47 protein-coding genes and 2 pseudogenes (1 of these 49 running past the window's edge) are annotated in these 57,671 nt (G+C 63.0%); 30 read left to right on the top strand and 19 right to left on the bottom strand.

The window, feature by feature from the left end; genetic code table 11:
- The 4 genes in view from WG208_RS11730 to WG208_RS11715 are tightly spaced (at most 11 nt apart) and all read left to right on the top strand, a layout consistent with a single transcriptional unit that may run on beyond the window.
- Positions 1 to 970, top strand: partial view of a restriction endonuclease subunit S gene (locus WG208_RS11730; protein WP_337171549.1) — the 3' portion only. The gene continues 266 nt to the left of window position 1, outside the view; 970 of the gene's 1,236 nt are visible here — the last part of the coding sequence; the start codon falls outside the window, past its left edge; the stop codon is at positions 968 to 970.
- Positions 967 to 1,977 (top strand): virulence RhuM family protein, encoded by a 1,011-nt coding sequence (locus tag WG208_RS11725; protein ID WP_337171548.1) that lies wholly within the window; start codon positions 967 to 969, stop codon positions 1,975 to 1,977. Before WG208_RS11730 ends, WG208_RS11725 begins: the two co-directional genes overlap by 4 nt.
- Positions 1,974 to 3,617, top strand: a complete 1,644-nt coding sequence (locus WG208_RS11720; RefSeq protein ID WP_337171547.1) for a type I restriction-modification system subunit M — start codon at positions 1,974 to 1,976, stop codon at positions 3,615 to 3,617. Before WG208_RS11725 ends, WG208_RS11720 begins: the two co-directional genes overlap by 4 nt.
- 11 nt (positions 3,618 to 3,628) lie before the next feature.
- Positions 3,629 to 3,973, top strand: coding sequence for a DUF2200 domain-containing protein (locus tag WG208_RS11715; RefSeq protein ID WP_337171546.1), 345 nt, complete (start codon positions 3,629 to 3,631; stop codon positions 3,971 to 3,973).
- 19 nt (positions 3,974 to 3,992) lie between these two features.
- Here the strand turns inward: WG208_RS11715 and WG208_RS11710 are convergent, their stop codons facing one another.
- The 3 genes from WG208_RS11710 to WG208_RS11700 form a co-directional block, all read right to left on the bottom strand.
- Positions 3,993 to 4,571, bottom strand: coding sequence for a hypothetical protein (locus WG208_RS11710; protein WP_337171545.1), 579 nt, complete (start codon positions 4,569 to 4,571; stop codon positions 3,993 to 3,995).
- Positions 4,572 to 4,728: 157 nt separating this feature from the next.
- Positions 4,729 to 5,469, bottom strand: a complete 741-nt coding sequence (locus tag WG208_RS11705; protein WP_337171544.1) for a dihydrofolate reductase family protein — start codon at positions 5,467 to 5,469, stop codon at positions 4,729 to 4,731.
- A 51-nt stretch (positions 5,470 to 5,520) separates the two neighbouring features.
- Positions 5,521 to 6,447 carry a LysR family transcriptional regulator gene (locus WG208_RS11700; RefSeq protein ID WP_337171543.1) on the bottom strand — a complete coding sequence of 309 codons (927 nt, stop codon included), beginning with the start codon at positions 6,445 to 6,447 and terminating at the stop codon, positions 5,521 to 5,523.
- Positions 6,448 to 6,635: 188 nt separating this feature from the next.
- Between WG208_RS11700 and WG208_RS11695 the strand changes: the two genes are divergently transcribed.
- The 4 genes and pseudogenes from WG208_RS11695 (at position 6,636) to WG208_RS11675 (ending at position 10,966) form a co-directional block, all read left to right on the top strand.
- Positions 6,636 to 7,670, top strand: coding sequence for an alpha/beta fold hydrolase (locus WG208_RS11695; protein WP_337171542.1), 1,035 nt, complete (start codon positions 6,636 to 6,638; stop codon positions 7,668 to 7,670).
- A 34-nt stretch (positions 7,671 to 7,704) separates the two neighbouring features.
- A pseudogene (locus WG208_RS18790) lies at positions 7,705 to 8,723 on the top strand (alpha/beta hydrolase).
- Positions 8,720 to 9,862: a carboxymuconolactone decarboxylase family protein gene (locus tag WG208_RS11680; protein ID WP_345786992.1), complete on the top strand. Its 1,143-nt coding sequence runs from the start codon at positions 8,720 to 8,722 to the stop codon at positions 9,860 to 9,862. The pseudogene WG208_RS18790 and the gene WG208_RS11680 overlap by 4 nt, the downstream one beginning before the upstream one ends.
- Positions 9,863 to 10,060: 198 nt before the next feature.
- Entirely contained in the window at positions 10,061 to 10,966 is a 906-nt protein-coding gene (locus tag WG208_RS11675; protein ID WP_337171538.1) for a hypothetical protein, read from the top strand.
- Positions 10,967 to 11,183: 217 nt separating this feature from the next.
- On the opposite strand, the gene WG208_RS11670 is transcribed toward WG208_RS11675, so the two are convergent.
- Positions 11,184 to 11,354: a hypothetical protein gene (locus WG208_RS11670; RefSeq protein ID WP_337171537.1), complete on the bottom strand. Its 171-nt coding sequence runs from the start codon at positions 11,352 to 11,354 to the stop codon at positions 11,184 to 11,186.
- A 406-nt stretch (positions 11,355 to 11,760) separates the two neighbouring features.
- Between WG208_RS11670 and WG208_RS18785 the strand changes: the two genes are divergently transcribed.
- The 9 genes from WG208_RS18785 to WG208_RS11625 all read left to right on the top strand — a co-directional run bounded on the left by WG208_RS18785 (position 11,761) and on the right by WG208_RS11625 (position 22,874).
- The gene (locus tag WG208_RS18785) at positions 11,761 to 12,228 is read left to right on the top strand and encodes a VOC family protein (protein WP_345786997.1); all 468 of its coding nucleotides are present in this window, start codon (positions 11,761 to 11,763) and stop codon (positions 12,226 to 12,228) included.
- 63 nt (positions 12,229 to 12,291) lie between these two features.
- Positions 12,292 to 12,792, top strand: a complete 501-nt coding sequence (locus WG208_RS11660; protein WP_337171535.1) for an Rrf2 family transcriptional regulator — start codon at positions 12,292 to 12,294, stop codon at positions 12,790 to 12,792.
- Positions 12,782 to 13,675, top strand: coding sequence for an NAD(P)/FAD-dependent oxidoreductase (locus WG208_RS11655; RefSeq protein WP_337171534.1), 894 nt, complete (start codon positions 12,782 to 12,784; stop codon positions 13,673 to 13,675). Before WG208_RS11660 ends, WG208_RS11655 begins: the two co-directional genes overlap by 11 nt.
- Positions 13,676 to 13,759: 84 nt before the next feature.
- Complete coding sequence (locus WG208_RS11650; RefSeq protein ID WP_337171533.1) at positions 13,760 to 15,064, top strand: phage tail sheath C-terminal domain-containing protein; 1,305 nt, start codon at positions 13,760 to 13,762, stop codon at positions 15,062 to 15,064.
- Between the two features lie 191 nt (positions 15,065 to 15,255).
- Positions 15,256 to 15,798: a sigma-70 family RNA polymerase sigma factor gene (locus tag WG208_RS11645; protein ID WP_337171532.1), complete on the top strand. Its 543-nt coding sequence runs from the start codon at positions 15,256 to 15,258 to the stop codon at positions 15,796 to 15,798.
- Positions 15,799 to 15,938: 140 nt separating this feature from the next.
- Positions 15,939 to 16,931 carry a FecR domain-containing protein gene (locus tag WG208_RS11640; protein ID WP_337171531.1) on the top strand — a complete coding sequence of 331 codons (993 nt, stop codon included), beginning with the start codon at positions 15,939 to 15,941 and terminating at the stop codon, positions 16,929 to 16,931.
- Between the two features lie 76 nt (positions 16,932 to 17,007).
- Complete coding sequence (locus WG208_RS11635; protein ID WP_337171530.1) at positions 17,008 to 20,379, top strand: SusC/RagA family TonB-linked outer membrane protein; 3,372 nt, start codon at positions 17,008 to 17,010, stop codon at positions 20,377 to 20,379.
- A 12-nt stretch (positions 20,380 to 20,391) separates the two neighbouring features.
- Positions 20,392 to 21,690, top strand: coding sequence for a RagB/SusD family nutrient uptake outer membrane protein (locus WG208_RS11630; protein WP_337171529.1), 1,299 nt, complete (start codon positions 20,392 to 20,394; stop codon positions 21,688 to 21,690).
- Positions 21,691 to 21,935: 245 nt separating this feature from the next.
- On the top strand, positions 21,936 to 22,874 hold the full coding sequence (locus tag WG208_RS11625) for a M20/M25/M40 family metallo-hydrolase (protein WP_337171528.1): 939 nt from the start codon (positions 21,936 to 21,938) through the stop codon (positions 22,872 to 22,874).
- A gap of 69 nt (positions 22,875 to 22,943) precedes the next feature.
- Here the strand turns inward: WG208_RS11625 and WG208_RS11620 are convergent, their stop codons facing one another.
- The 3 genes from WG208_RS11620 to WG208_RS11610 form a co-directional block, all read right to left on the bottom strand.
- Positions 22,944 to 24,347, bottom strand: coding sequence for an amidohydrolase family protein (locus WG208_RS11620; RefSeq protein WP_337171527.1), 1,404 nt, complete (start codon positions 24,345 to 24,347; stop codon positions 22,944 to 22,946).
- 223 nt (positions 24,348 to 24,570) lie between these two features.
- Positions 24,571 to 25,251 (bottom strand): ligase-associated DNA damage response endonuclease PdeM, encoded by a 681-nt coding sequence (gene pdeM, locus WG208_RS11615; RefSeq protein WP_337171526.1) that lies wholly within the window; start codon positions 25,249 to 25,251, stop codon positions 24,571 to 24,573.
- Positions 25,248 to 27,824: a ligase-associated DNA damage response DEXH box helicase gene (locus WG208_RS11610; RefSeq protein ID WP_337171525.1), complete on the bottom strand. Its 2,577-nt coding sequence runs from the start codon at positions 27,822 to 27,824 to the stop codon at positions 25,248 to 25,250. Before WG208_RS11610 ends, pdeM begins: the two co-directional genes overlap by 4 nt.
- Before the next feature lie 106 nt (positions 27,825 to 27,930).
- Between WG208_RS11610 and WG208_RS11605 the strand changes: the two genes are divergently transcribed.
- The 3 genes from WG208_RS11605 (at position 27,931) to WG208_RS11595 (ending at position 29,984) form a co-directional block, all read left to right on the top strand.
- Positions 27,931 to 28,281 carry a DUF2200 domain-containing protein gene (locus WG208_RS11605; protein WP_337171524.1) on the top strand — a complete coding sequence of 117 codons (351 nt, stop codon included), beginning with the start codon at positions 27,931 to 27,933 and terminating at the stop codon, positions 28,279 to 28,281.
- Between the two features lie 105 nt (positions 28,282 to 28,386).
- Complete coding sequence (locus WG208_RS11600) at positions 28,387 to 29,505, top strand: kelch repeat-containing protein (RefSeq protein WP_337171523.1); 1,119 nt, start codon at positions 28,387 to 28,389, stop codon at positions 29,503 to 29,505.
- 44 nt (positions 29,506 to 29,549) lie between these two features.
- Complete coding sequence (locus WG208_RS11595; RefSeq protein ID WP_345786996.1) at positions 29,550 to 29,984, top strand: EamA family transporter; 435 nt, start codon at positions 29,550 to 29,552, stop codon at positions 29,982 to 29,984.
- Between the two features lie 10 nt (positions 29,985 to 29,994).
- On the opposite strand, the gene WG208_RS11590 is transcribed toward WG208_RS11595, so the two are convergent.
- Complete coding sequence (locus WG208_RS11590) at positions 29,995 to 31,194, bottom strand: PepSY-associated TM helix domain-containing protein (protein WP_337171521.1); 1,200 nt, start codon at positions 31,192 to 31,194, stop codon at positions 29,995 to 29,997.
- Positions 31,195 to 31,887: 693 nt separating this feature from the next.
- Between WG208_RS11590 and WG208_RS11585 the strand changes: the two genes are divergently transcribed.
- Positions 31,888 to 32,562, top strand: a complete 675-nt coding sequence (locus WG208_RS11585; RefSeq protein WP_337171520.1) for a hypothetical protein — start codon at positions 31,888 to 31,890, stop codon at positions 32,560 to 32,562.
- 90 nt (positions 32,563 to 32,652) lie between these two features.
- Here the strand turns inward: WG208_RS11585 and WG208_RS11580 are convergent, their stop codons facing one another.
- Positions 32,653 to 32,943, bottom strand: a complete 291-nt coding sequence (locus WG208_RS11580) for a Rho termination factor N-terminal domain-containing protein (RefSeq protein ID WP_337171519.1) — start codon at positions 32,941 to 32,943, stop codon at positions 32,653 to 32,655.
- A 260-nt stretch (positions 32,944 to 33,203) separates the two neighbouring features.
- On the opposite strand from WG208_RS11580, the gene WG208_RS11575 reads away from it, so the two are divergent.
- Positions 33,204 to 33,713, top strand: a complete 510-nt coding sequence (locus tag WG208_RS11575; protein WP_337171518.1) for a ferritin-like domain-containing protein — start codon at positions 33,204 to 33,206, stop codon at positions 33,711 to 33,713.
- Between the two features lie 76 nt (positions 33,714 to 33,789).
- Here WG208_RS11575 and ligD read toward each other — a convergent pair whose 3' ends face one another.
- Together ligD and WG208_RS11565 are read right to left on the bottom strand one after the other, a co-directional pair.
- Entirely contained in the window at positions 33,790 to 35,658 is a 1,869-nt protein-coding gene (ligD, locus tag WG208_RS11570; RefSeq protein WP_337171517.1) for a DNA ligase D, read from the bottom strand.
- Between the two features lie 25 nt (positions 35,659 to 35,683).
- Complete coding sequence (locus tag WG208_RS11565; RefSeq protein WP_337171516.1) at positions 35,684 to 36,580, bottom strand: Ku protein; 897 nt, start codon at positions 36,578 to 36,580, stop codon at positions 35,684 to 35,686.
- Positions 36,581 to 36,776: 196 nt separating this feature from the next.
- Between WG208_RS11565 and WG208_RS11560 the strand changes: the two genes are divergently transcribed.
- A complete protein-coding gene (locus WG208_RS11560; RefSeq protein ID WP_337171515.1) occupies positions 36,777 to 37,643 on the top strand; it encodes an SDR family oxidoreductase in 867 nt (288 codons plus the stop codon).
- Between the two features lie 124 nt (positions 37,644 to 37,767).
- On the opposite strand, the gene WG208_RS11555 is transcribed toward WG208_RS11560, so the two are convergent.
- On the bottom strand, positions 37,768 to 38,700 hold the full coding sequence (locus WG208_RS11555) for a BON domain-containing protein (RefSeq protein WP_337171514.1): 933 nt from the start codon (positions 38,698 to 38,700) through the stop codon (positions 37,768 to 37,770).
- A gap of 165 nt (positions 38,701 to 38,865) precedes the next feature.
- Positions 38,866 to 40,290 carry a sigma-54 dependent transcriptional regulator gene (locus WG208_RS11550; RefSeq protein WP_337171513.1) on the bottom strand — a complete coding sequence of 475 codons (1,425 nt, stop codon included), beginning with the start codon at positions 40,288 to 40,290 and terminating at the stop codon, positions 38,866 to 38,868.
- Between the two features lie 280 nt (positions 40,291 to 40,570).
- Between WG208_RS11550 and WG208_RS11545 the strand changes: the two genes are divergently transcribed.
- The 4 genes from WG208_RS11545 to WG208_RS11530 all read left to right on the top strand — a co-directional run bounded on the left by WG208_RS11545 (position 40,571) and on the right by WG208_RS11530 (position 44,601).
- The gene (locus WG208_RS11545) at positions 40,571 to 40,981 is read left to right on the top strand and encodes a hypothetical protein (protein WP_337171512.1); all 411 of its coding nucleotides are present in this window, start codon (positions 40,571 to 40,573) and stop codon (positions 40,979 to 40,981) included.
- A gap of 59 nt (positions 40,982 to 41,040) precedes the next feature.
- Entirely contained in the window at positions 41,041 to 42,579 is a 1,539-nt protein-coding gene (locus WG208_RS11540; protein WP_337171511.1) for an SDR family NAD(P)-dependent oxidoreductase, read from the top strand.
- 46 nt (positions 42,580 to 42,625) lie between these two features.
- The gene (locus WG208_RS11535; protein WP_337171510.1) at positions 42,626 to 43,813 is read left to right on the top strand and encodes a lactonase family protein; all 1,188 of its coding nucleotides are present in this window, start codon (positions 42,626 to 42,628) and stop codon (positions 43,811 to 43,813) included.
- A 77-nt stretch (positions 43,814 to 43,890) separates the two neighbouring features.
- Positions 43,891 to 44,601 (top strand): hypothetical protein, encoded by a 711-nt coding sequence (locus WG208_RS11530; protein WP_337171509.1) that lies wholly within the window; start codon positions 43,891 to 43,893, stop codon positions 44,599 to 44,601.
- 56 nt (positions 44,602 to 44,657) lie between these two features.
- On the opposite strand, the gene WG208_RS11525 is transcribed toward WG208_RS11530, so the two are convergent.
- Positions 44,658 to 46,253, bottom strand: coding sequence for an ATP-dependent DNA helicase RecQ (locus WG208_RS11525; RefSeq protein WP_337171508.1), 1,596 nt, complete (start codon positions 46,251 to 46,253; stop codon positions 44,658 to 44,660).
- 170 nt (positions 46,254 to 46,423) lie between these two features.
- Between WG208_RS11525 and WG208_RS11520 the strand changes: the two genes are divergently transcribed.
- On the top strand, positions 46,424 to 46,882 hold the full coding sequence (locus WG208_RS11520) for a DUF4399 domain-containing protein (RefSeq protein ID WP_337171507.1): 459 nt from the start codon (positions 46,424 to 46,426) through the stop codon (positions 46,880 to 46,882).
- 45 nt (positions 46,883 to 46,927) lie between these two features.
- On the opposite strand, the gene WG208_RS11515 is transcribed toward WG208_RS11520, so the two are convergent.
- The 3 genes from WG208_RS11515 to WG208_RS11505 are packed head-to-tail and all read right to left on the bottom strand — an operon-like array spanning position 46,928 to position 50,553.
- Positions 46,928 to 48,181, bottom strand: coding sequence for an amidohydrolase family protein (locus WG208_RS11515; RefSeq protein ID WP_337171506.1), 1,254 nt, complete (start codon positions 48,179 to 48,181; stop codon positions 46,928 to 46,930).
- Between the two features lie 31 nt (positions 48,182 to 48,212).
- Positions 48,213 to 49,805, bottom strand: coding sequence for an FAD-dependent monooxygenase (locus WG208_RS11510; RefSeq protein ID WP_337171505.1), 1,593 nt, complete (start codon positions 49,803 to 49,805; stop codon positions 48,213 to 48,215).
- Between the two features lie 49 nt (positions 49,806 to 49,854).
- Positions 49,855 to 50,553 carry a TetR/AcrR family transcriptional regulator C-terminal domain-containing protein gene (locus WG208_RS11505; RefSeq protein ID WP_337171504.1) on the bottom strand — a complete coding sequence of 233 codons (699 nt, stop codon included), beginning with the start codon at positions 50,551 to 50,553 and terminating at the stop codon, positions 49,855 to 49,857.
- Between the two features lie 674 nt (positions 50,554 to 51,227).
- On the opposite strand from WG208_RS11505, the gene WG208_RS11500 reads away from it, so the two are divergent.
- Positions 51,228 to 52,466 (top strand): hypothetical protein, encoded by a 1,239-nt coding sequence (locus WG208_RS11500; protein ID WP_337171503.1) that lies wholly within the window; start codon positions 51,228 to 51,230, stop codon positions 52,464 to 52,466.
- 463 nt (positions 52,467 to 52,929) lie between these two features.
- On the opposite strand, the gene WG208_RS11495 is transcribed toward WG208_RS11500, so the two are convergent.
- Positions 52,930 to 55,659 carry a M14 family metallopeptidase gene (locus WG208_RS11495; protein WP_337171502.1) on the bottom strand — a complete coding sequence of 910 codons (2,730 nt, stop codon included), beginning with the start codon at positions 55,657 to 55,659 and terminating at the stop codon, positions 52,930 to 52,932.
- 104 nt (positions 55,660 to 55,763) lie between these two features.
- Complete coding sequence (locus WG208_RS11490) at positions 55,764 to 56,864, bottom strand: MBL fold metallo-hydrolase (RefSeq protein WP_337171501.1); 1,101 nt, start codon at positions 56,862 to 56,864, stop codon at positions 55,764 to 55,766.
- A gap of 249 nt (positions 56,865 to 57,113) precedes the next feature.
- Between WG208_RS11490 and WG208_RS11485 the strand changes: the two are divergent.
- A pseudogene (locus WG208_RS11485) lies at positions 57,114 to 57,671 on the top strand (hypothetical protein); the annotation flags it as partial.

Below are 57,671 nucleotides of genomic sequence, written 5' to 3'. Positions count from 1 at the left end.
ATTCATCTACAGCAAGCTCGATTTTCTGAATCAAGCATTCGGCATCGTTCCAAAGCACTTGGACGGCTTCGAATCAACGGTGGACTTACCGTCCTTCGATATCTCCAGAGGCATGAATCCGGTGTTCCTGCTGGAGTATGTCAAACGAAAGGCGTTCTACGAGAGAGTCGGCGAAGCCGCGGACGGTAGCCGAAAGGCGAAGCGCATCCAAGTTGACACGTTTCTGGAGTGTATGGTCGCACTCCCATCCCCCGCCGAACAACAAAAAATAGCTGAGTGCCTGAGTTCGGCGGATGAGCTGATCGCGGCGCAAGCGCGGAAAGTGGACGCGCTCAAGACCCACAAGAAGGGGCTGATGCAGCAACTGTTCCCCCGCGAAGGGGAAAGCCAACCCCGACTTCGCTTCCCCGAATTCCAGAACGACGGGTATTGGCAGGAGAAGCTGCTTGGCGAGATTGCGGAGAATCTCGACAACAGGCGTGTTCCAATTACCTCGAGCTCCAGAAAGGCGGGTGAAGTTCCATACTATGGAGCGTCGGGTGTTGTTGATTACGTCGAAGGTTTCCTCTTTGATGAGGACTTGCTGTGCGTTTCTGAGGACGGGGCCAACTTAGTTGCGAGAACCAACCCAATTGCATTCTCAATCTCCGGAAAGACATGGGTGAACAATCACGCCCACGTTCTGAGATTTGAACACGTCTGCTCGCAGAAGTTCGTCGAGGTCTATCTCAACTCGATCAAGCTTGACGATTACCTCACGGGAATGGCTCAGCCGAAGCTGAACAAGGCAATGCTGGATCGCATCCCCATTTCGCACCCTCGCGTGGCCGAACAGCAGCGCATCGCCTCGTGTCTCAGCAGCCTCGACGCCCTGATCACCGCCGAGACCAAGAAGCTGGAGACCCTCAAGCGTCACAAGCGCGGCCTCATGCAGCAGCTTTTTCCATCCCCGATGAACGCTGACGTATGAACGACCTGATTCTCTACACCACGGACGATGGGCGCAGTCAGATCAGGTTGCGGGCGAAGGACGACACTGTATGGCTGACTCAGCGTGAAATGGCGGAGCTGTTCAATGTCAGCGCCGACAACGTCGGACTGCATCTCAAGAACATCTTCGGGGATGGTGAACTGAACCGGACCGCAACTACCGAGGAATCCTCGGTAGTTCAAATCGAGGGCACCCGCGAGGTGCAGCGCCCGGTCACGCTCTACCATCTCGACGCCATTCTCGCCGTGGGCTACCGCGTGCGCTCACCGCGCGGGGTGCAGTTCCGCCGCTGGGCGTCCACCGTCCTCAAGGAATACCTCGTCAAGGGCTTCGTCATGGACGACGAACGCCTCAAGAATCCGGACGGCCGCCCGGACTTCTTCGACGAGATGTTGGAGCGCATCCGGGACATCCGGGCCTCGGAAAAGCGCTTCTACCAGAAGGTGCGCGATCTCTTCGCACTGTCCAGCGACTACGACAGGACCGATTCGGCCACGCAGCAGTTCTTCGCCACCGTGCAGACTCTGCTCATCTATGCCGTGACCCAGCGCACCGCCGCCGAACTGGTCACGACCCGCGCGAATCCGGCCGACCGGCACTTTGGTCTGCTCACCTGGAAGGGCGACAAGGTGCGCAAGACCGATATCATCGTCGCGAAGAACTACCTGACCGAAGACGAGATCGATACCCTGAACCGGCTGGTGGTCATCTTTCTCGAAACCGCCGAGCTGCGCGCCAAGAGCAAGCAGCAAACGCGCATGGCATTCTGGAAGCAGAACGTGGATCAGATCATCAGCTCCAACGGATTCCCGCTGCTCACCCACGCGGGCTCCATCAGTCACGACCAGATGGAGGCGCGCACGGGCGAGCTGTATCTCGCGTTCGACCAGGAGCGCAGAACACGCGAGGCCCAGGCGGCCGACCAGCAGGACGCGGCCGACCTCGAGGCCCTGGAGCACACCATCAAGCGACGCGCGAAGTCATGACCGAGGCCAATCAGAAGCAGTTGGGCAACACCCTCTGGAAGATCGCCGATGATCTGCGCGGGGCGATGGATGCGGACGATTTTCGCGACTACATGCTGTCGTTTCTGTTCCTGCGCTACCTCTCGGACAACTACGAGACGGCAGCGAGGAAGGAACTGGGCAAGGACTACCCCGACACCGGCGGCGATGCCCGCAAGGTGCCGCTGGAGTTGTGGTATGCGAACAACCGGGACGACATCCCGGAGTTCGAAAAGCAGATGCGGCGCAAGGTGCACTATGTCATCAAGCCGGAGCACCTCTGGAGCAGCGTCGCCAACATGGCCCGCACCCAGAACGCCGAGCTGCTGAAAACGCTGCAAAGGGGCTTCGAATACATCGAGACGGAATCGTTCGAAAGCACCTTTCAGGGGCTGTTCTCGGAGATCGACCTGGGTTCGCCCAAACTCGGCAAGACCTACGCCGAGCGGAACGCCAAGCTCTGCACCGTCATTCAGAAGATTGCCGAAGGGCTGAACGAGTTTTCCGCCGACGTCGATGCGCTGGGTGACGCGTACGAATATCTGATCGGTCAGTTTGCCGCTGGGTCGGGCAAGAAGGCCGGCGAGTTCTACACGCCGCAGCAGATCTCCGATATCCTTTCGGCCATTGTCACGCTGGACAGCCACGCGCCGGAGGCGGGCCCGAAGAAGCGTCTGGAAAGTGTGATGGACTTCGCATGCGGTTCCGGCTCACTCCTGCTCAATGTGCGGAAGCGCATGAGCCAGGCGGGCGGCACCATTGGCAGGATTTTTGGCCAGGAGAAGAACATCACGACCTACAACCTGGCGCGCATGAACATGCTGCTGCACGGGGTGAAGGACACCGAGTTCGAGATCTTCCACGGCGACACGCTGCAGAACGAGTGGGACATGCTGCGCGAGCCGAACCCGGCCCGGAAGCCGCTTTTTGATGCCATCGTGGCCAACCCGCCGTTCAGCTACCGCTGGACCCCGGGCGAGAGCATGGGCGACGACGTGCGCTTCAAGAGTCATGGTCTCGCGCCCAAGTCGGCCGCCGACTTCGCGTTTCTATTGCACGGCCTCCACTACCTGAAGGACGAAGGTGTGATGGCCATCATCCTGCCGCACGGTGTGCTGTTCCGGGGCGGAGCCGAGGAGCGCATTCGCACCAAGCTGCTCGAGGACGGCCACATCGACACCGTGATTGGCCTGCCGGCGAATCTGTTCTACTCCACCGGTATTCCGGTGTGCATTCTGGTGCTCAAGAAGTGCAAGAAGCCGGACGATGTGCTGTTCATCAACGCTGCCGGGGACTTCGAGAAGGGCAAGCGTCAGAACCAGCTCAGGCCCGAGCACATTGCGAGCATCATCAACACGTACCAGCACCGCACGGAAGCGCCACGCTATTCGCGGCGGGTAGAGATGGACGAAATCAGGAAGAATGATTTCAACCTGAACATCTCCCGCTACATCAGCACGGCGGTGGCCGAGGAGGAAATCGATCTGGCGGCGACAAGCCAGGCGCTCCTGCAGATCGAGAAGGAGATCCAGAGGGCGCGCAACACGCACAACGGATTCCTGCGGGAACTGGGGTTGCCGTTGCTGCCAACAGGCGATGATACCCCGTCACAGGCATCCTGACTCTTTCGTACATGACCCACCGCATCTTCACCAGCAAATTCTCCGGCGTCTATCCGCACTACGTCACCAAGGCGGAGAAGAAGAACCGGACCAAGGACGAAGTCGACCAGATCATCCGCTGGCTCACCGGCTATGATCAGGCGACGCTCGAGGCGCACCTCGCCTCCGGCACGGACTTTCAGACCTTCTTCGGCCAAGCGCCGGCCATGAACCCCAACACGGCCCTCATCAAGGGCGTGGTGTGCGGCGTGCGCGTGGAAAACGTGGAAGATCCGCTCATGCAGCAGATCCGCTGGCTCGACAAACTCGTCGACGAACTGGCCAAGGGGAAAGCCATGGAGAAGATCCTCCGATAGTCCTGCGTCCTCGTCGTGGCTATTGCGTACTGATATCGAATGCGCCGCTGGTGGCCGTGACGCGGCCCGTGTTGCCGGCGGCGTTGCTGCTCGCGGCCACGAAGACGATCGAAAATGTCCCCACCAGACGTGTCGCTGTCACGGTCGTGAACGTGACCGAGCCAGAGCCCGCACCGGCCGCGTCACTCAGGTTGGCATACCAGAGGTTGGGTGCCGATACGAATTGACCGATGCCGGAATAGCCGGATCCGGCCGGTTGCTGCTGCGCCGCGGCATCGAGTCGATAGGTGCCAGCCGTGATGGGGGTGAGCCGTCCGATCGTGATCAGAATCTGCTGCGTACGGGTGGCTGTCCCGTCGACACAACCCACGCCGGATACCTGCACGATGTTCGGGCCGAGGCTGGTGCTGTTGGTGATGGTCGCGGTCGTGCTGAAGTTGGCGGTGAACGCGGCGCCGTTCACCTGCGCCGTCATGGTGCCTCGTGGCGGCGTGACCGCGCACTGCGCCGAGGGGCCCGTGGCGTCGCTGCTGCCACCACATGACGTGAGCAGCAGCGAGGTCAGTACGACACCGGAGATCGCGAGACGCAAGGACATGGTGGCCCGGACGAAGGGGAGAGGGTTGCCAGCGCGGCCACGGGCGGCCCGATATCCGGACGGCTGCGGTGGCCTCCTCCATCCATTGCGCAGAATTGCCATGCCAGGCGTCACCGTCCGGAAGAAATCTGCAGGGGATGCTCTGGACGTCGTCTACTCAGGGAGCCGCGCGATATCCCGCCGACGCCTCCACGCGGTACCGCACCCATAGCAGCTCACCGGGCCGTTGCTCCACATCCCGCAGCACCAGCCGTCGCGGCGCAACCCCTTCGCCCACGACGTCGAAAAGCGCCGGTGTGCCGACCCGCCCATCCACCACGGGCGCCACCAACAGACTCAGTTCGTCGACGAGCCCTGCCCGCAAGAAGCTGCCGTTGATCCCGCCACCGCCCTCGAGCATGAGCGTGCGGACGCCGAGTCGCGCACCGATCTTCTCGAGGGCAAGCCCCAGGTCGAGATCGTCGTGACCGGCGAGCAGGTACGACACACCGCGCTCGCGTAAAAAGGCCAGATACTCGTCGGACACACGCTCCGTGAGCACCGCAACCACATGATCGCCCGCGAGGTCTCCCGATTGCCATACCAGCTTGCCGAGCGGGTCGATGGCGATGGCGAAGGAACCGTGATCGCCCCGCGCCACAAAATCCTCGCGTGCCGCGCCACGATATTCACTGGCCACCTCCGCAGCGGATCGCGTACCCGTGGCAAAATGCTCCATCGTCACACGGCCGCAGGCCCACGCGTCTGGCTCATAACTCTCATGGATCAATTCGTACTGCCGTCTGCCCTCGTCAGATAGCGGCCAGCCATCGACGAGAATACGTCCGTCGACCGACGTCATCATGTGGCAGATCACGTGGGGGCGGCTCGCGGCGATGGGTCTACTCTCTGCTTTCATGCTGATGTCTCCCTTCGCTGAGGTCAATCGGACCAGCATACGACGCGTTCCTCATCGCTCCGCAGGCCGCTTGCGGCCTTGTCTCGCTTTGCGCCACTGGCGCACATGCTCTATCAACGCGCGCAGCGCACGCGAGGCATGCCGGCGCTGGGGATAGTAGAGATAGTACCCCGGAAACGGCTGACAGTAGCGTTCGAGCACACGCATCAATTCCCCACGCGCGAGGAAATCGCGTACGTTGGCCTCGTACGCCATCGTCACACCGAGTCCGGCACTTGCCAGCCGGCGGTTCAATCCGGCGTGAGTGGACAGTACGCGCGCCGGCACGGCAATGGTGAAATCGCGTCCATTCTCCGTGAACTCCCAGCGATAGGGCGATGTGCCAGGCGTCGGGTGCCAGTTGAGACAGTCGTGCTCCACCAATTCGCGCGGATGTTTCGGAATACCGAGCCGCGCGAAATAGGACGGCGCACCCACGACGGCAAGACGCAGGTCGCCGGTGACAGGCACGGCGATCATGTCCTTGTCGATCACCTCACCCAACTGGATACCGGCGTCGTAGCCCTCGGCGACGATATCGACCGGTGCGTCGCTCACGACGAGGTCGAGTCGCACGTGCGGGTACTCGGCGAGGAATTCTGCGAGCAGCGACTCGCCCATCATCGTCTCGGCCAAGGTGGACGCGTGCAACCGGAGCGTGCCGCGCGGCGCATCCCCCAGCTCTCCGACCGCCGCAACCGCTGCTCGCACTTCCTCGAGTGCGGGTCGCAATGATGCATAGAGCCGTTCACCGGCTTCCGTGAGGCGCACACTGCGTGTGCTGCGCTGCACGAGCGCGACGCCCAGGCGCTCCTCCAGCCGCCGCAGGGTCTGACTCACGGCCGAGTGGCTCACGCCCAGGCGCTCGGCAGCGGCCCGGATTCCCTTCGCTTCCGCGACCTCGACAAAGGTCGCCATGCCGTCCAGTTCGTCTGCCATCGGACGGAAAAATGACCAGTGCGGTCGGCGATCGCTAGTGCATCGGGCGGTGTCGGTAGGGCAGCTTACGCAGGTTGGCTCACATGCCCGGGTATATCACTCACCCGGAAGAGCTGGCTTCGACTGGAGCATCGGGAATGATGGTGTATACGCGCGCGCTTCTACGGACTTTCGCCCTGACGACTCTGATGACGGCCTGCGCCACTCATCACCGTGTTCCCGACGGCACTGCCGGTCCGCTGCGGATTCATACACAGGGCAGTTTCGCGGCCGGTGGAACCACTCTGACCACCCCGCGCACCTACAACAACAACGCGCCGACGGCGGAAGGACAGAGTTTCCACGGCGACCATCTCTACGCCTTCTACCAGATCCCCGAACAGCCCAAGGCGATTCCCATCGTCATGCTGCACGGTGCCTTTCAGTCGGCCCGGAGCTGGGAGACCACGCCAGATGGCCGCGAGGGGTTCCAGACCATTTTTCTCCGGCGTGGCTTTCCGGTGTATCTGGTCGATCAACCGCGGCGCGGGCGTGCGGGCAACAGCACCGCAGCAGCCACCATCGAGCCGACGCCCAACGATCAGCTGTTCTTCGATCAATTCCGCATCGGCAAGTGGCCGAGCTATTTCGACAACGTGCAATTCGATCGACGGCCGGAGACGCTGGAGCAGTTCTTCCGCTCGGTCACGCCCAATACCGGTCCGTACGACGCCAGGGTGATCGCGGAGGCCATGTCGGCGCTGCTCGTCCGGACCGGACCGGCCATCCTGTTCACCCACTCGCAGGGCGGTGGGCCAGGCTGGCTGACGGCGATCAGAAATCCGAACGTCAAGGCAATCGTCGCGTTCGAGCCGGGAAGCGGCTTCATCTTCCCCGACGGCGAACTGCCTCCGGTGATGTCGAGTGCCGCGGGTACTTTGTCGCCCGAAATGGCATCGCGGGAGGACTTCCAGAAGCTCACCCGTATCCCGATCGTGATCTACTACGGAGACAATTTTCCGATCGAGCCCACAGCGGAGCGCGGACAGGACAATTGGCGCGTGCGACTCGCCATGGCTCGTCTCTGGGTGAATACGGTCAACCGGCATGGTGGGGATGCCCGGCTGGTGCATCTCCCCGAGATCGGCATTCGTGGCAACACACACTTTCTCATGTCCGATCTGAACAACGTGCAGATCGCGGACCTGGTATCCCGGTTCCTGGCGGAGAAGCATCTCGATTGATTCGCTACCAGTACTCCTCAGAAGGATTCACGCCATGACTGATTCCCCCACCGTCGCCGACCACGCGCAAAATCCGTTCGGGCTGGTCTATCGCGGCGCCCTCACGAAGAACGAGCCGGGCAAGGTCCATATCCATCCCGTGAAGTACCAGCTCGACGGTCTGGATATCGTTGCCAATGTCTATACCCCGGCGAACTACGATGCGCAGAAGCAAAATCCGGCGATCGTCGTGGCGCACCCGAACGGTGGAGTGAAGGAGCAGGTCGCCGGCTTGTATGCGCAGCCCCTCGCCGAACTGGGCTACATCACGATCGCGATGGACGCCGCGTATCAGGGCGGTAGTGGTGGCGAACCACGCAGCACTGACAAGCCGCAGTTTCGCATCGAGGACATCCACGGCGCGGCGGACTTCATCACCCAATATCCGGGGTGGATGCCGCGCGCCTGGGACTGCTCGGCATCTGCGGTGGCGGTGGTTACTCATTGTCCGTGGCAAAGGCCGACAAACGCTTCAAGGCGATTGCGACGCTCAGCATGTTCAACTCCGGACGGGTTCGTCGCAATGGATTTGCTGATTCGCAACTGGATACGATCCAGCAACGTCTGAAGCAGGCGTCGGACGCACGCGCCCAGGAAAAGGCCGGCGGAACGATTCTCTATTCCGGCGATGCCGACATGACGGATGAGCAGATCGCCGCGTTGCCGTTCGAGATGTATCGACAGGGCTACGAGTACTACTGGAGGACGCATGCCTGTCCCGGCTCGACCTTCAAGTACACCACCAGCAGCTTGTTGGATCTGATGCGCTGGGATGCGACGGATCAGATCGACCTGATCGAGCAGCCGCTGCTGATGCTCGCCGGCAGCAAGGCCGACAGCCTGTACATGACCGAGGACGCCTTCGCCAAGGCCACCGGCACCACGGACAAGGAACTGTTCAGGATCGATGGGGCAACACATATCGAGACCTACTGGGTTCCCAAATACGTGGAGGCTGCGATGGGCAAGCTGAAGCCATTTTATGCAAGAACGGTGTGGTTCCGTTCTGTATGAACACTTCATTCTGGAGGATCGCCATGTGTACTGCCGCCGCTGTCCCGGGCCCAGCCGATGCGCAGGGGAAAGCCCGTGCACCCATTGCTGCACCTGCACAGGAGATCGTACGCGCGGGTGAACAAGCCTCTACCTTCGGTGCGGCGGAGTATTTCACGGGCCAGGCTCGGGTCGATCCTTTGTTTTCCGTCAACGAGAGCATCAACGCGTCGGGCGCCTATGTGACATTCGATCCCGGAGCGCGTTCTGCCTGGCATACGCATCCGGCGGGGCAGCGACTGGTGGTGACCTCCGGTGAGGGACTCACACAGGAGTGGGGCAAACCCGTGCAGGTCATCCGCCCTGGCGATGTGGTGTGGTGCCCGCCTGGCGTCAAACACTGGCACGGTGCTGCGCCGAATACGGCAATGACGCATCTCGCTGTGACCGGGGCCGTCGATGGCAAGAGCGTGGACTGGCTGGAACAGGTGTCCGACGAGCAATACAACACCCCTCCAATCTCGTCCGACACACTCTCCGCCAGGCAACAGGCCATTCCGCTGATCGCGTCCTCCATGGCCACGAGCGATATGCCGAGACTCGATATCGTCTTGAACCGCGGACTCGACGCGGGCCTGACTGTCAGTGAGGCCAAGGAAATCTTGGTGCAGCTATATGCCTACACTGGATTCCCGCGCAGTCTCAACGCCTTGGGCAAACTGATGAACGTGATCGAAGCGAGAAAGCAGCGCGGCATTCAGGATGCACCAGGACGTGAACCCGGTCGGCCGATTCCAACCGGCGAAGCATTGATCGCGGTCGGCACGGCGAACCAGACCAGGATCTCCGGCGTTCCGGTCAAAGGGCCGGTGTTCGAATTCGCACCTGTCATCAACCAATACCTGCAGGCGCACCTGTTCGGCGACATCTTCGAACGTGACAACCTCGATTGGCAGAGCCGTGAGCTGGCCACCGTCGGTGCGCTGGCCGCGACCCCTGGCGTCGAATCGCAACTGCGTTCCCATATCGCGGCCAGCCTGCTGGTGGGCCTGACCACGTCGCAATTGCGTCAACTCATCCAGGTGCTGATCGACGGGGGCGACATCGAAGCCGCCGAGCGCGCACGGGAAGCGTTGGATCAGCATCTGGCTCGAGCATAGTCCCGCAGCACGAGCCGTTGCAGCATGTCCCCTTCGCTTCATGAGGTCGAAGACGCTGGATCGACCCGTCTACCCACCACTGGTGCCACCTGCAGGCTCAGCTCATTGATGGGTCCCGGTACCTTATCGGCTACTTGTCGGAAGGGTATATAATGTTTATTGTTTGTATATAAAATGTAGACAGCGAGGGAAGAGGCGATGCCAACCACAACGATCACAGTGGTTCACACCAAAGACGAGGACGATGGAGATCTGGCTGAATTGGTCCGCGCTTCTTTTCCGGGCGGATCAATCCAGGTGGTGGATCTGTCGAACGACCTGCAACCGGGATTGAAGGACGTCGAGGGCACCGAAACCGTGGTGCTGCTCGATGCGAGTGGGAGCATGGTGTCTCAGGAAGAAGCGACCATCGTTTTGCGTACGTTGCGTACCGTACGCGAAGCGGCGCCTACTGCGCCTATTCTTGCGGCATTCATGGAGGAGCCTGCTTCGCAGGGTACTCTGTATCTTGATCAACGTTTTGAAGAGATCGTCGTGCAGGTGTTGGAAGCGGGGGCGAACGATTACGTGACCTCAGCCGCGACCGGTGTGGCGGGGGGCAGTGAGCTTCTGCGACATCGGGTGCGGTCGTTGCTCGGAGAACATCACGAATCCGGCACTCCGCATCCGCTGCCTGGCACTCGTGATGTGCCCACTGTCGTCGGTATTCCACGCGAGCGTCGACAGCCCGTGAGCCAGATCGAGGATCCTTTTCGTACGCCGTGGCTTGCACTGTATGATGAGCAATCGGGAAGACTTCACGCCCGACAGATTGCGAACGAGTTGGGCGTGTCGCTTCGAGCGCTCTGTGAGGCGCTGGAGCTGAGCCCGTCTGCGGTACACCGCGCACCAAGTGCCCAGCCATATCAGCGCGCGCTGCAGCCGGTTGCTCGGGTGTTGGAAATGCTCCACGACAGCTTGCCCGATGACGGAGTGCGCCGCGCCTGGCTCAACCGGCCTCGTGGCGACCTGGAGGGAGCATCACCACTGGCTGTGATCATGGCGGGAGAGGTGGACGCCGTGGTCTCGCTTCTGGAGGGTGCACAGCTCGGTTTGGGGGCGTAGCGTGCATTCTTTGGACGAGGTCACGAAGGCGCTTTCCACCATCACCCGTGTGGAGGTCTATGGGCCTTGGGCTCGAGTGCTGGCTCTCCATCATTTGGAAGGGCCGCCACCAGGTGCGGCGGCAGGAAGTCCACCGCAGCCTCTATGGGGAGGTGGGGCGGCGATGACTGGCGCGCGGTTCACCCCCAAGGGAACGTTCTCGTCGCTCTATCTGGCTTCAAATCCCATCACGGCCTTGGCCGAGGTTGGAGCAGTATTCGAGGTCGGCGATCAATTCATCTATCATGACCACGTTCCGTACGGTGTGTTTTGCGTGCAGGGCCTTCTGACGGATGTCCTCGATCTGACGGATCCAGTGGTTCAGGCCCGATTGGGTGCGACGGATCAAGAACTCCGAGGGCCGTGGCGCCGTGCGCAGGCCCGGGCGATGAAGTCAGGTGGACCCTTGCCCGTTACGCAGCAACTCGGTGAGGCGGCGTATCGATCCGGTCTATTCGGCGGTATTCGCTTTCCCTCGGCAAAGATCGAAGGTCCATTCGCAGATGGGATCAACCTTGTTGCCTTCACGGACCGATTGGGTATGGGACCGATTCGAGGAACGTTCACGCTCGACACGCCCACTGGGCGATATGCGCAGCGACTCCCATAGCGCAGAATCCGAGATCGCGCCGGATGACGGCGAATATGCGACGTCCCGCAGTGTGGCGACATTCAATGTCCATGAAAGCAAAGTTCGTCCCATCATTCAGTGGAGGCATGATGTCGTTCATCACCATGCTGCGAATCGGTGCCATCTGTGGTACGACCATGATGCGGAAGAGGCCGCGCACTACTACGCGAGGACCTTTCCCGACAATTCCGTCATCGCGGTGCATCGGGCCCCCTCCAATTTTCCGGGCGGCAAGGCTGGTGACGTTCTGACCGTCGACTTCACGGTGTGCGGCGTGCCCTGCATCGGCCTCAACGGCGGAGACACGTTCGAGCACAGTGAAGCATTCTCCTTCCAGATCGCCACCGACGATCAGGACGAGACCGACCGCTACTGGAATGCCATCGTGGGCAATGGCAGAGTGGAGAGCATGTGCGGCTGGTGCAAGGACAAATGGGGACTGTCGTGGCGGATCACGCCCCGCGTACTGACGGAGGTGATGGCCAAGGGCGGCGATGTGGCGAAACGTGCGTTCGAGGTGATGATGGAGATGAAGAAGATCGACATCGCCAGAATCGAAGCCGCGATACGGGGCGGGGCCGCGCCGGAGTGACGGCGCGGTCGCCCTCATGGTGACCTCTTGATTCCTGGTCTTATATGTAACATATAAAGTAGCATGAAATCCGACAGTCGGCTCTCCGGAGTCCTGCATGTCCTCCTCCACATGGCGGAGCGTGAAGGGCCCAGTACCTCCGAATCGCTCGCGCGCGCGATGGACACCAATCCGGTCGTGGTGCGCCGCGTCATGGCGGGGCTGCGAGACCGTGGTTTCGTGCGTTCGGAGAAAGGACACGGTGGAGGCTGGACCATCGCCTGCGACCTGCGCTGCGTCACGTTGCGCGACGTCTACGAGGCACTTGGCGAGCCGCGTCTGCTGGCCATCGGCAACCGCTCCGATGCGCCGCAGTGTCTGGTGGAGCAGGCCGTCAACGCCGCGCTCGGAGATGCCTTTGCCGAAGCCGAGGCGCTGCTGCTTCATCGCTTCGGCGAAGTCACGCTGGCCGCGTTGAGTGCGGACTTCCATGCCCGGTTCGCAAAGCACAGGCAGCGGCCCCGGCGCGGGCGCACCGTGGAGCGCACCCACACGCACACGATCGAGGAAATGCATGACGCATGATGTCATTGTCATCGGTGGCGCATTCGCCGGCCTGGCGGCGGCCACGTATCTGGCACGCGCGCGACGTTCGGTGTGTGTGCTCGATACCGGTAAACCACGCAATCGCTTCACTGAGGCCTCGCACGGCTTTCTGGGGCAGGATGGTCGCAATCCCCTGTCGATACTGGAGACCGCACGTGCGCAGCTGCTGGGCTACTGGAACGTGGAGATCGTTCAGCAGGAAGCAGTCACCGCGCGTCGTCTGGACGATGGCTTTGCGGTCACCCTCGCCAACGGTGAGCAGCACGAAGCGCGCAAGCTGATCCTCGCGTTCGGCCTGCGCGATACGTTGCAGGACATTCCCGGCCTCGAAGAGCGTTGGGGACGCTCGGTGCTGCACTGTCCGTACTGTCACGGCATCGAGTTCAGCGAACGCGAGCTGGGCGTGCTCTATCGCACACCCATGTCGGTGCATCAGGCCATGCTCATCGCGGAATGGGGACCGACCACCATGTACCTGAACGGCGAGGAGCTGGCCGCCGAGGATGTGGAGAAGCTGGCTGCACGCGGCGTGCGTGTGGAGCACGCCCGCATCGCCGGTCTGGCAGGTGAAGGGCATGCATTGGAGACGATCCAGTTGCACGACGGACGCGAGCGTGCGCTCGAGGCGCTGTATGTCGCGCCGCAGTCGTGTCTTTCGAGCCCGATTGCGCGACATCTCGGTGCGGTCATCGACGACGGACCGATGGGCGAGATGATTCGCACCGACAACAACAGGATGACCACCATCGATGGGGTGTACGCTGCCGGCGATATCGCCCGTGCTCCGCACAGTGTGAGCTGGGCCGTGGCTGATGGCGTCACGGCGGGTACTGCGGCGCATCGCGCACTGGTATTTGGATAGGTTCCTTGCATGCCCGCATACAAGACACCAGGCGTCTATGTCGAGGAATCTCCCAGTCTTCCTCCGACCGTCGTTCCGGTTCCCGTGGCGATTCCGGTATTCATCGGCTACACCGAGTACGCCACTGACGCCCAGGGCGTCTCGTTGACGAAGACCATGACTCGAATCACCTCCCTGGTGGAATACGAGACACTCTTCGGACGTGCGCCGGTGCAGGTCGCGAATATCACCGTCGATCAACGCAGCGGGGTCAATCCCGGATTCGAAGTGCGATGGACCGATGCACCACCGCGGCCGACCGACCTGCTGTACTACACGCTGCAGTTGTATTTCGCCAACGGCGGTGGGCCATGCTGGATCTACTCAATTGACCCACATGGAACGCCGCTTCGGAAGGAAGACTTCACGAATGCGATCACGATCATCGAAGACTGGGATGAGCCCACGTTGCTCCTGTTTCCCGATGCCACGCGCCTGTCCGACGAGGACTATGGTTTCGTGCTGTCTTTCGCACTCTCCAGTTGCGCGCGTCAGCGGAACCGATTCACCATTGCCGACGTGCCCAGAGCCGAGGCCGAAGGGACGACGCCTGCGTTGGTCACGAGGAATTTCAGAAATCATGTGGCAGGCACCATTGAACAACTCGGCTATGGCGCTGCCTACTTCCCGTACGTGCAGACGCTCGTGCCCTTCCGATTCGACGATGAGTCGGTACACCTGACGGCGTTCACGAAGAACGGAGTCTCGATCGCCGTTCCCGCCGTCCATCACGCGATCCGGGCCTTTCTCGACGCCGCCTGCGTGACATTGCCGGCATCCGGTGGCATCGCGGGAATCCATGCACAGATGGGTCGCACGCGCGATGTGTGGAAGGCGCCAGCGGGCATGCCGCTGGCACTGGTACTCCGCCCGGCGATCGGTGTCACCGATGAGCAACAGAGTACACTGAATGTCGATGTGGAGACCGGCAAGTCGGTGAATTGCCTGCGTGCCTTCTCCGGCAGAGGCACACTGGTGTGGGGGGCTCGCACCCTCGCGGGCAACGACAACGAATGGCGGTATATCAACGTGCGCCGCCTCGCCAGCTTCATCGAAGCATCGGTCGGAAAGGCGGTGCACGCTTTTGCCTTCGAACCCAATACGGCGTCGACCTGGACTCGTGTCCGTGCGATGATCGCGGACTTTCTCACACGCCTCTGGCAAGATGGGGCGCTGACAGGCATGAAGCCGGACGAGGCCTTTCATGTGGACGTCGGGCTTGGCACCACGATGACGGCGCAGGATGTGCTCGACGGAATTCTCATCGTCGAGGTCCGTATCGCCGTGATCCGGCCGGCGGAGTTCATCGTGCTGCGTCTCCGGCAACAGATGCTCAACGCGTACCCCTAGCTTTCCGGCGGCCTCGCATCGTACAATCTGCTGCGACGTGAGGTCGCGGTGCATCGCATGGGATGCCCACAGCCTCTCCTCTCCGAATCTGCTTCGCGGCTAACGGGACACCTGAGATGCGACGGCCTCCACACGATGTTCCTGCTATTGAGACCAAACTCGCACGTGGGGGTGTGCCGGATGCTGAATTGATGGACGATCTTGTTCGTCGCTATTGGCATCCGTTGGTCGCCTATGCGAGCCGGCTACTTGGGGATGTGGCCGCCGCGGAAGACGTGGTGCCGCAGGGGTTTCTGCGACTCTGGGAGAGAAAACACGTCGTGCCATCGGGAGATGAAGCGCGGCCTTTTCTCTACAAGGTGGTGCGGAATCTGGCGGCCAACGAGTGGCGTCAGCGGCAGACACGTCGGAATTGGCTGGATGAAGAGGCGCATGCCACGCTCTCTGCCGTCGACATGCCCAGCCTCGCGGTGGAAGAGGATGAGCTGGCCGCTGCTCTGACTGCGGCCGTGGAACGGTTGCCGGGGCGACGTCGGGAGATCTTCGTACTCTCGCGGTATCACGCCCTGACCAATGCGCAGATTGCCGACGTGCTCGGCATTGCGCCGCAAACCGTGGCGAACCAATTGGTGAATGCACTGCGGGAGCTTCGTGGGATCATGTCTCCCCATCTGGACCAGCGCACCTATCCCGAACTCCAGATCGTTCGCGACGACGACCGCGCGGCTGGATAGCCACGCGAACCGGAGAGGAGCAGGGGAAACTCCGGAAAAATTCAGGATCCGATAGTATGGCGGGGGCGGTCGCGGGTTTCAGGATCTGACGACGCGAGACCGGGGAAGTTCCTCGGTGCGACGTGCAGCCCTGACTTCCCGTGGACGAACTCATACTCTCTGCGCTTCAGGAGCGGCTGACTCCCGCCGAAGCGTTACGGCTCGACTCCTGGCGGAAGGCATCGCCAGTCAACGAGCAATACTACCAGGACATGGTTCGCCTCTGGGATTCGATTCCCCGGCAGGATCCCCTGGTTGAGCGTGTCGCTGCGACCATCGCCGCGACGCCATCGTGGGCGGATCTGCAGGCGCGTGCATCGTCCGATGCTCGCGATGTGCGGACCGCACCTCAGCGCGCCTGGCAGTGGTCTCGATGGGCGGGAGCGGTGGCAGTCGCGGCGCTGTTGTTGCTGATGGTACGGGTCGCCGATGAACCGCCGATAGACACTTCACGGAGCACAGAGGAGTTCCGGGCGTCGGAGTTCGTGACCGATCAGTCGGAGATGGTCACCGCCAGTCTGGCCGATGGCAGTGTCGTGCGCCTCGCGCCCGAGAGCCGGCTGCGTGTGACACCCGCCATCAACCGACGCGAAGTGTGGTTGGACGGGGAAGCGTTCTTCGCGGTGGCACGTGACAGTGTGCGCCCGTTTTCGGTGCGCACCCGCGCGGGAAGTGTGGAGGTCCTCGGCACCCGTTTCGATCTCCAGGTCGTGGGCTCGGAGCTGCGTCTGGTGGTGACCGAAGGCAAAGTCGCTCTCGTGAGTGGTGCGCATCGGCAGACGGTGGTGGCAGGGCAGATCGCGCGTGTGCGGGATGGTGGACCGCCCCAGGTGGAAGGAGCGGTGGCCGTGGACTCGGTTCTCGCATGGACACGCGGCTTCATCGTCTTCCAGAACACGCCGCTGCATCAGGTCGCCGCCGAGCTCGAACAGCGCTATGGCGCGCGCGTCTTGTTGCCGGACAGCACGATTGCCTCACGCACCGTCACCGCGTGGTTCACCAATCAGGGCCTCGATCAGGTCCTGTCTGCGATCTGCAGAGCGGTGGATGCGCACTGCTCGCTTCGGGACAACGTCGCGAGCATCGAGCCTTAGGTAGATGTGATCCCGCCCTGGTCCTGCACACCAGATCCAATCCCAGCAAGCTAAGGAAGCAGCAAGGAGGTTCCTCGTGTCGCGAAGTCTGTATCTGCTCGTTGCCATCGTCGCTACGGTATTGCCGGCAACGGAGACGGGCGCACAGCGCGTCATCACGTTGGCAGGGATGACGACCACGGTGGGGCATTCAAAAACGCTGATCACCGCCAGTCCCCTCGACCGGCCGGCCAAGCTCTCGGTGGAAGACGTGCCGCTCACCGATGGACTGGAGCTGTTGCATACGCGATCCGGCGTTTCGCTCGCCTTCAGCCCTGCATTCGTGCCTGGCGAACGGCGAGTCACGTGCAAGTGCACCAAACTGACCGTGGGACGGGCACTGCAGGTGATGCTGGCCGGACTCCCACTGGAGAGCACGGTACTGGACGGCGACCTGATTCTCATCGCGCCGTCGCCCGCGGGAGCGAAGATTCCGAAAGACGCCGATGTCGAGGCGTTCACGGCACCCGCGCCGCAGATGGTGGGGCAGATCAGTGGTCAGGTGACCAACTCCGCGTCGGGCCAGCCTGTCGGTGGAGTGCAGGTGATCGTCATGGGCACCACCATGGGAGCCATGACCCGTGACGACGGTCGCTATACGATCGCCAGCGTGCCCGACGGCACCTATCGTCTGCGTACACAACGGATCGGCTTCACGTCCGAGCAGAGAAGCGTGACGGTGGCCGGCGCCGATGTCACCGCCGACTTCGCGATCGCGACACTGCCGATCTCGTTGAACGAAGTCGTGGTGACCGGCACCGCCGGCGGCGCACAGCGGCGCTCCATCGGCAACGTGGTCGCGAGCGTGTCCGCGGACTCGGTGATGGCGCGCTCACCCATCACGAACGTGGATCAGCTTCTCGGGCAGCGCACCGCGGGGGTGATGATGCTCCCCGGTACCGGTCAGGTGGGTACGGGATCCGCGGTCCGCGTGCGCGGCAACAGCAGTCTCTCGCTGTCCAACGAGCCGATCATCTACATCGATGGCGTGCGCATGGACAGCGATTCGAGACGCGGCCCCAGCCAGCGTGGCGGCGCCAACGTGAGCCGGTTGAACGACATCAATCCGGCGGACATCGAAAGCATCGAGATCATCAAGGGACCCGCGGCCGCAACGCTCTACGGAACCGAAGCCTCCAACGGGGTGATCCAGATCATCACCAAGCGTGGATCGTCCGGGCGGCCGCAATTCGATGTCACCGCACGGAACGGCTACAACTGGTTGTGGAATCCCGAAGGCCGTGCCGGTATGCGGTACATGCCCGATCCAAACCGCCCGGGGGAGCTGTTCGGTTTCAACGTGTACGAGAACGAGCGGGTGAACGGCACGGGACCGGTTTTCGGATACGGGATGCTGCAGGGCTACAATGCCAGCATCAAGGGAGGCAATGATGCCGTCCGTTATTTCGCCTCGGTGTCGAACAACGACGATACCGGTGTGGTGGATTTCAACTGGGACAAGAAACTGGGGCTCCGGGCAAACATGGAGGTGGGGCTCTCCGACAAGTTGCGGGTGACGGTGGGCACCTCGTACATCGAAGGACAGACCCGTCTCGCGCAGGCGGCGATCGAACCCGATCCGTTCAGCAATCTGATCTGGTCGAACCCGCGCTATCTGACCGATGCCCGCCGCGGCTGGAGTTCGGCTCCGCCCGAGGAATGGGGCAAGGTGGAGAGTCGGGCCGACAACGACCGCACGACGTCCAATATCGAGATGCGGTATCAGCCGCGCAGCTGGATGACGCATCGTCTGGTCGTCGGTCTCGACATGAACTCCGAAGTGAATTCGACGCTCTATCCGCAGCAGCCGGAAGGAGCCAGCCACTTCTACGGATCGCTCGGTCTCGGCAGCAAGTCCGTCAGCCGCGGAGAGCGCCGCTTCGTCACACTCGACTACTCGAGCAGCGCAAACGTCGATGTCGGCGACTATGTCCTCACGCCGTCCATCGGCTTCCAGTACTACAAGAGCACATCCTCGTTCATCAATTCCAGCGGCCAGCAGTTCCCGGCCGTACCCATCACCACCGTGTCGGGTGGGTCGGTACGTGATGGCGGTGAGAGCTTCGTGGAGAACATCACGGCCGGTGTCTACGTCCAGCAGCAGGTGGCCTGGAAGAATCGGCGTTTCCTCACCGGCGCCGTCCGGGCGGACGCGAACAGTGCGTTCGGCGAATCATTCAAGGCCGCCTACTATCCCAAGCTGAGTGCCGCATGGGTACTGCACGAGGAGCCGTTCTGGAAGATCGATCTCTTCGATCAGTTCCGACTGCGTTCCGCCTGGGGCGCGGCAGGCCAGCAACCGGCGACATTCGCGGCCGCGCGTCTCTATGATCCGGTCGTGGGCTACAAGGATCAACCCTCACTCACCCCATCGGCGTTCGGCAACCCGCAACTGAAGCCCGAACGCGGTGAGGAACTGGAAGTCGGATTCGACGCATCGCTGCTGAACAGCCGGGTGACGGTCGAGTACACCCGATACCAGCGTGCGGTGAAGGACGCAATCGTGAACCGTCCGCTGCCGCCGTCGTCCGGTTTCACCGGATCGCAGATCGTCAACATCGGGCTCCTGAACGCGTCGGGTAACGAAATCCAGCTGACGGCGCGTCTCGTGAATCGCTCCAACTTCGCGTGGGAGGTGGGCACGCAGTACTCCACGATGCGGAACACGATCAAGGACCTGGGCGGACTCGATTTCATCAGCGTCGGTACGCAGGCGTACCACCGCGAAGGCTACTCCATTGCCGACTTCTTCATGCGGGACGTGCTTTCGGCGGAATTCAACGCGAGCGGAACCATCGTCAATGCCATGTGCGATGGGGGGACAGGGCCGCTCGGCATCGAGCCCGGAGGTGCGCCGGTGCCCTGCGCGAATGCGCCGCAGGTCTATCTGGGGCATTCCCAGCCCACCTGGCAGGCGGGGTTGAGCAACACCTTCACGCTCTTCAGGGATCTGCAGGTGTCGGTGCGACTGGAAGGCAACGGCGGTCACAAGCAGGACAACACCGAGATCCGTGCGACGCACAACCAGTCCACCACCGAAGCCGTCCTGCTCAAGAACAATCCGATCCTCTCGGCCACACGCATCTACGAAAACGATCGAACGGGTGTGTACGAAGCCGGCTTTCTGCGACTGCGGGAAATATCGGTCAACTACAACCTGCCGAAGCACTTCGTGAGCTGGGCGGGTGCGTCGCGAGGCTCCGTTGGTTTCGGTATGCGCAACGTCGCCATGCTCTGGACGGCTCAACACGGCTGGAACACACCACGGGACGGCTCCGTTCGCGAACCGCTTGCCAACATGATCGTGTGGGACCCGGAGGTCCGGGCCACGGGATCGGCGGCCGTTGGCTATCAGACCGTGATGCCGGCCACTGCGAGCGCCACGATGACGCTTCGTCTCAGCTTCTGAGGAGAGAGACCGATGGTTACGAGAACGCATGAGGTGCGTCGCACCGAGGTCGTCCCCGGCCGCAGCAAGTCGTCGGGCAGACGGAGTCTGAACGTCGCGATGGGTGTGCTGTTCGCTTGGCTCGCGGCGTGCAAAGGGCTGATGGAGGTGGAGAATCCGGGTCGGGTGGCCGAATCGGATCTGGCCAACCCGGCACTCGCACCAACCCTGGTCAACAGTGCTCTTGGTCAGTTCGAGTGTGCCTACACGCAGTACGTCGCCACGGCGGGAATCATGGCGAACGAATACGTGAACGCATCGAGCTGGCTCGACATCAACGGCTGGGGATGGCGCGGTATCGAGCTGAATACCATCGTCGGCAGCTGCCCCACGAGCCGCACGGCCACCGGTCTGGGCGCGTACACGCCGCTGCAACAGGCTCGCTACATGAACGAGAATGCGATCCTGCGTCTGGAGGCGTTCCCTGAGGATCAGGTGCAGAAGAAGGAAGAGAAGCTTGCCATGCTGTCGGCATATGCGGGCTACTCGTATGTCCTGCTGGGCGAAGGGTACTGTGAGATGGCCGTGGATCAGAGTCCGATCATGTCGCCGCAGGAAGTGCTCGCCGTGGCCGAGAAGAAATTCGATGCGGCGTTGACGTTCGCCGAACGGGCAGGACGAAACGATCTCCGACTGCTGGCGATGGCCGGACGGGCGCGCACACGTCTGGACCGCGGAAACCTTGCTGGTGCCGCTTCGGATGCCGAGCAGATCCCCGCCGGTTTCGTGTGGAACGCCGAATACTCCACGTCGGAAGGACGACGGGAGAATCGCATCTACAACGTGAATCGTCGCAGTCGCTTTCTCTCCGTCGAAACCACCCGCAACACCGGTCTCATGGCGGGGGGCGCTCCCGATCCCCGGATCGGCATGACCAGCGCCGGAGCCAAGGGGCATGACGGGGTGACGGATCACTACTACCAGACCAAGTATCCCGCCGCCGATTCACCCATCCCGATGGCGTCGTGGCGTGAAGCGCAGCTCATCATCGCGGAGGCCAAACCCGCCGATGCGGTCGCCGCCATCAATCGCCTGCGTGCGAGTCAGAACATTCCGGCGGTGACGGCCACGGAATCGGCGAACATCACGGCGCTCGTCATCGAGGAACGCCGTCGCCAGTTGTTCAGTGAAGGGCACCGTCTGAACGACATGCTGCGCCACAAGATTCCGTTCCCAACGGGTGTGAATCACAAGGGACAGGCATGGGGCACCATGACCTGCATGCCTCTGCCGGAGCAGGAACGCAGGAACAACCCCAACATCGGGAGCTGAGCGTCATGGCCCATCGCTCGAGAGTGACGAGGACCGGCAGGACGCGACCATTGCTGCTTACAGGTTGTGTGGCCTGCCTGATCGGTGTCGTTGCGGCCCCGGCAGCTGCCCAGAGTGGAGGTCCACCCGGCGGCAGGGCCGGTGGGGCGGGTGGAGCCGGTGGAGCCGGCGGTGCTCCTCCCCGCACGACACTGCCACTGCCCCCCGGTGTCCTGGGTGGTGTGCCACTGACGGCCGCTGACAGCATGATACAGAACGTCACGGCACGACTGGACTTCGAGAGCTACAAGGGGATCATCAAGGGATTGGCACAGTTCGGCGATCGTGAACAGGGCACGGAGCGGAATGCACGGGCGGTGGACTGGATCGAGACCCAACTCCGGAACTGGGGATACACCACGGAGCGTGTGAAGTACAACTACACGCCGCGTGGTGGAGGCGCACCGGAACCGCGCGAGCAGGTCTTTGCCACCAAGATCGGTCGCACGATACCGGGCGAGATGTACATCATCGGCGGCCACATGGATGGAAGAGGTGGCGGAGAAGCGGTCAACGACGACGCTTCCGGCACTGCCGTGGTCATGGAGATCGCACGCATCCTGGCGTCGTCCGATATCCAGACCGCACGCTCTGTTCGGTTCGCGCTCTGGAACAACGAGGAGACGGGGCTGGACGGTGCGCGGGCATATGTGGAGCAACGTGCGAAGCGTCAGGGCATCGAGGAGCCGGTCGGGTCCGGTCGCTATCCGGAACCCAGGTGGCTCGGCATGATCCAGCACGACATGATGATGTGGGATCATGGCAATCCGGTGCAGGCGTCCCAGGCACTCGACGCCGATGTCGACATCGAATTCCAGCTGAACTCGAAGCAGGCCGCTGGCTCGGCGCAGTTGGCGCTGGCCCTTCTCAATGCGAATCGCCTGTTCGCCACCGACTATCCGGCGGTGATGAGCAATGCGATGAGCAACACGGACTCCGCACCCTTCATGGATCTCGTGCCCGCGGTGAGTCTTCGTGAGAATCGCCGACTCTATGAAACGGGACGGCGCGCGAATCCTCACTGGCATCGTCCGACGGATCTTTTTGTCACCTTTTCCGACGCGGACTTTCTTCTGGGCTTCAACGCCACCCAGACCACGATGGGGGCCATTGCGAGGTTGGTGGACGCACGCATTGTGAAGTAAGTGTCATTGAGACGGGGGTGAAGGAAAGGGCCGACGTTGGAGGGACGTCGGCCCTTTCCCGTCTCGCGCCTATCGGGAGCCAGGGCGTCGGGCCGGGCCGGGAGATGCGGCACGCGGGGCGGTGAAACCGATCTTTCCTCTGGCCTGATCCAACAGAGTTGCCGCTTCGTGGACGGCGCCACCCTTGATCACCAGCCGCACGTGGCGTGTGTTGCGGATATCGGTGAGTGGATTGCCGCGGATGACGAAGAGATCAGCCAGCTTGCCGCGTTCTATGCTGCCGAGCAGATCGCCGGCGCCGAGTGAACGTGCGCCATTGATGGTGCCTATCCGCAACACCGCCGCGGGTGCGATGCCGGCGATGGTGAGCGCATGCAGTTCCCGGTGCGATGAGAAGCCGGCCAGATACTGACCGCGACTCGGATTGTCCGTGCCCATCGTCACGATACCCCCCGCGTCATGGAAGGCGCGCGTCGTACGCAACATGGCGAGATAGAGTGAGTCGAACAGCGGATATGGTTTGCGCGGGGGTTGTCTCTTCACCCAGGCCTGCACTTCGGGGGTGAAGAACTGCGACTCGTCGACCCAGAAATCGAAACCCGGCTTGTCGTCGACGGTGCTGAAATAGACAGGTGCCGTGATCGTCGGATCGAAGGCGACACGGTTCTGGATGAAGAGTCGTACAATGTCCTTGAATTCCCGCGACGCGGTATCCACGTGGATCCACGACGGATAGGCTGTCCTGTCACGGGAAAGCGCCTCACCGCCCAGGATGTGTTCCACCCGGTCGATTCCCATGCGTACGGCATCGGCGGCGTTGGTGGTGTTCCGGAAGCCCGACTCCAGATGGGCCGCCACGGGAAGTCCGTGAAAATGGGCGCGATCGATGAGAGGCTTGAGATGCCCGGGGCTGATGCCTTTGGCCTTGAAACCACGTGCCCCCTGTTCGGCCCAGTAGTCCACCTCCCGATAGATGTCCTCGGTGGTGGCATTCTGATTCCAGTCCGGACGTGCGGTTCCGAAATAGGGGCCCGAGTTGAAGATGCGAGGGCCGGGCTGAAGTCCCCGGTCGATCCGCTGGCGGGCCTCCATCATTCCTTTCGGGTCATATTCTCCAGCGGGGAAGGTGGTGGTGACGCCATTGGCCAGGAAGATGAGTGGGTTGTAGTGATATTCGTCCTGTCGTGTACCATTGTCGCCGAGCGTCATGTTGTAGTGCGCGTGCACGTCCACGAGTCCGGGCAGGACATACTCGTCGTCGGCCAGAGTGATCACGCGAGCACGTGTGGTATCCTGGTCGCGGAAGTTGCCATCCGTGACCAGAAACTTTCCGCCTTTCACGAACAGGCCGCGATTCCGTTCCACGGTGTCGGCAGTGGCCGTGAAGAGCCATCCACCCCGCACGATGAGTGCCGTCTCCTGCGCACGGGCATCACGGGGGAAGACGAGCGGGATCACCGCGAGGGTGAACAACAGCGGGAATGAGCACCTCCGGAGGGAGGTCGTGCGGCGGTGTAGCGGCATGAAGGGAGTCTCCTGCTGGCGGGGGCTTTCAGCGACCATGATATCCGGGACCTCTTCGGCTCTCGGCAATGCTGCGGTGAACATGGGTCTGCAATGTGTTGAACCCGCGGGACGGGCCATCATACCGGCGGAGGTACGGCTGGGCGGCGACCGTGTCTGACTCGTGCAGCGATCATCTTTCCAGCGCAATCACCTCATCCGCCACGACGAACAGCCGATCGCGTTCGTTCCGTTCATACATGCCACCGCCGGTGAAACTCGAGAAGGCCGGCAAGACACCCACATCAGGGCCAAAAACGAATGCCGGCAATCGCACGCTCTGTCTGCCGCGTCCGTACATGGAAACGGAGGGGTGCAGGTGCCCGCTCAGTACATATCCCTCGGTACTCGGCAGTGGTTCATGGGTGCACACGAACGGCCCCAGCCTGTAGGGCGGATCCACGCAGTGCACACGCAGGATCGATGGGGGATCGCCGGCGCGCACATCGTGGTTGCCCCGCACCAGCGTGATACGCACATGCGGATGCGCCGCGCGCCAGTCGGCGATGGTGCGCAGCGTCTCGGCGTGCCGGCCCTCACGCGCGTGCAGCAGGTCGCCGAGTATGACGAGGTGTTCGGCCTGCGTGGACGTGAATGCATGGGAGAGGCGCGCCAGGTCGTTCGACGTGGTGCCCATGGGCACCGGAACATGCGCGGCGCGGAACGCGGCGGCCTTGCCCCAGTGAAGATCGGCCACTACGAGGGTGTCGAGTGTGGGCAACCAGAGCGCACGGGACGGCAGCAAGGTCGCCGGTTGTCCGACGACCATGATGTCGAGTGCGCCCGTCATCCCGTATGCGCCGTCATGCGTCACGGCGATGCTCCGCTGCCACCCATCAGGCGTTGTACCCTCTCTCCGATGCGAAACACACTCGCCTGTCCGCTGCGGGTGGGTTTTTCGGCGGCCACGGTCATACGGCGCACCCGCTGGGTGAGTTTTTCGGTGCTCAACCTGGCGCGCGTGATGTCCACCATGAGCGGAAACGCGAGCGGCGTGGGACGCTCCACGTCCACCAGCCGCACCGTGCTCACCGAGAGCCGTTCCAGCACACGGCCGAGACGGCTCGCCTCGAGTTGCCGCTCCAGTACTTCGCGCTGCGCCTGCCGGACCAGCAGGTTGCCCTCGTCGTACTTCGTGAACACATCGTACAGCAGGCTGCTGGACGCCTGTACCTGTTTCATGCTCTTCGACTGACCGGGATAACCCTGAAAGATGAGCCCCGCTACGCGTGCGATCTCGCGGAACTGGCGACGCGCCAATTCGGCTGCGTTGAGACTGTGCGTGATATCGTACAGCAGGTGCGTCGTCGAGAAGAGGCCGGCTTCCAGCGCCTCTTCGAGTGGTGCGGGGTCTGGACTCAGCAACTCGAAACCATAGTCGTTCGCCGAGAACGAGAAGCTGATGGGGCCCAATTGCGCAATCCGATAGGCGCACAGGGCGGCCAGCCCCTCGTGCACGAGGCGCCCCTCGAAGGGATAGACGAACACATGATGGCCGTCCCGGGTCTCGGTGCGCTCGATGAGCAGTTCGTCAGGACGGGGAATCACGCTCCGTTCCGCCTGGGTTTCGAGCACCGGTCGGACGGCCTCCATCTCCCGGCTCGGGTAGACACCGAGACGGGCTGCCTCGAGGGTGTCACGGACCGCGGCAGCCAATTCCGTGGAGAGCGGCATGCGTGCACCCTGCCAGCGCGGAATCGCACCACTCATTCCCTTGGCCTTCCGCACCCAGGCGACCAGATCGCGCAGACGCACGAATTCCAGCGGTTGACCGGCGAAGATGAACTTGTCGCCCGGTGAGAGACGCGACACGAACGACTCCTCCACCGTGCCCAGCCTCCGGCCCGAGAGATACTTCACGGCGATTGCCGCGTCACTCACGATGGTACCGATGTTGAGCACATGACGCAGGGCGACGCGCCGGTCGGTCACCACATAGGTGTCGTCGACTTCATGGACCTTGGCGTACTCCGGATAGGCGCGCAGCGCCTCACCGCCATGGGTGATGAAGGCAATCACCCAGTCGAGTTCCGCCTCGGTGAGCAGACGGTAGGCGCGGGTGGTGCGCAGCTCCGCCAGCACGGTATCGCGTCGGAAACCGCCGCCCAACGCCAGCGTCACCAGATGCTGGGCCAGCAGATCGAGAGGGCGGTCGAGTGGATCGCGGCTTTCGATACGGTTGGCCGCGATCGCATCGCGCGCCGCCGACACTTCCACCAGTTCGAACGCATGGGTGGGAACGCACACGATGCGCGACGTGCGGCCGGGATTGTGTCCGGAGCGTCCGGCACGTTGAAGAAGGCGCGCCACGCCCTTGGGGCTTCCCACCTGCATCACCATGTCCACGGGTGTGAAGTCGACACCGAGGTCGAGTGAACTGGTGGCCACCACGATGCGATACCGACCCGTCTTGAGACCGTCCTCCACATCCTCCCGTTGCCGACGCGAGAGCGAACCATGATGGATGGCCGTGAACTCGAACCAGGAAGGATTCGCCGCGATGATGCTCTGGAACCAGATTTCGCACTGCGAGCGGGTATTGGTGAACACGATGGCGCTCGTGGCCTGTTCGAGGCGTCGCATCACCTCCGGCAGCAACTTCGTATTGAGGTGGCCGGCCCACGGAAACCGATCCATGGTCTCCGGAACGAGCGCTTCGATTTCGACGGCCTTGGGCACGACACCGCGCACGAGACGGGCGGGTCGCGGTGCGCCGTCACCCTGGTACCCGAGCAGCGTCTGTGCAGCCACGTCGAGATTGCCGAGGGTCGCCGAAAGGCCCCAGGTGCGAAGGTGTGGACAGAGTGCGCGCAGTCGGGCGAGACACAATTCGACCTGCGCACCACGTTTGGTGGACAGCAGTTCATGCCACTCGTCGACCACCACGCATCGGAGGTCCGTGAACAATGCCGCGTGATCGCGGCGACAGAGCAGCAACGAGAGGGATTCCGGTGTCGTGACCAGCGCCGTGGGCAGCTGCTGCCGCTGTCTGGCGCGCCGGGCTTGACTCGTATCACCGGTGCGCGATTCCACGGTCCACGGCAATCCCAGCGCCTCGATGGGATCGCGCAAGGCCTGTTCCGTGTCGGCCGCCAGTGCCCGCAGCGGTGTGATCCAGAGTACACGGAGCGGCATGGCCTCGGAGCGCCGGCGGGCGCGACGTGGCTTCGCATTCTCCGCCAGCGCTTCGATGACCGGTCCCATCCAGGCCGCGTAGGTCTTGCCCGTTCCTGTTGCCGCATGAATGAGGCCCGACTCGCCGGCCAGGTATGCGTCCCATACCTCACGCTGAAAGGCGAACGGCTCCCAGCCACGGGTGGCGAACCAGTGCTCCACGCGCTCGACAGCGCCCGTGGAAGCGGGGGAAGGGGGACTGCCGTTCGGCATACCGAATAATAACGGCCATGACAGAATCCGGATTTCAACCGGCCAATAGGTCAAGGGTACATTACATCTTCCTCTTCGAACCTCCCGACGATACGCAGAGAGTGCCATGACGCCCCGTCACCGTATCTTCACGACCAAGTTCGCCAGCGTCTATCCACACTATGTGCAGAAGGCCGAGCGCAAGCAGCGTACGAAAGCCGAGGTGGATCAGATCATCTGCTGGTTGACGGGCTATGCTCCGGCGGAGCTGCAGCAGCAGATCGATGACGGAACGGACTTCGAGACATTCTTTGCGCAGGCTCCGGCCATGCATCCCAATGCGGCACGCATCACCGGCGTGGTCTGCGGTGTTCGTGTCGAGGATGTGGAAGACCCACTCATGCAGAAGATCCGCTATCTGGACAAGCTGGTCGATGAACTCGCCAGGGGGAAAGCGATGAGCAGGATCCTGCGATAAACGCACGGCCGGGCAGCGGCATCCAAGATGTCGGAGAAGTTCCGGTTTGCCGTCCGTTGCACTCACGTGCGTTCAGGTGCCTTCAGGTGTCTTCACGAGGTTCCCATGCTTGCCCGTCTCGCGTCGAGAATCGTCCCCACGTTGTGTCCGATACTGTTCATTGCGTCCGCTTCCTCTTCCACATCGAACTCCCCAGCGAAGCCGGTCATCCGGCCGGTTGCCACACTGCACACGGCCCGCGCCGCGCACACGGCCACCACACTGCTTTCGGGTCAGGTGCTGTTGACGGGGGGCATGGCGGATGGCGGCGGCAGCCTGGCCAGCGCGGAACTGTTCGACCCGGCGGGAGACACGCTGCAGCAACTGCCTCCTCTCTCGCAGCGCAGGGCCGGACACACGGCTACGCGGCTTCCTGATGGCCGCGTGCTGCTCGCGGGTGGTTACAACGGGGAATATCTCGCATCCATCGAGATGTTCGAACCCTCCACGCGCCGCTTCCGTGAAGTGGGTTCGCTGATGGTGGGGAGAAGTGGCCATACGGCGACGCTGCTGCCCGATGGACGAGTGTTGTTCATCGGCGGTGTGGGAGAGGGCTGGGCTTTTCTCGCCAGCGCGGAGGTGTACGATCCGGAAACCGGCCGCAGCGAGTCCGTGGGGCCGATGCATGTCCCCCGCGAGGGGCACACCGCGACGTTGCTCGGGGATGGCCGTGTGCTCGTCGTGGGCGGCCATGCCGGGCGTCGTCAGAATATGGTGGTCCATGCGAGTGCGGAGGTCTTTCAACCCCGGACCAATCGATTCGTGCAGGCGGGTATGCTCCGCATGGCGCGGCACAAACACGACGCGGCCAGGCTGCCGGATGGCCGGGTATTGATCATCGGTGGAGCAGACCGGACCGATCGTACCTACTACGCATCCACCGAGATCTACGATCCCGGGGCCGCGACGTTCGAGCCCGGACCCTCGATGGCTCATCGTCGATACAAGATCACCGGCACATCGATGGTGCTGCCCGGAGGCAATGTGCTGGTGACGTCGGGAGCGCGGGTTGCCGAAGTCTTCGACGTTGCCGGCAGGACCTTTCGTGAAGTGGCCGGCGCTCTTCCCGACACCTATCATTTTGCGGCGAGTGCCATGCTGACCGATGGCGACGTCGTGATCACCGGCGGTTATTCGAACAACATTCGGAACACCGCGGGTGTGTGGCGATTCCGGTATCGGTGAGGGGCCACCATCACGCAGGACAACATCAGCCGATCGTATTCACCATGACGACATCGGGCAACTGGTTCCTCTGGGCCGCGCTGTCCGCGGTGTTTGCCGCACTGACGACCATTTTCGCCAAGATCGGCGTGCAGGGAGTCGACGCCGATCTCGCGACACTCATCCGCACGGTCATCATCCTGCTGGTGCTGTCGGTATTCGTCGCCGTCGCCGGAAAATGGAGCAATCCACTCGACCTGTCGTCGCGGACCTGGTTTTACCTGGGACTGTCCGGTCTGGCCACCGGCGCCTCATGGGTGTGTTACTTCCGCGCTCTGCAGAACGGCGACGCATCGAAGGTTGCCCCGGTGGACAAATTCAGCCTCGTCCTCGTCGCCGTCTTCGCGTTTGCCGTCCTCGGAGAGCGTCCATCGATGCGCGAGTGGGTCGGCATTGCCCTGGTCGCCGGTGGCGTGCTGATCCTGGCGTTGAAGAGGTAACCCGGGATCGTCAGGCGATACCCCGTCGCCGGCGTCGGAGAAACGCGGCCAGGCGACGCCACGAGAGAGCAAAGCCGGTATACACCAGCACCACACCGACAAACGAGACCAGCGTCGCGATGAGCTGACCGGTCACACCGAACACTTCACCGGTGTGACCGAACCGGTACCACGCCCGGATCTTGCGGCTGGTGCTGAGTGAATCGTAGTTCGACGTACGCAGCAGCTGTGCCGTCGACGCATCGAAGAAGTACTGATGACGAAGGTCGGGACGATAGGTATTCCCCTCGGCGACCGCAAACTGCAGGGCGCTGTCGGGCCGGGGAGGAATCGTGATGGTTATGGATTGCCACTCCGGTCTCGTCATGGTGACAGTCTGCATCATGCCGGCAAGAGGAACGAGGCTATTGCCCGGGCGTGGTTCCCCGGCTTCACCGGAGGGACGTGATGTGTTCGCTGTTCCCGGAGTCGAAGGAATTGCGGTCGCCGCGGCGCGTTCCCTGGGATTGCCGAAGTACTTGTCCAGCAATCGTCCCGGCCATTGATAGGAGATGAACATCGCGGTCGCCACGACTGCCGCCAGCGGGAGCGCCGACCAGATGCCCAGGCTGTTGTGCCAATTGAAGTCGCGCGCCTTGCCCGCGAGCCGCACATTGAAAATGGCTGCGGTGCGGAACGCGGCCGCCGAAAGACGTCTCGGCAACCAGATCACGAACCCCGTGAGCACGAGCAACAGAAAGGCGGCGTTGCAGGCGCCCGTGATGGCCCGGGCCAATGGACGGGACTCCCCGGTCACCCCCAGCCATCGATGCCAACCTCGCAGCCACGACATGAATGCGGCCGTCTTGCCCCCGGTCACCGGTGGTATCACGTCCGCCGTATAGGGATTCACCAGGAGGGACGGCCGCTCACGATCGCGGAAGCGGATCGTCACCGGTTCCTGCGCCCCCGCCTTGATCGCAATGCTGGCAATGGGGTCGGCCGAGGCACCGCTGCGAGCGAGCAACTGATCGACATCCAGGCGAGTCGCCTGCGCAGAGGGCACGGTCGCAACCGGCGCACCATCCAGGCTGGCGATCAACTGTCGCTCGAAACCGAGGAGCACGCCGGTGAGCGACATGATGAAGATGATGATGCCGCCGGTGATGCCCATGACCAGATGTGTCCAGAAGAACACGCTGCGGATCATCGAGAGACTGCGCGCCGTCATGTTGGCAGGGAAAAAGAATACCCGAGTTTGTTGATCGGAAATTATCATAAAGGGGATTTCAGGGCGCAATCCTGTACTTTGGGCCAATAGGCCCGTGCGTCGTATCACGCGATTGACTCAAAATGTTTGACACGCGCATGGTTCAGCGCAATTTGAATACATATGGACAAACTATGGAATTGGGGCGGTGATGGCTTTCTGCTCTTTCTGGCCGCGGTGGTGCTGGCCGGTCTGATCATCTGGCTCCGTCGGAACTGAACGGAGATCTCCGTCCGCATGCCTCATCGAATTCCACGCCGGGCTTTGCTCATCGTGGACGTGGAACCGGCTTTGCTGATCCCGACGACCAGGCATATCGTGCGAGACCGCTGCGATAGGCGATCCGTTCGTGTGCAGTCACAGACCTGCACTCCCGCCATCAGAGGAATGCAGAATACCCAGCGTGTCGGCGGAACAGAATGAAAGTCCATGGCCCGACGATCGTTGTCGGGCGCATGTCACGGTGAGTTTCTCCAGCACCCGCTCGTTGAGATCCCGAATCGCGGGAATCGTCCGAACGATGAGGTGATGACGGCGGATGATGAAAGGGGATGAAAGATGATCGCGCGGCACGCGGCGTGCATGGGTTCGGGCATGTGGTCCGCGCAACGGTGCGTGGATCACCGAGCAGAACCGATATCTCCGGAGTCAGACATGCCGAACTCTTCAAGGAACCCCGATCGCGATGAGCGCGGTCGTTTCGTGCGGGATGACGACAATGATCGTGGGTCACGCTATGGCAACTCGTCCTATCGGGATCGCGATGGACGTGATTCGGGATACTCCTCACGTGGATCGTATGACGACGACCGACGCTATGAGGACAACGCGTCCCGTCGCGGACGGAGCCACGACTATGGCGACGACGACGGTTACGAGGGACGTGGTAACACCTATCGGGACAGCAACGGCCGGTTTGCCAGTCGTGATGACGACGACGATCGCGATCGTCGGAACGCTCGGCACTACGATGATCGTTCGTATGCCTCCCATTCCGGCGGACGTGGCGAAGGTCGCGGCTGGTTCGGCGATTCCGAGGGACATGCGGAAGCCGCCCGTCGTGGCTGGGATGACCGTGAAGGATCACGTGGCATGAGTTCGCGTTCGCACGGCGATGATCGCGACGATCGCGGCTGGGGTGGTCGCAACGACGACCGCAACACCGGACGAGGCGGCTACAGCAGTCGCGATCGGGACGAGGACGACGATCGTGGTTCACGTCAGATGTCCCGCGGCGGGAACCGCGGCAATCAGGGTCATGGTGGCTGGTTCGGCGATTCCGAAGGGCATGCCGAAGCGGCGCGTCGGGGTTGGGCGGATCGTCGCTGACGAGCCCGACAACTGTATGCCGTCAACATGACTCAGGGGCCGGGATCATTCGATCCCGGCCCCTGAGTGCACCACGCGGTCGGTATGCAATCAGTGCTGAAGCGACTTCACCAACTCCGCCTTGTTCATGCGGCTGCGCCCCGCGATCTGCCGGGACCGGGCAAGATTCTGCAACTCGGCTTTGGTGCGTTCCGACAACGGACGATTCGGATTGCCGGTGCCCTGTGTCTTGTGTTGCGGTGTCTCACCATGTTCACGCCGCTGTTTGTTCACGGTGCGGGCCGCAATTTCCGCCGCTTTTTCACCGCTTCGGCCGCGTCCCCGGTAGCTGTCCTTGATGTGTTCGTATTCCCGTTCCTGTTTGGCTGTCCAGTTGGGCATCGTCGCTCCCTGATGAGGTGGGATCGTGTCACGGTGAGTGTCACTGTGAATGGTCTGCTTCGGGCCTGCCACAGCTCGTCTCCTGCAGCATTTGCGCCAGACGCCTGCCGGGGAACATGGCAGTCATGACACAGGACACATGCCATCCCTGACATCACATACAGCGCGCGATGTCGAGGCCCTGTATGGCACGCGGCTTGCCCTGCTTGGCGGCGCGGTCACGATGCTCTGATCAGCTCACTCTCCTCTGCGAGGTATCCATGCCCAACAACGGTGCGGTCCATGAAATTTTCGTCGACGAACTCCGGGATGCATACGACTTCGAGAAGCGCCTCGTGAAGGCTTTGAAGCAGATGGCCCGTTCGTCTTCCAATCCGGAACTGGAAGCGGCGTTTTCCTCACATCTCGAAGAAACGACGGGGCACGTGGCCATTCTCGAGGAGGTGTTCGAGCTCGTGGATCTCAAGCCCCGTGGCAAACACTGCGCCGGCATGGCGGGGATCATCGAAGAGGGCAGTGAAGCCATCGACGAGAAGAAGGACGAACCCGCGGTTCGCGACATCGCGTTGATCGGTGGGGCCCGCCGCGCCGAGCACTATGAAATGGCAGCCTATCTGATCCTGGTGGATCTGGCCACCGAACTGGGCTATGCCGACGCTGCCGAACGACTGCGTGAGATTCTCAACCAGGAGATGGCCTGCGACAAACATCTCGCGAAACTTGGCAAGACACTGGTCACCGATATGATGCACTCTCCGGCGCACACGTAGAATACACGGAGGCACACGTCGCGCACGCGCAGCCCATCCTGATACGCGATCTGCTGGAATGCGGCGCACTGGAGAGTTACGTGGGCTCTCCGGTGCGCAGCCGCTCATGCATGCGCTTGGTCAGTCGTTGCCGGATACGCCGGTAGGATATCCACGGATCGTCCGGATGCTGGGCAAGCCAATCCGGCACGGAGTGAATTTGGAGAGCACGGGGATCCTCGAGTGTCTCCAGAAGCTCCCAGGAAACAGGCATGGAGACGGGAAGGCCTGCCCGCGCACGCACGGAGAAGGCAGAGACCGTGCTCGATCCGCGTCCGTTCCGCAGGTAGTCCACGAAGATCCGCCGCACGCGGTTTTTCTCTCCCGATTTTGCGACGAAGAGTTTTGGCAGGGTGCGAGCCATGTGTTCGGCCGCCATGCGGGAGAATGTCTTGACGCTGTCCCAGTCGGCATAGGGTGTGAGAGGTACGACCACATGCAGCCCGGCACCGCCGGAGGTCTTCACGAATGCCGTGAGACCAAGTTCCTGCAGCAGGTCACGCATGAGACTCGCTGCCTGACGGACCTGCGGGAAGGGAAGCTTCGGATCGGGATCGAGATCGAAGATCATGCGGTCCGGACGTTCGATGCGGGTCTCGCGTGCGTTCCAGGTATGCAGTTCGATGGTTCCCATCTGCACCACACCGACGAGCGCCTGCACATTGTCGATCGCGAGCAGCGGCGCGTGGCCCGGGTCGAGCGCGGGATCCATCTGACGCACTCCGGGAATGGTCCGACCTGCCGCGTGTTTCTGGAAGAAAGTTTCGCCCGTCACACCATCGGGAGCCCGCAGCAGCGCCACCGGACGGTGCGCGAGATGGGGGAGGAGTTGGGGTGCAACGGTCGCGTAGAAACGGGCCAGATCGTGCTTGGTCGCGCCACTTTTCGCATCGATCACCCGATCCCCATGGGTGATCGTGATGCCGGCTTCCGTGGTGGATGCAGGACTCGGGGCAGGGGGCATGGACAGGGGCTCCTGACGTACGATCTCATCGACATTCCGGTCGGGGCGCAGGCCGATAAATGCCGCTTTGCGCAACATCCCGGCGGCAGTGAAACCGGCGTGTTCGACATCTACAATGAGTACCGGCTCAACCCATCGAATGTTGCGGGCATCGACCGGTGGCCGCGGCAGAGGGGAATGCCGTGTCCGGATGGCCTCGAGCGTCCGATGCAGCGCACGGAGTGTCGTTTCGGAGAAGCCCGTCCCCACGCGGCCGATGTACCGGAGTTCATGGTCTTCGTGAACGGCCAGCAGCAGCGCGCCGAAACCGGACCGTGTACCACGTGGAGGGGTGAATCCCACCACGATGCCTTCCTGGCGATGGTCGAATGTCAGTTTGATCCAGTCGTGCGAACGCCCGGACACGTACGACGAGCCGACCCGCTTGCCGACGAGCCCTTCATACCCGGATGCTCTGGCGGCCTGGAGCAATGCCAGAGGGTCACGGTCCACCCAGGTGCTGCCGACGAGCAATGAGGAGGAAGAATGGGCCAGAAGGTCCTGCAGTCTGGCGCGTCGGGTCTCGATGGGAAGTGAGCGGAGATCTCGTCCACGAAAGCGCAGGATATCGAAGACGACATATCGGATGGATGACGAGGCATGATCGGAAAGAGCCTGCTGCAGCAGGCTGAAACGGGAGATCCCCCGTTCGTCGAAAACGACGATCTCTCCATCGAGATAGGCGCCGGTGACGCGGAGACCGGCCAGCGCTTCGACGATGCCACCGAGTTTCTCCGTGTAGTCGATGCCATTGCGCGTATGGGCCAGCACATTCTTTCCGGAGAACTGCGTCAGCAATCGATAGCCATCGAGTTTGATCTCATAGTGAAAGGCGCCCGCCGGGGGCGTTTCGACCCAGGTCGCGAGCATGGGCGCGAGGAGCGCCGTGGATGGCCTCGCCATGATTCACACCCGATTCACACTGCGCTCAGCGGCCCTGCGCTCGCGCTCGTTTGGCGACGGACTTCGTGTCCGATCGTTTGCCTGCGGGACGTTTCGGGACCGGCTTCCGCTTCCGCTCTGAGGGAGGCAAGGCCCGTAGACTGTCCTTGAGCAGTGCGGCCAGCTCTTCGGTGGACGTGGGTGCCGCCAGACGTTTCGGGGGTGCGGCTTCGCCCTCGATCAGGTGAGTCCTGCCGGCTTTCACCTTGCGCTCCACCAGCGCTTCGACATCCTCACGGAAACGGTCATGGTATTCCCCGGGATCCCATGGCGCGGACATGTCGGCGATGAGCTTTTCCGCCATCTGCAGTTCCCGGGTCGTTACCCCCGCGGCTTTGGCGGTGGCCGGTGCATCGATGGCCGAGTCTTCCACGACTTCTTCTCCCCATCGCAGCGTCTCCAGGATGAGGAGTCGACCCAAAGGCACCACCGCAGCCAGGTGCTCCCGGGTATGAAGCACCACGCGCGCAATGGCAATGGTGTTCGTACGTACCAATGCTTCGCGCAGCAGCGTGTAGACTTTACTGCCCCGTCGATCCGGCGCGAGATAATACGGCGTATCGAAGAACACGAAGGGGACTTCGTGCTGATCCACGAAGGTCGTGATTTCCACAGTCTGTGTGGACTCCACATTGGCCCGCTTGATCTCCTCGTCCGCCAGCATCACGTACTGACCCTTGGCGTACTCGAAGGCGCGGGTGATGTGTTCGCTGGCGACCTCCTTGCCGGTGACCTTGTTGATCTTCCGATAGCCGATCGGGTCCGCCGTGCGTTTGTCCACCAGATCAAAATTCATCCCGCGTCGCACCGATGCGGCATGGAGTGTGACCGGGATATGCACGAGGCCGAAGCTGATGGCTCCTCTCCAGATGATGCGTGGCATGGTGGAGATCGGTTGCAATCCATATGCCATCGTCGCCCCGAGGCGTCGTGAAATGCTCTTCGGTGGCATGCCTCCTGCGAAAGAGTGATGTGGACAGATGGGTGCAGATGCGCCGACGGATAACCGCCGTACGGCTCCGCACCTCCCGACATACATCGCGATACACCTCCCGATACACGTCAACGCAGGAGCACACATGCCCCGTGAGCCCAAACCTCCATTCCCTCCCCAGCATCAGGAACGCCCCGGCATCGAAGCCCACATGACCCCGCGTCCGAGATTCGAAGGTGCACACTACCGTGCAGCTCAGAAGCTGCAGGGAAAGGTGGCCCTCATCACGGGAGGGGACTCCGGAATCGGTCGATCGGTGGCGGTGCTCTTTGCCCGGGAAGGTGCCAGAGTCGCCATCATTCATCTGAAGGAAGAACAACGTGATGCCGACGAAACACTGCAGCACATCACCGCTGCCGGTGGAGAAGCTCTCTCGATCGCCGGCGATATCCGGAGCACCACGTTCTGCGAACGCGCCGTCGCGCGAGTGGTGAAGGCGTTTGGTGCGCTCGACATTCTCGTGAACAATGCCGCATGGCAGGTTCGTCAGGATACACTCCCCGAAATCACCGACGAGCAGTTGGAGCGCACGATCGGCACGAACATTCTGGGCATGTTCTATCTGACGCGCGCCGCGCTGCCGCACATTCCGCGGGGCGGATCCATCATCAATACCGGCTCCATCACCGGTCTGGAAGGAAGCGCACATCTGCTCGACTATGCCACGACCAAAGGGGCCATTCATGCGTTCACCAAGTCATTGGCGCGCAATCTCGTGGAGCAGGGCATCCGGGTGAATTGTGTGGCGCCCGGACCCGTGTGGACGCCACTCAACGTGGCAGACAAGCCCGCCAGGGAGGTGGCCAGACATGGCGCCGATACCCCCGTCGGACGTCCCGCACAACCCGAGGAAATCGCGCCTGCCTATGTCTTCTTCGCCTCGTCCGGCGATTCCAGCTACGTCAGTGGGGAAGTGCTCACGCTGCTCGGAGGAGATGTGACGGCGGCATGACCGCCGCCGACCGGAAGCCAACGGAAACCCGGGGAGCCATCACGAACCCCCACAAAAAACGGCGGGATGTCGATCAACGACATCCCGCCTCGCGTCCTCGTTGCCGAAGCACTGAATCAATGGGTCAACTGGTTGCCTGACCGGCGCGTCGGCTCTGCTTGGATTCGTTGTGGTCAGCACTCTGACGTCGCTCCGACGAACTGCTCTGTCCTTCTGCCTTGTTCAGGCGGATCTGATTCTGCACTTCCTTGACACCGGGTACACGTTCGGCGATATCCTCGGCCAGACGCTTCATCTGGCGATCATTCGTGGTGCCTGTGAGGGTGACTTCGCCATCCTGTACTTTGACTTCGATATCGCTGGCGTCGAGCGCGCTGTGCTGCTCCAGTTGGACACTGAGGTCTTCCTGGATACGCTCGTCCGACCGTTGCCAGCCCTTGGGGCCGCGACCCCGGAAGTCCTGGGATGACATGCCCGAGAACCGGACGTCGGAGCCCGAGAACATCTGGCCTTCCCGGCGCGGATCGCGCAGACTGCCAAAGCCGTCCTCGAGATACTCCGAGCCATAGGAACCGAAATCGCGGCGTTGACCGCCGTCCATGAAGTCCCGGCCATCATGCCGGCGTCCCCCACCGTACGAGGGATAGCCCGATGCGCCCTGATAAGCGGAGGTCGAACCCTGATAACCATGGTTCCGCTGCCGGGGATTCATGTCGGCGCGGAAGTCGGAACCGTCGGCCTGATTGGCCCATCCGTTGCGATAGCTCTGACGGTGGGCACTTCGATCGTTGGCTTCCCAGTCGTCGCGACCATACTCTCGCGAGTATTCGTTTCTGTCGCGTCCCTGATAGTTGTCCCGGGGCATCAGATCGTCCGCCGAGCGGTAGCCACCGTACGGGCCATTCCAGTCGTCCGGTCCCCGTTGCCACTGGCGATCGTCGCGTGAGCCATCGCGAGTCTCGTAGGAGAGATCCCGGTCCTGCCGCCCCGAGCGGGAATCGTTCCCTCCACGATATGAGTCACGATCGGGATACTGATTATAGTGTTCGCGTGCCATGTGTCGTCTCCGGCATTGAGGTGTTGTGCGAGGTGTCATGCATCGGACGAGTGATCCTCGTGCGCACTACCTTGGCAATCCCTGTGCCGCTCTGCTCGCCGGACTGAGCCGAATCGCTGTGCGACGCAACGCACCATGTGTTCCTCGTGGCATGTTCGACGCGGCTCAGGACTCGTCATCCTGCGCGGCTGAAGGAACTCGCAGGTGTCGGCGCGTGAGCAGTTTCTGCAGACTCTGTCGATGCAGGCCGATGGCTCGCGCCGTCTGCGCGATGTTTCCGCCATGGCGACGCAGGGCCGCCGTCAGGTATTCCCGGTCGAACTCGGCGAGCGCGAGTTCGCGGGCTTCCACGAAGGTCAGATCCGCTTCGCGCAGAATCGTCTCCATCCTGGAGCGACCCGCGCCTCGGGCATGGGTACCATTCCCTTGCCGGAGCCGCGTCGGGAAATCGACGGGCTGAATTTCCCGCGAGTCCGTGAGGATCACCGCGCCTTCGATGCAGTTACGCAGTTCCCGGACATTGCCGGGCCAGGCATAGTGATGGAGCAACTCGCGGGAACTCCCAGTCAATGCCCGCGGCGGAACCTGATGGCGCTCGGCAAAGACACGTACAAAATGCTCCGTCAGTACCGGAATGTCCGCCCTTCTCTCCCGGAGTGGTGGCAGTGCCAGCGGGATCACATTGAGGCGATAGAGGAGATCCTCACGAAACTCCCCCTGTTCGACCAGCTGTTCGAGACAACGATTGGTTGCCGCCAACACCCGCACGTCGACGGTCGTGGTCCTGCTTCCCCCCAGACGGGTGATTTCCCGATTCTCGAGCGCGCGCAGCACCTTGGCCTGTGCCGTGAGTCCGAGATCCCCGATTTCGTCGAGGAACAGTGTGCCCCCATGTGCCGCTTCGAAGAGTCCCGCCCTGTCCCGCATGGCTCCCGTGAAGGCACCCCGGATATGTCCGAAGAGTTCACTTTCGATCAGTTCCGAGGGGAGAGCCGCGCAGTTCAGCGCAATGAATGGATGTTCGCGTCGCGCACTTTCCTCATGCAATGCCCGGGCGATGAGTTCCTTGCCGGTGCCACTTTCCCCGGTGATGAGGACCGTGGCATCCGTCGGTCCCACGCGGCACACTTTCCGAAAGAGCTCCTGCATGGCTGCCGTGGTGGCCAGCATGCCATGGAAGTCGGTGATCGCCTCCGCACCGGATGCGCCCGGCAGTTGGCGACCCTCGGTGGCGCGCAACAGACGGCCGAGATCGTCGTTCGTCAGCGGCAGGGTCAGCAGCGCACTGTCGTGAAGGGGAGCCTCGGCCGGGTGTCCTCGGTGTTGGACATCGTCCAGTAAAACGACAGGCAAGCGCGGCTGACGATGGCGCAACCCCTGCAGCAGCTCGATGCCCTCGACGTCGAGTAGCCGGCGATCACAAATCAGGAGATCGACCTGCGCCGGACCGATCATGTCGATCAGTCCGCCGGGGTGCTCGGCGTGGAGCACCTCCTTCTGCATCGCTTCGAAACCCAGACGCAGCGTCTCGTGAACCACTGGACAGGCCGTCACCACGAGGACACGGGAAATGTGCCGTCTGGAAGGCATGCCGACATATGGGTAGGCAACGCCGCCGAGTACGTCCTCCTCCCCGGCCGCTACCGCGATCCTGGGGCGTACTCCCCCCGCATTCATCTGGAACATGTATGACCTCAGCTGGAGCAGATCGCGTCGCTGCATCGCGCGCCACGAATCGCTGCGTCAGTGTCGTGAACCGTAGGGTTGGACAACACAGCATTATGCAAGAAACATTCCGTGTCTCGCTGTGACCCACGTCATTCGGGCGCTGGGCAATTGACGTTTGACCGGATCTTTGACACACTCCAGCATGCACCGTCTGCTTCTCCCTCATCGCTTTCTGATCGCCTGCCTGAGCCTGCCATTGGCCGGCTGCCTTGCCGTTACGGATGTCGGCAACAACGGCGGGTACTACGCACGCATGCGTGGCTCCGTGACCCGGGCCGATGGCACGGTGGTTCCGCGAGCTCCCATCGGTATTTCGTGTCTTGGCAGGGACGCTGTACCCTTCGGCTATACGACCGATACCGACGCGAACGGGCGTTTCGATATTGACCTGGCCGTGAGTGTCGATTTTGTGCCGCTGGAGGGCGGGTTCTACCTGTGCCGGGTGCTCACGCCCTATACGGGCCCCGTGCAGGCCGAGAAGACGGTCCCCACGGCGTTCAGTGGGTCGAGCTCGTCTCCCCCGACAACCGAAGTCGCGTTGGTCATTCCTTGAGCTCGCCACAGGACCTGCAACCCGACACACATTCGTCGGGGCAGGCTGATGACAGGGAGGTGATTGACGCCTTGCGTGCCGTCACCGAACTGCTCGAGCGTGTCGTCGCCGATCGGACGTTGTTGCGTCTTCTGCCTCTCGAAGACCGTCTCCGTTTCGACAATGCCATCGCCTCGGTGTTCCAGCCCGACGTGCGCGCACGCCGGGCCATGGTGAAGGCCACGGCCAAGGAGCGGAAGCTCGAAGCCGCCCGGCGGGACGATGAGCTCCTGCACGAGACGGGCATCCGCACGCTGCGGCGACGTCCCGTGTTCACCACGCCCAACGTGTATCTGCTGGGCGATGCGGCCGCGGGGCAATCATCCACGGGGGATGCCGCGGAAAGCCCGGAGGCCGAGGTCCCGCAACACTGCTACATCTGCAAAGAGAAGTTCACGAAGATCCATCACTTCTACGATCAGATGTGCCAGGCGTGCGCGGAGTTCAATTTCCGCAAGCGCACCGAACTGACCGACCTGAGCGGCCGCACGGCACTGCTCACCGGTGGTCGGGTGAAGATCGGCTACCAGGCGGGACTGAAGCTGTTGCGGTGTGGTGCGCGCCTGCTGGTGACCACCCGGTTCCCGCGCGATTCGGCGATGCGGTATGCCGCCGAGCCCGACTTCGCGGACTGGAAGGATCGATTGGAGATCTTCGGGCTCGATCTTCGGCACACCCCGAGTGTCGAAACCTTCTGCCGGCAGTTGCTGCAATCGGAAGCCCGTCTCGATTTCATCGTGAACAATGCCTGTCAGACGGTCCGCCGTCCGCCGGCGTTCTACGCGCACATGATGGAAGGGGAACGCGCCGCGGCGGGCACCTTGTCGTCATCGGCGCGCGGGTTGCTGGGGCGCTATGAAGCGTTGCGGGAGACGGACCGCACGCAGGGCGGCGAATCGATGGGGCTGATGGCCGCCGTCGGGGGAGAGCCGGCGACAGGGGAACAACTGGGGCTCACCCATGCGGCGGCGCTCTCCCAGGTGGCGCTCCTTCCGGAAGACCATGACGCCGGTCAGCAACTCTTCCCCACCGGACAACTCGACCAGGACCTGCAGCAGATCGATCTGCGGACCCGCAACTCGTGGCGTCTGCTGCTCGACGAAGTGCCCAGCGTGGAACTGCTCGAGGTGCAGCTGGTGAATGCCATTGCGCCGTTCCTGATCAATGCGCGGCTCAAACCGTTGATGTTGCGCACCGACAACCGCGATAAACACATCGTGAACGTGTCGGCCATGGAGGGGCAGTTCTACCGCAACAACAAGACCACGCGTCATCCGCACACGAACATGGCCAAGGCGGCGCTCAACATGATGACGCGGACCTCGGCGGCCGACTATCAGCAGGACGGCATCCACATGAACAGTGTGGACACGGGATGGGTGACCGATGAAGACGTGGCGGATCTCGCGGCGCGGAAGGTGGAGAACCATCGGTTCCATCCACCGCTCGATATCGTCGATGGCGCGGCCAGGATCGTCGACCCCATCATCACCGGTGTCGCCACCGGCGTTCATGTATGGGGACAGTTTCTCAAGGACTACGCGCCCACCGACTGGTAGCAGCCGGTAGGGAATCCTCACGTTCGTCACCTCCGGATCCATCGTCATGAGCCTGGATCGTCCGCTTTCACGCCGCGCGTTTCTCTCGGCTTCGGCCCTTGCTGTCCTGATGAGTTCCCGCCGGCTGCGGGCATTGGGATTGGCCACCGACGGTATTCACACGCCGTGGACGTTGTACATCGGCACGTATACCAAGACCGGCAAGAGCAAAGGGATCCATCGGGTGACTGTGGACCCGGGCACGCTGGCATTCGGGGACATGACACTCGCCGCGGAGACGGCCGATCCGTCGTTCCTCGCACTCCTGCCCGACGGCAAGGGGCTCGTGGCCGTGAATGAACTCACCGAGTTCGGCGGACAGGCCTCGGGGAGCGTGACGTCGTTTCGGCGCGATCCTGCCACCGGGGCGCTCCATGTGACGGGCACTGTACGTGCCTCCCGAGGGGCGGCACCATGTTATGTGTCCATCGACCGCAGCGGTCGGCAGGTGCTGGTCGCCAACTATGTGGGTGGCACCGTGGCCGTTCTGCCGCGGCGCGCGGATGGTACGCTGGGGGACGCTTCCACGGTGATTGCGGACAGCGGCAAGGGGCCGCACGCGGTACGACAGACCGCGCCGCATGCACACTGCATTCTTCCCGATCCGGGCAACCGTTTCATCCTGCACACGGATCTCGGTACCGATCGTATCTACGTCTCGCGTTTCGACGCCGGCACCGGCGCGCTCGTACCCGCCGCCGTGCCGGAGGTGGCGTTGCATGCGGGTGCCGGTCCGCGCCATCTCGCATTCTCGCCCGATGGTCGGACGCTGTATTGCGTGAATGAACTCGATTCCACGCTCGTCGCGTTTGCCTACGATGGGAAGACGGGCGGTCTGACCGAGCGCCAGCGATTGTCCACCAGACCCGCGGGGGCGACGGTGGAGAACTTCCCGGCCGATCTCCAGGTGCACCCGACCGGACGCACCGTGTATGCCTCCAATCGCGGCGACGACACCATCGCGGTGTTCCAGGTGAATCGGAAAGATGGATCGCTCTCGCTGATCCAGTCCGTTTCCACGCAGGGCAATGGACCACGCAGCTTCACACTCACACCAGACGGCTCCGGGTTGCTCGTCGCCAATCAACGATCCGACTCCATCTTCGCACTACGGGTCGATGCCGCCACGGGGATGTTGACGGCGACCGGTCACATGCTCGAAGCTCCCGTCCCGGTCTGTCTCCGGTTCGGGTGAGCGTCGCGGACGCGCGCGTACACGAGTCGTATCCACGGCTGTATCTGCCGCCGTCTCTGCCTCGGTGGGAGCAATAGATGCGAAACCTCGATTTCAGTTCGTGGTCGGCCATTCTCACCACGTTCATCAGCCTCGCACTGGTGACGCTGATCGGCGTGGGAATCCGACTCATCGCGATGCAGGCGATTCAACAGCGACGCGAACGGGAGAACCGTCAGGTCAACGAACGTCTGCGGATCCTGATCGCAGCCTACAAAACGCTGGGTGGGTCCTTCACCGGCAACCTGCTGGTGGATCCCACTCATCTGCGCGATCTGCGTGACGCGGGATCGATCGAAACGGCGGAGAGCGCCAGCAGCGATCGCACCCGTCGTATGCGGGATGCGGTGGAAGGGGCGCTTTCGGATGTGCTGTTGCTCGGCACCGAAGAGCAGGTGCGTCTGGCCGCGCAGATCGTCGACGATCTCGTCGCCGGACGCCACACGGAGACCGCGGCGCTCGTGATCTCGCTGCGCAATTTCATTCGTGGCGTGCTGGATCTCGAGCCTGCGCCGCCGGCGGTGGCGCTGTTGAAGCAGGGGCCTGCCCGACCCGGTGGTGGTGCGGGTGGAAAAGGACGGGACGGGGGCGCCAGGGACGATTCGCGTGGCGGCGCAAAGAGCGGGGGCGGGGGCGGGAAAGGTGGCGGGATGGGCGGCCTGGGCGGTGGCTTCGGTGGTGGCTTGGGGGTTGGACTCGGCGCGGGGTTGAGTACGGACGACCACACCGACGACACACACGATCGGTGAAACGTGGATCCGGTTCTGAATGACCGGCCCCTGTTTCACCGTTCCGGGTTCTCCGTTCAGGGCGCGTGGCTGGCGATCACTTCCAGGAAGTAGTCCCCATACCGTTCGAGCTTCGCCTGTCCCACACCGGGTACCTGCAGCAGCTCATCGTGTGTTTCCGGACGACGCGCGACCATCTCCAACAGCACACGATCACCGAACACGATGTAGGCCGGCACGCGTGCCTCGTCGGCGAGTTCGCGGCGCAGCGCACGCAACGCGTCGAAGAGCTCGCGGTCTTCGACACCGAGTTCATGCGCGTCGAGGCCACCCGCCGAACCTGCAGAGCGCGGCGAACCCGTCGCCCGCCCAGCCGGTGAAGCCCGTCGCCATCCTCCAAGAGCAACACGTTCCAGCTCCGCGGCCTCCGCGATCTGATCCTCGATGGTGCGTCCCGTGCAGTGGTCGCAGGATGAGCCGCACGGCCCGATGGTCTCGTCGAAGTGACGGACGAGCGTCTGATGCCGACAACCGGGGCGCTCGATGAGATTGAACAGCGCCTTGGTGGCGGCGTGCGTGCGTTCGCGCAGCGCATCGTCCTCGATACGGTCGAGAAAACGCTCGTGGGCGATGACGTCGGCCCAGGAGTAGAAGAGCACACAATCACTGGGGAGTCCATCGCGACCCGCGCGGCCGATCTCCTGATACCAGGACTCGATGTCCTTGGGCATGTCGCGATGGATCACGAAGCGCACGTTGGACTTGTCGATACCCATGCCGAACGCCACGGTGGCCACCACCACATCCACGTCGTCGCGCTGGAACATCTCCTGATTGCGGGCGCGTTCTTCCGGAGTGAGTCCGGCGTGATAGGGTAGGGCTTTCACACCCTGCGACACGAGGAACTCCGTGGTCTGATCCACGCCTTTGCGGCTCTGGCAATACACGATGCCGCTCTCACCCGCGTGAGCGCGCACGAGCGTGAGGATTTCGCGACGGGTGTTGCCGCCCTGTCCTTTCTTGCGTACACCGATGCGCAGATTGGCACGGAAGAACGACCCTTTGAATCCTGCGGGCTTCTTCATGCCAAGCTGCCGCAGAATGTCGCGCGCCACCTCACGCGTGGCCGTGGCCGTCAGCGCCAGCACGGGCACATCGAGCTGCTGCTTGAGTCCCTGCAGCCGCCGATAACTCGGCCGGAAGTCATGACCCCACTGACTGATGCAATGCGCCTCGTCCACCACCAGCAGCGAGATGGGACAGCCCTGCACAAAATCCCCCAGATACCCATCGAGCGCTTCGGGCGCGAGATACACCAGCTCATAGGCCCCGTCACGGAATGCGTCGAGACGCGCACGGCGCTCGTCGGGATCGAGCGTGGAGTTGATGGCGGTGACGCGATAGCCGAGTGCGGCCACCGCATCCACCTGATCCTTCATGAGGGAGATGAGCGGCGAGATGACGAGCACCGTGCCGCCCAGCAGGCGGGCCGGGATCTGGTAGGTGAGGGACTTGCCCGCGCCCGTGGGCATGAGGGCGATGCAGTCACGACCGGCGAGCACGGCGTCGATGACTTCGCGCTGTCCCGGACGGAACTCCGTGTACCCGAAAACGTCGTGGAGGACGCTGTCGGGAGTAGGGGTGGCGATGTGAGGGGAATCGGCGGAGGGCACGACACATTCTAGTCACCCGCGATGCGGGTCGGCGACGGGTCCGCGAGCCGCCGCGGCACACTCCGCACACGGACGGGTGATTTCCCAAGTGACATACTCTAAATTCAGACATCCCCGCCTCGATCCGCCAGACCCTGCCTCGGCGACACCGGTCGCCTGGAGATCAAGCCGTGCGTCGTCTTTCGACCTTCGCTGTCGTCGCGCTCGCTGCAACCGCATTCGCCTGCACGACGTCCGAGCACACCCCGGCCGCCGACAGCACCGCGGCTGCCCCCACCGCTGCCGCATCAACGGCGGCGGTGCACATCATCGCGCCCGCCAATGGGGACTCGGTGACCCAGCCGTTCACCCTGCGGCTGGAAGCCGTCGGGGTGGAGGTGGTACCGGCCACCGGAACCGCGGAACCCGGCAAGGGGCATCACCATCTGATCATCGATGGAGACACCCCGTCGGATACGCTGCCCCTGCCTGCAGCACCGGTGGTCATTCACATGGGTGATGCCTCCACCGAGAAGGTCATCGAGGGGCTCACCCCGGGATCGCATCGCATCATCGCTGTGTTCGCCGATGGCATGCACGTGCCGATGGCGTCGGTGAAGCGCGACACCATCACGGTCATCGTCAAGTAATGACCTGAGCGGATCGTCGGCGCGAGAGGCGTCTGTCCGTTGCCGTCAGGGCACGGACAGACGCGTGCCGCCGACCCACACCGAATGCTGGCGCCGCACGTTCTGGATGCGCTCCAGCGGTGAGGCATCGAGCACGATGAAGTCGGCCCATTTTCCCGGCTCCAGCGTGCCCAGCTCCGCGTCCAGTTTCAGACAATGGGCCGCAACCCGTGTCGCACTCTCCAACGCTTCGGCGGGCGTGAAACCGGCGTTCACCATCATCTCGAGCTCCATGAGCTCGAAGTATCCCTGGAAACGTCCCATCGGACCGGTATCGGTGCCCATGGCGATGGGGACTCCCGCCTTGTGCAGCACCAGCATATTGCGCGTGGCTACCGGCAACTGGGCCTTGTACCGCTGCGCGCTGACACTGGTGCGTGTGGCCTCCTGACGGGCCGGCTGCTGCACCGTGGCCATCCATTCGCGATTGGCATGCGCGAGAAAGAGCGAATCGCTGAAGAAGGGTGGTGTGGTTTCGTAGACATACGTCGACACTTCCCGCATCAGCGTGGGCGAGTAACACACACCCGCCTGCCGCAATGTCGTCACGAAGGCTTCGTCGACCGGCTGATCACGCACGCTGTGTGCGATGTAGTCGGCACCGGCGGCCAGCACGGCCTTCGCATCGTCCAGATAGTAGAGATGCACCGCCACGCGCAGTCCCCGGGCATGGGCCGCGTCGATCACCGCGCGATACACCTCGGGTTTCATCTTGGGGGATGTCCCGAGATTGTCATCGACGCGGATCTTCACGATATCGACGTGTCGGTCGGCCACGGCCGCCACCTGCGCACGTGCGTCGTCGGGGGATGTGGGATTGAGTACGGGGCCGGCTACGTACACCCGTGCATGTCGGGGAGACGTCGCTCGTTGCGCATCACGCGCCGCGAACACCTCGGCCGGTTCATCACCAAGGGAATACACCGTGGTGACGCCGTAGGCGGCGTACGTGTCCAGGTTCGCCACACTCGAGGCATGTCCGTGCGCGTTGATGAGCCCCGGAATGATGAATTTGCCCGCGAGCGGCACACGTTCGGCGTTCGCGGGAATGGTCACCCGGGCAGCCGGGCCGGCAGCCACCACACGGCCATCGCGCACGAGCAGGGTGGCATTCCTCACCGGAGCGCGGCCCGTGCCATCGATGAGCGTGGCGCCGGTGAAGGCGCGCGTGACCGACTGGGCGCCAGCAGCGGACACCGCGAGGAGAAGTGTGGCGCCAGCGGCGCCCAGCGAGGGCAGGAGGCGGGAGAAGAGTCGCATCCTGCCAGACTCGTGTGCGAATGGGGCTGCGTCAAGGCGCCGACGCCACCTCAGCGAGCGCCCGGGTGAGTGCCGCCGCCGGATCCTCCACACGTGTGGCAGAACGCCAGGCGATGTAGCCATCGGGTCTGATCAACGATGCACCCCCGGCGTCGATACCGTAGGCGGCGTACACCGCCGCGGCGTCCGCGTTTTCTGGTGTCACACAGACCACATCGATGCCGAGCGTCTGCGCTGCATGGGCCGCGGCGGCGCGCCAGGCGGAGTCGGCCGCGAGCACGACCCACCGGCGTCCGAGCCAGTCGAGTGTGGACACGCGCTCGCCGTCGTGTTGTATCCAGAGGTGCGGGGCGCGGGTGCCCGGCTGGCCCATCCACTCATCGGGGCGCGCGGCGGGCGGCAGATCGGGACCGGCACCGATGATGGCCGCGGAGCGATAGAGCTGACCGAGTTCCATGGCGATATCGTCGCGGACGGAGACTCCGTCGGCAAATCCCGCGGCATGCCTGGCATAGTCGGGGCGCACGAATGTCTGCTCGAGGCGATCCCAGGCCACGCGATGGCGTTCGACGTGATAGGTGTCGAGCAATGCCGGTGTGGCGCGCCCCGCATGCACCGCGGCGAGTTTCCACGCCAGATTGTGCACGTCGTGAATGCCCGTGTTCGCGCCAAAACCTCCGCGCGTCGGTGGCAGCGTGTGCGCGGCGTCGCCGGCGAGAAAGACACGGCCTGACGAGAACCGATCGGTGATGGCCGCACTGAGTTCCCACCGTCCCGTCGTGATGATCTCGATGGGCAGATCCGTTCGGCCGATCGCCTTCTGGATGGCTTCGCGCAACACGGCTTCATCGCGCTCCACGTCGTCCTGGAACATCAGCACCCAGCGCCCGTCCCCATAAGTGGTGAGGAACGCCGACAGGCCGGGTTGATCGATCTGAAACTGTGAGCTGCCTCTTTCGAGATACCGTTCGAGCGGCGCGCGGAACAACACGCTGCGCATGGTCTGGAGATGACCGGGGCCGGTACGGCCGATACCGAGGGCTTCGCGCACACTGCTGCGGGTCCCATCGGCCGCGATCATGTAGTCGGCACGCAGCGTGTATTCGTGTCCGTCACGTTCGCGAAGCCACGCGGTCACGCCGGCCTCATCCTGTTCGAATCGAACGAGCTCGGTGCCGAATCGGAGATCGGCGCCCAATTCGCGCGCCCGTTGGCGCAGAATGGGCTCCAGTCCATCCTGCGCGATGGCAGCGCCCGGTGACACGGAGACGTCCGTGATGGGCTGCGCCACGCGTGCGTCGCCGGTCTTCGTTTCCGGCGTCCACTCGGACGACTCGAACCATCGGCCGGCGAGGCTTTCGACTCGGGAGCGCGACAGGCGAAACCCCGGTGGGGCTTCGGGGATCTGCGACGCGATGCCGATGGCGCGGAACAGCTCCATCGTGCGCGGCGTGTAACCGATCGCGCGCGGGTGTGGATGGCTCCCGGTGTGTGGCTCGACGAGCACGCACGGCACGCCTTCCCAGACGAGAAACATGGCGGCCGAGAGTCCGACGAGACTGCCGCCGACGACGAGAACCGGGGTGGTGTCCGGCAGCGGGGTGTCACTGTTGATGGTGTGCATGGATGCGAATTATGTTCGTGACGAACGGTGTTTGCTATAAGGCAAAAAATTACCCGTGTTCCGCCGAGCGCCGCCGGTGCCCGCGCGGGGTCTGCACGATGCCCTTCAGCAGCACGTCGAGCGCCCAGGAGACGCGGCCCGGCCCCATGAGGATGTCCTCGCGTGCGGCGAAGATCCGTGGGTATTCCTCGGCGGAGACCGCTCCGATGGCGCGGGCCACCGGTCCGAGGGTATCGGCATCCCGCTGGCTGTGTTCGGCGGCGACCGCGGTCACGTACAGGGTGAGCAGGTCCACCGCCCAGGCCGCGGTCGCCCGATCGAGACCACCTTTGTCGAGGTGGCCAAGGAGTGTCTCCGTGATGCGCAGGGCATTGGGTCCCACCGCGATCGTGGTCATGGCGATTCCCGCCAGCCCCGGTGTGGCGCAGAGGACCTCGCGATACGACAGCAGGAGTTCGGTGATACGGCGCTGCCAGCGCTGTCCGTGACCGGCATCCGTGTGCACATCGGCCAGCGCCCGATCGAGGACCAGTGCCTGGAGTTCCTGGAGGTTCTCCACGTAGGCGTAGAGCGATGCCGGACCCGTGTCGAGCGCGGCCGCGACCTTGCGGAGGCTCATCCCCGCCGAGCCTTCCCGGCGAAGCAGTGTGAGCGCGGTGGTGACGATCAGTTCACGGCTGAGCGGGTCCTTGGCCGGCCCACCGCGCCGGCTCGCGACCTCGGGCGCCTGAAACGGGTTTCTCGTCATACCGATCAGTATACGTGACGAACGGTGTTCGTCAAGTCTGCCCCCCGATGACAGGCTCTCGGGCGCGGCTTCCGCCCCCGGTTCCCGCGGGGGAAGGGGCGTGGCGGAAGCCGGTACCGGCCCGGTACTGGCAGCGATGCCGCTACCGATACAACGCGTTGAACAGGAACTTGAACGTGCCATGCGGCTGCGCGCGCTGGGTGATCTGCGGGCTTTCTGGCCGAGGCCGATCGCGGCACGGCGCTTTTCTATGAAGTGGAGACGCTCAGCGGTGCCATGAAGGGCAAGTGGCTGCGTACGCTCGAGACCGGGGCCTATCGAGCGGTTGGTGCATGACACGACCGACGCAGCATTTCGCTGAAGCGTCTGACGTGCAGGACCAGCAACAAGCAGTATATTCCTGACTAACCAATGGCTAACAACGGTCTTGGATCTGGAGAGTGAGTTACGTCACACTCTTCCTTGACGGGCGCCCAATTCACGCCCCAGTTTAGCTCTGAGAGGAGCAGCTTGTGCTCCTCTTAATCTACCTCCCGTAAGGAGAAATGAGCATGAACCCGCGGGGCAATCATATTCCGGCGCACGCGCGCGCTTTTTTTTTCTCTCTCTCTCTCTGTTTTCTCGCTGCTTGCGGAGACCACACTCCTGTTGAGGTCGAGGCCGCGAGCAGCCGTGTGCCACAGTCGACTCTGAGGTATGCAGGCAATCTGGACGAGTCGTTCTTGGCCGTCGGCGCCGCTGTTCCCACCTTCGCGGGGGCGTACTTTGGAGATGAAGGTGAGCTTGTTGTCCGCTTGACCGATTTGGCTGACAGCGCTCGTGCCCTCGGCGAGATGCAGCAGCTACTACTGGATCGTGTGCGCGTCGATCCTCGTAAGGTTAGCGAATCTCGGAAGCGAGAACTTGCCTTGCAGCGACGATGGCGCATGGAGAAGGCCTCGCACTCATTCATCGAGCTGCATCAGGTGCGATCGCAGATGTTTCTAAGTGCGTTTCAAGATGATGATGTCGTGTCGCTAGATATCGACGAGCGTCGTGGCAAAGTGGTAGTTGGGATCACCTCCGCAGCCGCTGAGGCACGAGTCGTAGCAGCTCGCGCAACGAGTCTTGCGAAAGCGTTGGTGATCTTCGAGAGCGTGAATCCCGTTGTTCTCACCAGCTCCACCACGCTCAACTATCGGCGTCGTCCAATTACTGGTGGATACGAAATTGGTCCTTCCGGCTGTACAACCACAATCGGCGCGCGTAGGGGAAGCGAAGAGCTAATTCTGACCAACTCGCATTGCTCGGCAAATGCGTGGTCGCTTGACGGCGGTTCGATCCGTCAAAACAATAGTGGCAGTGCGCCTTTTTTCGGGGCGGAGGTAACGGACCCTTCCACTTATGCATGCGGCACACTCTTCGTGCCGCGTCGGTGTCGGCATGCGGACGTCGCGGCGTATAGCGCGACTGGGGTGGATCTATTCCCGACCGATACCCTTGGGTGGGCCCCAGGGCTAATCGCGAGAACAACCTTTGGTGTTGCCGGACTTATGCAGACGGCGGGATCAACTGAGGTTGACTCACTCGATCCACACTGGACGGTGATAGCTGAAGTCAATTTCCCACTGTGGAATGAAGCCCTTCACAAAGTTGGAGTAACCACCGGGTGGACGTTCGGGAGCGTATACGAGACGTGCAAGGACGTGAGGCTGGGTTCGCACGGCAGGCCGCTGATCGTTTGCGCGGACAAGGCGCATCTGAACATGGAGCCTGGCGATAGTGGGAGTCCAGTCTTTGCCATGTACGGGGGGTTCCCGAACACGGTGGCCTTCTACGGCGTTGGCTTCGCGGAGGATGGCGGCTCCAGTGGAGTCTTCAGCAACTTTGGGCAAATCAAGCAGGATCTCGGAAGCAACCTATGGACATTCTGAACATACAATCGTGGGGCGGCAAACCACTTACGACCTGCTGCTGGTCAGGCGTCCTGCTTCTCGGTGTTCTCGCATGCAAGCCAGACGACGACGTGTGTACGCTGGAGCCGCAGCGGGGGATCGAGCTGACCGTCGTCGATGCCGTGAACGCAAACGACCTCGGGGCACTCGCGGTCGTTACCGTGACGAGGCTCTCTCCGCGTGCCCCCGCCTCTTCGGGTCCGCCGGAACAAGTCCCAAGCTTGACGGCCACTCCGGGAGTGTATGAGCTTCGGATCGTCGCTGCGGGATATATGGGCAGAACGGATACGGTCTCGGTTGCTTCGCGCCGTATTGGTGGGTGTGAAAGGACGGTGACCGTGGCCCGGACGGTGCAACTGAGCCCACAACGGTAGTCGGAAGGCGGTCACCGTTTCTTCTCGTCAGAAACGGCGACCGTCGCCCAGGTGGCGCCATCGCTTCGTTACCGATACAACGCGTTGAACAGGAACTTGAACGTGCCATGCGGCTGCGCGCGCTGGGTGATCTGCGGCCCATACAGCAGCACGCGTCCCTGACCCACGCGGGCCTCCACGGCGGCCACGCCATGTTGCAGCAGCTCCTGTCCCCAGGCCCAGCCGCTGCGCAACGGGGCGGCGTCGTCGAACCAGGCGATCGGGCGCACGCCCCGTGACGCGGCATCCGCCCCGAGGCTGAAAACCGGGCTCGCATCGAAGAACACATCCGTCTGGCCGGCCAGGCCATAACCGGCGGACGACGTGGTGTCGACTTTCATGCGCAGGACGCTGCCCGGCACGTAGAACTGCGTGCGTGGATACGGCGTGCCGTCTTTGGCGAGGTGATTGCCGATGGGCAGTTGCAGATAGGCCGCGAGATTCACGGCCGAACTGCCGATGGCGACCACGGTGCCACCCTGTTCGATGAACGTGCGGAGCGCGGGCAGACTCCGGTCGACACTCATGCGACCGAACTGCCCTTTGTATTCCGCCGGCAGATTGGGTGGTTCATCCAACACGCCGCCACTGCCACCACCACGTCCCGAGGCCTGCACACCGGGGATGGCGCCCTCCACGAACACCAGCGCGTCGTACGTGCCACGCAGATTGCCGGCATCGATCTCCGGAGCGAACACGCGCCTGAAGGGATACGCGAACTGCTCGAGAATCCAGCGCGTCCATCCCGACGGCATAGATCCGCCATAGGTATCCCACAACCCGATGCGAGCCGCCCGCAGCGGTACCGTGCCCGATGGCGCCTGCGATGCACCGGTGGCACTCACGCCGAGCTCCGTCGCGGCCGCGCGCAGCACCGCCGTGGCCGTACCATTCATCGGTACCCAGAACGCGCCTGCGGGTAACGTGCGGGTATCGCGACCGGTTCCCACCGTCACGGCCTGCGGGGCGCGGGACACCGGTACTTTCGCGGCCAGCAACCGATTCACCACGGTGAACGCGTCGTTCACGCGCGGATCGATCCAGTAGCCTCTCGCGCCCGATGGCGCGCTCACCGATCCGGCGGGCGGGGCCACGTTCCAGTCGGTCACCGGAATGAACGGCCCGCTGAACGGTTCCAGCAGCCGATCGAATCGAATGCCCATCTGATAGGCCCACGTCCATCCCGCGTTGTCGTACGGCGGCGTGGGTGGTGAGCCCGGATACGGAAACACATCGGGGTGCACCTGCGGCTCGAACATGTCGATCACATGCGGCCGGAAGGCCTGCGCGGTCTGCACGACGAACGAACCGGCAGGATACGATTTGCCGTTCACCGCGAACGACTGCGTGGCGCGTTGCACCGTGATGCCGGTTTCACGCAGGCCGTTGATGAACTTGATGGCGGTGAGGAAATCGGGTTGATCACTCGGAATGATGTATCCGCGCGGGTCGCGGTACTCCGGTGCATGCTGCGCGGCCCAGATGAGTGAGTCCGCTCCTTTCACGCGCTTCGCCACCTCGGCATCCCGACGCGGATTCGGTGTCCAGGTGTCGCGGCTGCCACGCTCGATGGAGTTCTTCCCCATGCGGTAGATGTTGTACAACAGATTCTCGCGCAGGCGCGAGGCATGATCGAGCACGGCCCGATTGAGCGAGACCGAATAGTCCACCGACTGTCGCAGATGCCACTCCTGCGGCGCCACCGGCATGGCGAGATCGCCGCGTGGGACCTGCCGGTCGGCTATGAGCGGAATGCGCATCGGCGTGGGTGAGCCGATCATCTCCGTGAGCACGGCGATGGTGTTGTGGAACGTGGCGGTGTTGCGGATGCCGCCGTTCCACCATCCGTCGTACGGACCGCCGGCGCGCATGGTCGCGCCAGGCTTGCCCTCGATGGCGAGACGGGTGTGCATCGCCGTACCCAGCGCCTGGATACCCAGCAGCATGGCCGGGTCGAGGTTGTAATTGTAGGGATCGCGGAACGGCGGGGAATACACCACCGTGCCCGCCGGTCCGCTCTGATGATGGTTGTACAACAACTGCGGGAACCACTGGTGATACAGCACCCGGTTGATGTTCTCCGTCTCCTTCTGCGTGGAGGTGAAGAACTCGCGGTTGTTGTCGTGGCCGATGTACTTCTGATACAGGCGCGGCAGTCCATTGAGCGTCCGCTCTTTGGGGTCGCTCATACGCATGTACCAGTCGGCGACGAGGTCGTTGCCGTCGGGGTTGGCATGCACGAACAGCGTGATGACGTCGTCGAGAAACCGCTGGGTTTCGGCGTCGGTGCGACTGGCCATCTGGTAGACCGTTTCGCCGAGTTGCTGCGCGCCCAGGGTCTCGGTGGCATGCAGACCACCGTCGATCCACACCACGGCCTTGCCTTCCCTGGCCAGGGCGCGGGCCTGGTCATCGGTGAGGTCTTCCGCTTTCGCGAGCCGCTCGGCGATCTGGCGATAGCGCTCGAGATTGCGATGGTTCTCGGGTGACGTGACGATGACCATGAGCTGATCACGGCCTTCGGTGGTCTTGCCCATCACCTGCAGTTTGACGCGCGGCGATTCCTTTTCGAGTGTGCGCCAGTAGTTGCTGATCTGCTGGTAATTGGCGAGGAAATAATCGTCACCGAAGTTGGCGCCGAGTGCTTCTCTGGGCGTGGTGATGTGGCCCTGCGCGGCGAGCGGTGCCGCGGTGAGCACGGCGGCAAGGGAGGCGGATGCCAGCGACAGGGCGGTCAGCGACGCAGCGGCATGGCGCATGAGTGGACAGATCGGGGAGCGGGCGATGGGTGAACGCTCCAAAGTACGGGCCGGCGCGTCGGGTGGCGAACGCGACGACACTCCGATGCCGGTGTACGAAGCCGTCAGAACCGCAGGCGCAGCGTCGCGCCGGGAGCAAGCGCCGTCCACCGCGCTCCCTGAAAGCGCTCCACGACCCGGACGAGCTCGCGCCCCTTGATGCCTCTGACGATACGCGGCGATTTCTCCGGCGATCGGAAGAAGTCCTCCCAGTGCCCCAGGATCACGTGTTCCGGAGCGAGATGGGCCAGGAGAATGTCGGGATAGGCGTGTGCCTGATCGAAATTGGCCGCGGCAATGATGGCGATGGTATGACGCGCTTCCGGCATCGTGTTCAGGACGGCGGCGGCGCGACGGATCACATCGGGTGACGCCGCCGCGTCGTGCATGAACAGACGCACATCCACGGAATCTGCACGCAGGCCCACGTCGATGGCGTAGGCCAGGACCCGCCCCTTCTTCCAGCCATGCACCGACCGGGGCAGGCGGCGTCGGGGTTCGTGCTGATCCTCGTCGGCGATGGTCAGATTGCTGATGTTGGGCGCATGCTCCCACTCGATGGCCCGCACACGGATCGTGCTGCTCATCGAATCACCAACGGCAAACGATCGGCCCGGATGCTGCGCGTCGGTTCCGGTCAGGGAGTCGATGTCCATCGTGCGCAGCGTGGTCGGGGCGAGCAGATGCGCCACCGTCCGGCTCCCATACACCGTGGCGTTGTGCAGCAGCGGCGCCAGCGGTGGCAGATCCATCAGGTGGTCGTAGTGGCCGTGCCCAACGAGAATGGCCCGCACACGCGCCAGCCGCTCGGGACCCGCCGCCGGGATGTCCCGGAGACGTCGGGTCACACGCGCGCGATCGGGTGAGGAGCCCAGCCACCAGTCACCCAGCGCCATCCACCAGAGTGTCGGGTTGGTGTAGGACGGCGGCGTCATCACGAGCTGCGTGGTATCGCGCCAGGGAATGATCAGATAGCCACTGACACCCATCGCCACGATGTCGAGCGAATCCCGACAGGTGGTACCACAGGCGCCGATGGTCCTCATCGTGCGGGCCTCCTGTGGGCGGAACGCCGCCGGATTGCCGGTATGCAGCCACTGGCACCCCCCGGTCATCGCCAGAACCAGGGCGAGCAGCGGACGCCGCAGGCGGACCAGCCGGTGCATGAGGGCAGTGGGGAAGTGGGCCATGGCTTCCGAAACGTATGTCAGCGTAGGGCCGGGATCACGGCGTCGGCGCACGAAGGTCGGCGAAACGCCACGTTTCCCTTTTCGTAGGGACGAACGCCCCTATCGCCGTGGTCTCCGGCGGCTATCCTCAAAGGATACCCCCGGATGACCAATGCGCTTGCGGGTCTCCGATGCCGGATCCGGCCGCAGGTCGGACGGCGCTCCACTCTCCGTCCCACGTTTCTCATGAACGCTTCCCTTTCGCGCGTCGCGCTGGCGGCAATGTGCTCCGCCGTCCTGGCGGGCTGTGCCAAAACCAGGCCCAACACCGCGGCCTCACCGGCCACCGATCCCCGCAACAATCTGAAAGCCGGTCTGTTCGATGCGGGCGAGTACACGTCCAACCTCAAGGTGGTGGCCAAGGTGCAGTCACCGGCGGGGTTCCTCGGACAGACGAACTCCGATCTGGCGTTCATGGGCAACTACGTCATCCAGGGCAACTACAACGGCCCGGTGGTGTGGGACATCAGCAATCCGTCCAGCCCGAAGCTCGTGGTGGCGTACGAATGCCCCGCGTCGCAGAACGACGTGTCCGTGTACAAGAACCTGATGTTCATGTCCGCCGAGGCCATGAACGGCCGCATCGACTGCAAGCCGGGCGGTGTGCGGGAGACGGTGAGCAAGGAGCGCATGCGCGGCGTGCGCATCTTCGACATCTCGAACATCCGGGAGCCGAAGCTGGTGGCCAATGTGCAGACGTGCCGCGGCTCGCACACGCACACGGTGCTCGAGGACCCGAAGGAC

It is taken from the genome of Gemmatimonas aurantiaca, assembly GCF_037190085.1.
GTDB classification, from domain to species: domain Bacteria; phylum Gemmatimonadota; class Gemmatimonadetes; order Gemmatimonadales; family Gemmatimonadaceae; genus Gemmatimonas; species Gemmatimonas aurantiaca_A.
Note: the sequence above shows the minus strand (reverse complement) of the source record. Positions and strands in the feature narration are given on the sequence as shown.

Coding starts and splice junctions, on each gene's coding strand:
- WG208_RS11725 (WP_337171548.1), top strand. CDS start 967: ATGAACGACCTGATTCTCTACACCACGGACGATGGGCGCAGTCAGATC.
- WG208_RS11720 (WP_337171547.1), top strand. CDS start 1,974: ATGACCGAGGCCAATCAGAAGCAGTTGGGCAACACCCTCTGGAAGATC.
- WG208_RS11715 (WP_337171546.1), top strand. CDS start 3,629: ATGACCCACCGCATCTTCACCAGCAAATTCTCCGGCGTCTATCCGCAC.
- WG208_RS11710 (WP_337171545.1), bottom strand. CDS start 4,571: ATGTCCTTGCGTCTCGCGATCTCCGGTGTCGTACTGACCTCGCTGCTG.
- WG208_RS11705 (WP_337171544.1), bottom strand. CDS start 5,469: ATGAAAGCAGAGAGTAGACCCATCGCCGCGAGCCGCCCCCACGTGATC.
- WG208_RS11700 (WP_337171543.1), bottom strand. CDS start 6,447: ATGGCAGACGAACTGGACGGCATGGCGACCTTTGTCGAGGTCGCGGAA.
- WG208_RS11695 (WP_337171542.1), top strand. CDS start 6,636: ATGACGGCCTGCGCCACTCATCACCGTGTTCCCGACGGCACTGCCGGT.
- WG208_RS11680 (WP_345786992.1), top strand. CDS start 8,720: ATGAACACTTCATTCTGGAGGATCGCCATGTGTACTGCCGCCGCTGTC.
- WG208_RS11675 (WP_337171538.1), top strand. CDS start 10,061: ATGCCAACCACAACGATCACAGTGGTTCACACCAAAGACGAGGACGAT.
- WG208_RS11660 (WP_337171535.1), top strand. CDS start 12,292: ATGAAATCCGACAGTCGGCTCTCCGGAGTCCTGCATGTCCTCCTCCAC.
- WG208_RS11655 (WP_337171534.1), top strand. CDS start 12,782: ATGACGCATGATGTCATTGTCATCGGTGGCGCATTCGCCGGCCTGGCG.
- WG208_RS11645 (WP_337171532.1), top strand. CDS start 15,256: ATGGACGATCTTGTTCGTCGCTATTGGCATCCGTTGGTCGCCTATGCG.
- WG208_RS11630 (WP_337171529.1), top strand. CDS start 20,392: ATGGTTACGAGAACGCATGAGGTGCGTCGCACCGAGGTCGTCCCCGGC.
- WG208_RS11625 (WP_337171528.1), top strand. CDS start 21,936: ATGATACAGAACGTCACGGCACGACTGGACTTCGAGAGCTACAAGGGG.
- WG208_RS11610 (WP_337171525.1), bottom strand. CDS start 27,824: ATGCCGAACGGCAGTCCCCCTTCCCCCGCTTCCACGGGCGCTGTCGAG.
- WG208_RS11605 (WP_337171524.1), top strand. CDS start 27,931: ATGACGCCCCGTCACCGTATCTTCACGACCAAGTTCGCCAGCGTCTAT.
- WG208_RS11600 (WP_337171523.1), top strand. CDS start 28,387: ATGCTTGCCCGTCTCGCGTCGAGAATCGTCCCCACGTTGTGTCCGATA.
- WG208_RS11595 (WP_345786996.1), top strand. CDS start 29,550: ATGACGACATCGGGCAACTGGTTCCTCTGGGCCGCGCTGTCCGCGGTG.
- WG208_RS11590 (WP_337171521.1), bottom strand. CDS start 31,194: ATGACGGCGCGCAGTCTCTCGATGATCCGCAGCGTGTTCTTCTGGACA.
- WG208_RS11585 (WP_337171520.1), top strand. CDS start 31,888: ATGCCGAACTCTTCAAGGAACCCCGATCGCGATGAGCGCGGTCGTTTC.
- WG208_RS11580 (WP_337171519.1), bottom strand. CDS start 32,943: ATGCCCAACTGGACAGCCAAACAGGAACGGGAATACGAACACATCAAG.
- WG208_RS11575 (WP_337171518.1), top strand. CDS start 33,204: ATGCCCAACAACGGTGCGGTCCATGAAATTTTCGTCGACGAACTCCGG.
- ligD (WP_337171517.1), bottom strand. CDS start 35,658: ATGGCGAGGCCATCCACGGCGCTCCTCGCGCCCATGCTCGCGACCTGG.
- WG208_RS11565 (WP_337171516.1), bottom strand. CDS start 36,580: ATGCCACGCATCATCTGGAGAGGAGCCATCAGCTTCGGCCTCGTGCAT.
- WG208_RS11560 (WP_337171515.1), top strand. CDS start 36,777: ATGCCCCGTGAGCCCAAACCTCCATTCCCTCCCCAGCATCAGGAACGC.
- WG208_RS11555 (WP_337171514.1), bottom strand. CDS start 38,700: ATGGCACGCGAACACTATAATCAGTATCCCGATCGTGACTCATATCGT.
- WG208_RS11550 (WP_337171513.1), bottom strand. CDS start 40,290: ATGCCTTCCAGACGGCACATTTCCCGTGTCCTCGTGGTGACGGCCTGT.
- WG208_RS11545 (WP_337171512.1), top strand. CDS start 40,571: ATGCACCGTCTGCTTCTCCCTCATCGCTTTCTGATCGCCTGCCTGAGC.
- WG208_RS11535 (WP_337171510.1), top strand. CDS start 42,626: ATGAGCCTGGATCGTCCGCTTTCACGCCGCGCGTTTCTCTCGGCTTCG.
- WG208_RS11530 (WP_337171509.1), top strand. CDS start 43,891: ATGCGAAACCTCGATTTCAGTTCGTGGTCGGCCATTCTCACCACGTTC.
- WG208_RS11515 (WP_337171506.1), bottom strand. CDS start 48,181: ATGCGACTCTTCTCCCGCCTCCTGCCCTCGCTGGGCGCCGCTGGCGCC.
- WG208_RS11510 (WP_337171505.1), bottom strand. CDS start 49,805: ATGCACACCATCAACAGTGACACCCCGCTGCCGGACACCACCCCGGTT.
- WG208_RS11505 (WP_337171504.1), bottom strand. CDS start 50,553: ATGACGAGAAACCCGTTTCAGGCGCCCGAGGTCGCGAGCCGGCGCGGT.
- WG208_RS11495 (WP_337171502.1), bottom strand. CDS start 55,659: ATGCGCCATGCCGCTGCGTCGCTGACCGCCCTGTCGCTGGCATCCGCC.
- WG208_RS11490 (WP_337171501.1), bottom strand. CDS start 56,864: ATGCACCGGCTGGTCCGCCTGCGGCGTCCGCTGCTCGCCCTGGTTCTG.